The 57,671-nt window shown below is 52.6% G+C and carries 54 protein-coding genes, 1 tRNA gene and 1 rRNA gene (1 of these 56 running past the window's edge); 32 read left to right on the top strand and 24 right to left on the bottom strand.

The window, feature by feature from the left end:
• Nucleotides 1-84: 84 nt before the first annotated feature.
• Nucleotides 85-160, top strand: a tRNA-Thr gene (locus ACLJQD_RS00005).
• Between the two features lie 39 nt (nucleotides 161-199).
• Nucleotides 200-315 (top strand): 5S ribosomal RNA (rrf, locus tag ACLJQD_RS00010).
• A gap of 783 nt (nucleotides 316-1,098) precedes the next feature.
• Here the strand turns inward: rrf and ACLJQD_RS00015 are convergent.
• The 3 genes from ACLJQD_RS00015 to ACLJQD_RS00025 form a co-directional block, all read right to left on the bottom strand.
• A complete protein-coding gene (locus ACLJQD_RS00015; RefSeq protein WP_000825645.1) occupies nucleotides 1,099-1,320 on the bottom strand; it encodes a membrane protein in 222 nt (73 codons plus the stop codon).
• 236 nt (nucleotides 1,321-1,556) lie between these two features.
• Complete coding sequence (locus ACLJQD_RS00020) at nucleotides 1,557-4,670, bottom strand: efflux RND transporter permease subunit (protein WP_001273283.1); 3,114 nt, start codon at nucleotides 4,668-4,670, stop codon at nucleotides 1,557-1,559.
• 11 nt (nucleotides 4,671-4,681) lie between these two features.
• Nucleotides 4,682-5,839 (bottom strand): efflux RND transporter periplasmic adaptor subunit, encoded by a 1,158-nt coding sequence (locus ACLJQD_RS00025; RefSeq protein WP_000160383.1) that lies wholly within the window; start codon nucleotides 5,837-5,839, stop codon nucleotides 4,682-4,684.
• A 413-nt stretch (nucleotides 5,840-6,252) separates the two neighbouring features.
• Here ACLJQD_RS00025 and envR point away from each other — a divergent pair, with 413 nt between their 5' ends.
• Entirely contained in the window at nucleotides 6,253-6,915 is a 663-nt protein-coding gene (gene envR, locus ACLJQD_RS00030) for an acrEF/envCD operon transcriptional regulator (RefSeq protein ID WP_001085721.1), read from the top strand.
• A gap of 2 nt (nucleotides 6,916-6,917) precedes the next feature.
• On the opposite strand, the gene ACLJQD_RS00035 is transcribed toward envR, so the two are convergent.
• The 14 genes from ACLJQD_RS00035 to ACLJQD_RS00100 form a co-directional block, all read right to left on the bottom strand.
• Nucleotides 6,918-9,017: a putative bifunctional diguanylate cyclase/phosphodiesterase gene (locus tag ACLJQD_RS00035; RefSeq protein ID WP_017441459.1), complete on the bottom strand. Its 2,100-nt coding sequence runs from the start codon at nucleotides 9,015-9,017 to the stop codon at nucleotides 6,918-6,920.
• Nucleotides 9,018-9,167: 150 nt separating this feature from the next.
• The gene (locus ACLJQD_RS00040; protein ID WP_000620015.1) at nucleotides 9,168-9,332 is read right to left on the bottom strand and encodes a DUF2556 family protein; all 165 of its coding nucleotides are present in this window, start codon (nucleotides 9,330-9,332) and stop codon (nucleotides 9,168-9,170) included.
• An 82-nt stretch (nucleotides 9,333-9,414) separates the two neighbouring features.
• Entirely contained in the window at nucleotides 9,415-10,299 is an 885-nt protein-coding gene (gene yhdJ / locus ACLJQD_RS00045; protein ID WP_000642611.1) for an adenine-specific DNA-methyltransferase, read from the bottom strand.
• 85 nt (nucleotides 10,300-10,384) lie between these two features.
• Complete coding sequence (gene fis / locus ACLJQD_RS00050; RefSeq protein WP_000462905.1) at nucleotides 10,385-10,681, bottom strand: DNA-binding transcriptional regulator Fis; 297 nt, start codon at nucleotides 10,679-10,681, stop codon at nucleotides 10,385-10,387.
• A gap of 25 nt (nucleotides 10,682-10,706) precedes the next feature.
• Complete coding sequence (dusB, locus tag ACLJQD_RS00055) at nucleotides 10,707-11,672, bottom strand: tRNA dihydrouridine synthase DusB (protein ID WP_001219664.1); 966 nt, start codon at nucleotides 11,670-11,672, stop codon at nucleotides 10,707-10,709.
• A gap of 266 nt (nucleotides 11,673-11,938) precedes the next feature.
• Complete coding sequence (locus ACLJQD_RS00060) at nucleotides 11,939-12,214, bottom strand: carbonic anhydrase family protein (RefSeq protein WP_223229460.1); 276 nt, start codon at nucleotides 12,212-12,214, stop codon at nucleotides 11,939-11,941.
• Nucleotides 12,215-12,333: 119 nt separating this feature from the next.
• Nucleotides 12,334-13,215 (bottom strand): 50S ribosomal protein L11 methyltransferase, encoded by an 882-nt coding sequence (gene prmA / locus ACLJQD_RS00065; protein WP_001145849.1) that lies wholly within the window; start codon nucleotides 13,213-13,215, stop codon nucleotides 12,334-12,336.
• Nucleotides 13,216-13,226: 11 nt separating this feature from the next.
• Entirely contained in the window at nucleotides 13,227-14,678 is a 1,452-nt protein-coding gene (panF, locus tag ACLJQD_RS00070; RefSeq protein WP_001175684.1) for a sodium/pantothenate symporter, read from the bottom strand.
• A complete protein-coding gene (locus ACLJQD_RS00075) occupies nucleotides 14,668-14,910 on the bottom strand; it encodes a YhdT family protein (protein ID WP_000340018.1) in 243 nt (80 codons plus the stop codon). The genes panF and ACLJQD_RS00075 overlap by 11 nt, the downstream gene beginning before the upstream one ends.
• A 108-nt stretch (nucleotides 14,911-15,018) precedes the next feature.
• Nucleotides 15,019-16,368, bottom strand: coding sequence for an acetyl-CoA carboxylase biotin carboxylase subunit (accC, locus tag ACLJQD_RS00080; protein WP_000884627.1), 1,350 nt, complete (start codon nucleotides 16,366-16,368; stop codon nucleotides 15,019-15,021).
• Nucleotides 16,369-16,378: 10 nt separating this feature from the next.
• Nucleotides 16,379-16,849, bottom strand: a complete 471-nt coding sequence (gene accB / locus ACLJQD_RS00085) for an acetyl-CoA carboxylase biotin carboxyl carrier protein (protein ID WP_000354626.1) — start codon at nucleotides 16,847-16,849, stop codon at nucleotides 16,379-16,381.
• 392 nt (nucleotides 16,850-17,241) lie between these two features.
• On the bottom strand, nucleotides 17,242-17,841 hold the full coding sequence (gene msrQ / locus ACLJQD_RS00090; RefSeq protein WP_001240053.1) for a protein-methionine-sulfoxide reductase heme-binding subunit MsrQ: 600 nt from the start codon (nucleotides 17,839-17,841) through the stop codon (nucleotides 17,242-17,244).
• Nucleotides 17,842-18,846, bottom strand: coding sequence for a protein-methionine-sulfoxide reductase catalytic subunit MsrP (gene msrP / locus ACLJQD_RS00095; protein WP_000723876.1), 1,005 nt, complete (start codon nucleotides 18,844-18,846; stop codon nucleotides 17,842-17,844). It abuts the gene before it with no gap.
• A 112-nt stretch (nucleotides 18,847-18,958) separates the two neighbouring features.
• Entirely contained in the window at nucleotides 18,959-19,933 is a 975-nt protein-coding gene (locus ACLJQD_RS00100) for an MDR family oxidoreductase (RefSeq protein WP_001148246.1), read from the bottom strand.
• A gap of 203 nt (nucleotides 19,934-20,136) precedes the next feature.
• Here ACLJQD_RS00100 and csrD point away from each other — a divergent pair, with 203 nt between their 5' ends.
• The 8 genes from csrD (at nucleotide 20,137) to tldD (ending at nucleotide 32,594) form a co-directional block, all read left to right on the top strand.
• Nucleotides 20,137-22,077 carry an RNase E specificity factor CsrD gene (csrD, locus tag ACLJQD_RS00105; protein ID WP_001650833.1) on the top strand — a complete coding sequence of 647 codons (1,941 nt, stop codon included), beginning with the start codon at nucleotides 20,137-20,139 and terminating at the stop codon, nucleotides 22,075-22,077.
• A 307-nt stretch (nucleotides 22,078-22,384) separates the two neighbouring features.
• Entirely contained in the window at nucleotides 22,385-23,428 is a 1,044-nt protein-coding gene (gene mreB / locus ACLJQD_RS00110) for a rod shape-determining protein MreB (RefSeq protein WP_000913396.1), read from the top strand.
• A 64-nt stretch (nucleotides 23,429-23,492) separates the two neighbouring features.
• A complete protein-coding gene (gene mreC, locus ACLJQD_RS00115) occupies nucleotides 23,493-24,545 on the top strand; it encodes a rod shape-determining protein MreC (RefSeq protein WP_000802538.1) in 1,053 nt (350 codons plus the stop codon).
• Between the two features lie 2 nt (nucleotides 24,546-24,547).
• A complete protein-coding gene (gene mreD / locus ACLJQD_RS00120) occupies nucleotides 24,548-25,036 on the top strand; it encodes a rod shape-determining protein MreD (RefSeq protein WP_000179403.1) in 489 nt (162 codons plus the stop codon).
• A gap of 8 nt (nucleotides 25,037-25,044) precedes the next feature.
• On the top strand, nucleotides 25,045-25,638 hold the full coding sequence (locus ACLJQD_RS00125; RefSeq protein WP_000210306.1) for a Maf family protein: 594 nt from the start codon (nucleotides 25,045-25,047) through the stop codon (nucleotides 25,636-25,638).
• Nucleotides 25,628-27,097 (top strand): ribonuclease G, encoded by a 1,470-nt coding sequence (gene rng / locus ACLJQD_RS00130; protein WP_000123188.1) that lies wholly within the window; start codon nucleotides 25,628-25,630, stop codon nucleotides 27,095-27,097. The genes ACLJQD_RS00125 and rng overlap by 11 nt, the downstream gene beginning before the upstream one ends.
• Nucleotides 27,098-27,203: 106 nt before the next feature.
• The gene (gene yhdP, locus ACLJQD_RS00135; protein WP_017441460.1) at nucleotides 27,204-31,004 is read left to right on the top strand and encodes an AsmA2 domain-containing protein YhdP; all 3,801 of its coding nucleotides are present in this window, start codon (nucleotides 27,204-27,206) and stop codon (nucleotides 31,002-31,004) included.
• 144 nt (nucleotides 31,005-31,148) lie between these two features.
• Entirely contained in the window at nucleotides 31,149-32,594 is a 1,446-nt protein-coding gene (gene tldD / locus ACLJQD_RS00140) for a metalloprotease TldD (RefSeq protein ID WP_000055936.1), read from the top strand.
• 121 nt (nucleotides 32,595-32,715) lie between these two features.
• On the opposite strand, the gene aaeR is transcribed toward tldD, so the two are convergent.
• The gene (gene aaeR / locus ACLJQD_RS00145) at nucleotides 32,716-33,645 is read right to left on the bottom strand and encodes an HTH-type transcriptional activator AaeR (protein WP_000440300.1); all 930 of its coding nucleotides are present in this window, start codon (nucleotides 33,643-33,645) and stop codon (nucleotides 32,716-32,718) included.
• A 181-nt stretch (nucleotides 33,646-33,826) separates the two neighbouring features.
• Here aaeR and aaeX point away from each other — a divergent pair, with 181 nt between their 5' ends.
• The 4 genes from aaeX to ACLJQD_RS00165 all read left to right on the top strand — a co-directional run bounded on the left by aaeX (nucleotide 33,827) and on the right by ACLJQD_RS00165 (nucleotide 37,387).
• The gene (gene aaeX, locus ACLJQD_RS00150) at nucleotides 33,827-34,030 is read left to right on the top strand and encodes a p-hydroxybenzoic acid efflux pump operon protein AaeX (protein WP_000051840.1); all 204 of its coding nucleotides are present in this window, start codon (nucleotides 33,827-33,829) and stop codon (nucleotides 34,028-34,030) included.
• A gap of 7 nt (nucleotides 34,031-34,037) precedes the next feature.
• Nucleotides 34,038-34,970 (top strand): p-hydroxybenzoic acid efflux pump subunit AaeA, encoded by a 933-nt coding sequence (gene aaeA, locus ACLJQD_RS00155; protein WP_000855138.1) that lies wholly within the window; start codon nucleotides 34,038-34,040, stop codon nucleotides 34,968-34,970.
• Between the two features lie 5 nt (nucleotides 34,971-34,975).
• Entirely contained in the window at nucleotides 34,976-36,943 is a 1,968-nt protein-coding gene (aaeB, locus tag ACLJQD_RS00160; protein WP_000510913.1) for a p-hydroxybenzoic acid efflux pump subunit AaeB, read from the top strand.
• A gap of 171 nt (nucleotides 36,944-37,114) precedes the next feature.
• The gene (locus tag ACLJQD_RS00165) at nucleotides 37,115-37,387 is read left to right on the top strand and encodes a hypothetical protein (protein WP_001103887.1); all 273 of its coding nucleotides are present in this window, start codon (nucleotides 37,115-37,117) and stop codon (nucleotides 37,385-37,387) included.
• 59 nt (nucleotides 37,388-37,446) lie between these two features.
• On the opposite strand, the gene yhcN-B is transcribed toward ACLJQD_RS00165, so the two are convergent.
• The 3 genes from yhcN-B to argR form a co-directional block, all read right to left on the bottom strand.
• Nucleotides 37,447-37,713 (bottom strand): DUF1471 family stress response protein YhcN-B, encoded by a 267-nt coding sequence (yhcN-B, locus tag ACLJQD_RS00170; protein ID WP_000853277.1) that lies wholly within the window; start codon nucleotides 37,711-37,713, stop codon nucleotides 37,447-37,449.
• A gap of 103 nt (nucleotides 37,714-37,816) precedes the next feature.
• The gene (gene yhcN / locus ACLJQD_RS00175) at nucleotides 37,817-38,080 is read right to left on the bottom strand and encodes a peroxide/acid stress response protein YhcN (RefSeq protein ID WP_000695693.1); all 264 of its coding nucleotides are present in this window, start codon (nucleotides 38,078-38,080) and stop codon (nucleotides 37,817-37,819) included.
• A 364-nt stretch (nucleotides 38,081-38,444) separates the two neighbouring features.
• Entirely contained in the window at nucleotides 38,445-38,915 is a 471-nt protein-coding gene (gene argR / locus ACLJQD_RS00180) for a transcriptional regulator ArgR (protein WP_001257852.1), read from the bottom strand.
• 414 nt (nucleotides 38,916-39,329) lie between these two features.
• Between argR and mdh the strand changes: the two genes are divergently transcribed.
• The 10 genes from mdh to ACLJQD_RS00230 all read left to right on the top strand — a co-directional run bounded on the left by mdh (nucleotide 39,330) and on the right by ACLJQD_RS00230 (nucleotide 48,952).
• Complete coding sequence (gene mdh, locus ACLJQD_RS00185) at nucleotides 39,330-40,268, top strand: malate dehydrogenase (protein ID WP_000861586.1); 939 nt, start codon at nucleotides 39,330-39,332, stop codon at nucleotides 40,266-40,268.
• Between the two features lie 119 nt (nucleotides 40,269-40,387).
• On the top strand, nucleotides 40,388-41,017 hold the full coding sequence (locus ACLJQD_RS00190) for a GntR family transcriptional regulator (protein WP_000723776.1): 630 nt from the start codon (nucleotides 40,388-40,390) through the stop codon (nucleotides 41,015-41,017).
• A complete protein-coding gene (locus ACLJQD_RS00195) occupies nucleotides 41,004-41,669 on the top strand; it encodes a GntR family transcriptional regulator (protein ID WP_001171581.1) in 666 nt (221 codons plus the stop codon). The genes ACLJQD_RS00190 and ACLJQD_RS00195 overlap by 14 nt, the downstream gene beginning before the upstream one ends.
• A 210-nt stretch (nucleotides 41,670-41,879) precedes the next feature.
• Nucleotides 41,880-43,148, top strand: a complete 1,269-nt coding sequence (locus tag ACLJQD_RS00200) for an SLC13 family permease (protein ID WP_017441461.1) — start codon at nucleotides 41,880-41,882, stop codon at nucleotides 43,146-43,148.
• Nucleotides 43,149-43,180: 32 nt separating this feature from the next.
• A complete protein-coding gene (gene ttdA, locus ACLJQD_RS00205; RefSeq protein ID WP_000045349.1) occupies nucleotides 43,181-44,080 on the top strand; it encodes a L(+)-tartrate dehydratase subunit alpha in 900 nt (299 codons plus the stop codon).
• Nucleotides 44,080-44,697 (top strand): L(+)-tartrate dehydratase subunit beta, encoded by a 618-nt coding sequence (gene ttdB, locus ACLJQD_RS00210; RefSeq protein ID WP_017441462.1) that lies wholly within the window; start codon nucleotides 44,080-44,082, stop codon nucleotides 44,695-44,697. The genes ttdA and ttdB overlap by 1 nt, the downstream gene beginning before the upstream one ends.
• A 156-nt stretch (nucleotides 44,698-44,853) precedes the next feature.
• The gene (locus ACLJQD_RS00215; RefSeq protein ID WP_000180120.1) at nucleotides 44,854-45,096 is read left to right on the top strand and encodes an oxaloacetate decarboxylase subunit gamma; all 243 of its coding nucleotides are present in this window, start codon (nucleotides 44,854-44,856) and stop codon (nucleotides 45,094-45,096) included.
• Between the two features lie 15 nt (nucleotides 45,097-45,111).
• A complete protein-coding gene (oadA, locus tag ACLJQD_RS00220; protein WP_017441463.1) occupies nucleotides 45,112-46,887 on the top strand; it encodes a sodium-extruding oxaloacetate decarboxylase subunit alpha in 1,776 nt (591 codons plus the stop codon).
• A gap of 12 nt (nucleotides 46,888-46,899) precedes the next feature.
• Entirely contained in the window at nucleotides 46,900-48,201 is a 1,302-nt protein-coding gene (locus ACLJQD_RS00225; protein ID WP_017441464.1) for an oxalacetate decarboxylase subunit beta, read from the top strand.
• Nucleotides 48,202-48,220: 19 nt separating this feature from the next.
• Nucleotides 48,221-48,952, top strand: a complete 732-nt coding sequence (locus tag ACLJQD_RS00230) for a triphosphoribosyl-dephospho-CoA synthase (RefSeq protein WP_017441465.1) — start codon at nucleotides 48,221-48,223, stop codon at nucleotides 48,950-48,952.
• Between the two features lie 33 nt (nucleotides 48,953-48,985).
• Here the strand turns inward: ACLJQD_RS00230 and degS are convergent, their stop codons facing one another.
• The 3 genes from degS to zapG form a co-directional block, all read right to left on the bottom strand.
• On the bottom strand, nucleotides 48,986-50,056 hold the full coding sequence (degS, locus tag ACLJQD_RS00235; protein WP_000497705.1) for an outer membrane-stress sensor serine endopeptidase DegS: 1,071 nt from the start codon (nucleotides 50,054-50,056) through the stop codon (nucleotides 48,986-48,988).
• Between the two features lie 92 nt (nucleotides 50,057-50,148).
• Nucleotides 50,149-51,516 (bottom strand): serine endoprotease DegQ, encoded by a 1,368-nt coding sequence (gene degQ / locus ACLJQD_RS00240; protein WP_000716690.1) that lies wholly within the window; start codon nucleotides 51,514-51,516, stop codon nucleotides 50,149-50,151.
• Nucleotides 51,517-51,672: 156 nt separating this feature from the next.
• A complete protein-coding gene (gene zapG / locus ACLJQD_RS00245; protein WP_001519074.1) occupies nucleotides 51,673-52,071 on the bottom strand; it encodes a Z-ring associated protein ZapG in 399 nt (132 codons plus the stop codon).
• 192 nt (nucleotides 52,072-52,263) lie between these two features.
• Here zapG and zapE point away from each other — a divergent pair, with 192 nt between their 5' ends.
• From zapE to nanR, 7 genes are all read left to right on the top strand, one after another.
• Nucleotides 52,264-53,388 (top strand): cell division protein ZapE, encoded by a 1,125-nt coding sequence (gene zapE, locus ACLJQD_RS00250; RefSeq protein ID WP_001191220.1) that lies wholly within the window; start codon nucleotides 52,264-52,266, stop codon nucleotides 53,386-53,388.
• Nucleotides 53,389-53,690: 302 nt separating this feature from the next.
• Nucleotides 53,691-54,119, top strand: coding sequence for a 50S ribosomal protein L13 (gene rplM / locus ACLJQD_RS00255; RefSeq protein WP_000847559.1), 429 nt, complete (start codon nucleotides 53,691-53,693; stop codon nucleotides 54,117-54,119).
• Nucleotides 54,120-54,134: 15 nt separating this feature from the next.
• On the top strand, nucleotides 54,135-54,527 hold the full coding sequence (rpsI, locus tag ACLJQD_RS00260; RefSeq protein WP_000829815.1) for a 30S ribosomal protein S9: 393 nt from the start codon (nucleotides 54,135-54,137) through the stop codon (nucleotides 54,525-54,527).
• 199 nt (nucleotides 54,528-54,726) lie between these two features.
• Nucleotides 54,727-55,479: a DUF695 domain-containing protein gene (locus ACLJQD_RS00265; protein WP_000950539.1), complete on the top strand. Its 753-nt coding sequence runs from the start codon at nucleotides 54,727-54,729 to the stop codon at nucleotides 55,477-55,479.
• A gap of 262 nt (nucleotides 55,480-55,741) precedes the next feature.
• A complete protein-coding gene (gene sspA, locus ACLJQD_RS00270) occupies nucleotides 55,742-56,380 on the top strand; it encodes a stringent starvation protein SspA (protein WP_000257298.1) in 639 nt (212 codons plus the stop codon).
• Between the two features lie 5 nt (nucleotides 56,381-56,385).
• Entirely contained in the window at nucleotides 56,386-56,886 is a 501-nt protein-coding gene (gene sspB, locus ACLJQD_RS00275) for a ClpXP protease specificity-enhancing factor (protein ID WP_000366112.1), read from the top strand.
• A gap of 108 nt (nucleotides 56,887-56,994) precedes the next feature.
• Nucleotides 56,995-57,671, top strand: partial view of a transcriptional regulator NanR gene (gene nanR / locus ACLJQD_RS00280; RefSeq protein WP_000382923.1) — the 5' portion only. It continues 115 nt past the right edge of the window; 677 of the gene's 792 nt are visible here — the first part of the coding sequence; it begins with the start codon at nucleotides 56,995-56,997; the stop codon falls past the right edge of the window.

Here is a 57,671-nt window from a genome sequence, read left to right on the forward strand (position 1 = left end):
CAGAAGTGAAACGCCGTAGCGCCGATGGTAGTGTGGGGTCTCCCCATGCGAGAGTAGGGAACTGCCAGGCATCAAATTTAGTGTGCTGATATGGCTCAGTTGGTAGAGCGCACCCTTGGTAAGGGTGAGGTCCCCAGTTCGACTCTGGGTATCAGCACCACTTAATACGGTTAAAGTTCGGTATTTGAAAAAGAATTTGCCTGGCGGCAGTAGCGCGGTGGTCCCACCTGACCCCATGCCGAACTCAGAAGTGAAACGCCGTAGCGCCGATGGTAGTGTGGGGTCTCCCCATGCGAGAGTAGGGAACTGCCAGGCATCAAATAAAACAAAAGGCTCAGTCGAAAGACTGGGCCTTTTGTTTTATCTGTTGTTTGTCGGTGAGTAGTCTCCTGAGGAGGACAAATCCGCCGGGAGCGGATTTGAACGTTGCGCAGCAACGGCCCGTAGGGTGGCGGGCAGGACGCCCGCCATAAACTGCCAGACATCAAATAAAGCAAAGGGCCCAATCGAAAGATTGGGCCTTTTTGCATTTATCTCTCTATGGAAAAAGTTATCGGTTAATGGCACCGACGCGTTTTAAACATCTTCGTAGAGTGGATAAAAACCGTTTTAGTAAACGTGATTTCCCGCCATATATCCGCCTGAACCATCGAATGTGAACCGTGCTGAAGTAGATGTACAAACGGCTTTTACTTACGCCTCTAATAAGCAATAGAGATATTCGCTGAGGACTAAGAATCTGGCCCATTAGGCTATTTTATTTGCCAGTTTGGCCCTGGGACAGTGCTCAAAATCCTCATGTATTACGTGTATGCTCCGGTTTATATCCAGACTGTCTGTAATAATTACGCCTAATGACCACGCTCTAAGTCTTACTGTATAAAGCCTGTTTGTAATGCGGCTTACGATGCTATCAAGCTACAATTTTGTCTGCATCGGACAAGGAATAGAATAAATACCATCGGGATGGGCGAGTAAGAAAAGGGAGCGTTTTATCGTGTTAACTTTCGGGGGATAGGCTGAATAGATTACGTCGCTGAGTATCCTTACGACCTTTATATTATTACTGAAAGCGCGGCATTGCCGCGCCTGCATGTATCATTTAGAAAGCGCAATGATACCCATCGTCAACCCTGCTACCGCCGCAGCGCCGCCAGCAATAGCGCCTGCTGTCTCCCAGTTATCCTGCGTTGTACCTTTCATACATGTATTGGTATGAACCAGTCGCCCTTGATCGTCATAAACCGGTACGCAGGGAGAATCATGTGCACAACCTGCCAATAAGGTGGTAAGCAATGCAACTGGAATTAGTCTTTTCATGGTGTTACCTCATTAATCAGCGTTTCGCGAAGTACAGCAACGTAAATGCTGGCTCTAACCGCTGCGAAAACGAGAGTTATTTTACCACCACAGAAAAAATGGCCGACATGAGGAATCATCTCAATTCATGTGAATTGTAAAAACTATGGAGAATGCAGAGGTAAGCGGAGAGGGGGAATAGCGGAGATAAAGACATACCGTTTAAAAAGGCGTCCGAAGACGCCTCTGTTTACCGGTTAATCATGATGGCGATTAAATCGGCGTTTTACAACAACGAAGAATACTGGCACGAAGAAGATAGCTAATAAGGTTGCGGTTAACATTCCCCCCATAACCCCTGTGCCTACTGCGTTCTGTGCCCCACTACCTGCGCCACGACTGATAACTAACGGCATTACCCCGAGAATAAAGGCCAGCGAGGTCATTAGAATAGGACGTAAACGCATACGGGATGCTTCCAGCGTCGCTTCAATCAATCCACGTCCTTCTTTTTCCATGAGATCTTTGGCGAACTCGACAATCAAGATGGCGTTTTTAGCAGAAAGGCCAATAGTGGTTAACAAGCCAACCTGGAAGTAAACGTCATTGTTCAGACCGCGCAATGACGCTGCAAGCAGAGCGCCAACCACGCCGAGCGGTACGACCAGCATTACCGAGAACGGAATTGACCAGCTTTCATACAGAGCGGCAAGGCAGAGGAAAACGACAATGAGTGAGATTGCGTACAGCGCCGGCGCCTGGTTACCTGACAACCGTTCCTGATACGACATACCTGTCCAGTCATAGCCAATACCGTTTGGCAGCTGTGAAGCCAGGTTTTCCATTAACGACATGGCTTCACCGGTACTTCGTCCGGGCGCTGCTTCACCGAGCAGTTCCATTGACGGCATCCCGTTATAGCGTTCCAGGCGTGGCGAACCATAAATCCACCGTGCTGAGCTAAAGGTAGAGAAGGGCACCATCTCGCCATTAGCGCTGCGAACATAAAGATTGTTGATATCTCCCGGCAGCATACGGAACTGAGCGTCAGCCTGAACGTATACTTTTTTCACTCGTCCGCGATCGATAAAGTCGTTAACGTAATAGCCGCCCAACGCCGCGGAGATGGTTTCGTTGATATCAGACAGCGAAACACCGAGCGCCTGCGCTTTTTCTTGATCGACATCCAGCTTGAACTGTGGCGTGTCTTCCAGCCCGTTCGGGCGTACGCGCACTAATAGGTCAGGATGCTTCGCGACCATACCCAGGAGTTGATTACGCGCTTTTGTTAACGCATCGTGACCGAGTCCTCCCTGATCAATCAGTTCAAAGTCGAAACCTGTCGCGGTACCTAACTCGACAATTGCTGGCATGTTGAAAGGGAACACCAACCCGTCGCGAATCTGGCTGAAGGCGCGTGTCGCTCTGGCGATAACGGCTTCGACGCTATTTTCTTCACCGTTACGCTCTTCCCAGGGTTTAAGGCTGACAAATGCCATCCCTGAGTTTTGTCCCTGACCGCTAAAGCTAAAGCCGTTTACGGTAAACACGCTTTCGACGTTCGCTTTTTCATTATTCAGGTAGTAATGAGTGACTTGATCCAGCACTTTCTGCGTACGTTCTTGCGTAGCGCCAGAGGGGAGCTGAATCATGGTCAGGAATACCCCCTGATCTTCTTCCGGCAGGAAGGAGGTCGGGAGGCGTAAAAACAGAACCGCCATTCCGACTACAATAAGTAGATAGATAATGAGATAGCGACCCGTATTACGCACGATGCCGCTTACGCTGTTAGTATAGTGGTTAACGCTGTGGTCAAACCTGGTATTGAACCAGCCAAAGAAGCCGCTTTTTTTCTCGTGATGTTCAGCAGATACGGGTTTAAGCAGCGTAGCGCACAGTGCTGGCGTCAGAATCAACGCAACCAGAACGGATAGCGCCATTGCTGAAACAATAGTAATAGAGAACTGGCGATAAATTGCCCCGGTCGAGCCGCCAAAAAAGGCCATCGGGATAAATACCGCAGACAGTACCATCGCGATACCAACCAGCGCTCCCTGAATCTGCGACATGGATTTTTCCGTCGCCTCTCGGGGAGAAAGGTTATCCTCCATCATTACACGTTCAACGTTTTCTACGACCACTATCGCATCGTCAACCAACAGCCCTATCGCCAGTACCATACCAAACATCGTCAGAGTATTGATGGAATAGCCAAAGGCGGCGAGTACCGCAAAAGTGCCTAGCAACACGACAGGAACAGCGATGGTAGGAATCAGGGTTGCCCGGATATTCTGTAAGAACAGATACATTACCAGGAACACCAGAATAATCGCTTCAAACAGCGTTTTTACCACTTCGTGGATAGATATTTTTACGAAGGGCGTTGTGTCATAAGGATAAACCACCTTCATTCCCTGAGGGAAGAAAGGCTGCAGTTCCGCCAGTTTCGCTTTGATTGCGGTTGCGGTATCCAGCGCGTTAGCGCCGGTCGCCAGTTTAATACCGAGACCGGAGGCCGGTTTACCGTTAATGCGCGCTACAACGTTATAGTTTTCACCGCCAAGCTCAATACGCGCGACATCTTTGAGATGGACGACAGAGCCGTCGGTATTGACGCGCAACGTAACTTTGCCGAACTCTTCCGGATCTTTCAGACGCGTTTGGGCGATGATTGAGGCGTTAAGCTGCTGGCCCGGTAATGCTGGCGTGCCGCCCAGTTGGCCTGCCGCAATCTGGTCGTTCTGTACTTTTAACTGGTTGATGACGTCAACTGGCGTGAGCTGGTATTTATTTAGCAGATTCGCATCCAGCCAGATACGCATGGCGTACTGTGCGCCAAATAGCTGAACGTCGCCCACACCATTCAGACGGCTGATAGAATCCTTAATGTTAGAGGCGACATAGTCAGAGATGTCGTCCTGGGTAGTGTTCGGATTATCTGAAACGAACCCGGCGACCATCAAAAAGCTGCTGCTGGACTTTTCAACGCTAATCCCCTGCTGCTGGACTTCTTGCGGCAGTAAAGGCGTGGCGAGCTGCAATTTATTTTGCACCTGAACCTGCGCGATATCCGGATCGGTTCCGGACTGGAAGGTCAGGGTGATGGTCACGCTACCAGCAGAGTCGCTGGTAGAGGACATATACATCAGGTTATCGATACCGTTCATATTTTGTTCGATAACCTGAGTAACCGTATCCTGTACCGTCTGCGCATCCGCGCCAGGATAGGTTGCAGAAATAGAAACCGCTGGCGGCGCAATGGTTGGATACTGCGCAACGGGAAGTTGCATTATTGCCAGTGCGCCAGCCATCATCAGGATAATGGCCAGAACCCAGGCGAAAATAGGACGTCTAATAAAAAAGTTTGCCATGTACGGTTACCTTATTGCGCCGTTTTCGCTGCAGGAGCATCGGTAGTGGCTTTCACCTGGACGCCCGGTCGCGCTTTTTGTAAGCCGCTGACGATGACCTTATCGCCCGGTTTTAACCCTTCGCTGATGAGCCATTTATCGCCAATAGCCTGCGCCGCCACGACATTGCGGGCTTCGACCTGGCTTTTATCGTTAACCACCATCACCATTGCGTCGCCGCGCGGCGTGCGGGTCACGCCCTGCTGGGGGACAAGGATGGCATTGGGCTGGACGCCTTCATCAATGCGGGCGCGAACAAACATACCGGGAAGCAGACTATGTTGCGGGTTAGGGAACACCGCCCTGAGCGTGATAGAGCCGGTGCTTTCATCTACGGTAACGTCGGAAAATTGCAGCGTGCCTTTAATCGGGTAGACCTGACCATTTTCCATTACCAGTTGAACCGTGCTACTGGCGCTGTCTTTATGCAGGTTACCTTGTTCGACGGATTGCTTGAGTCGCATAAAGTCGTTGCTTGATTGCGTCACGTCGACATAAATCGGGTCGAGTTGCTGCACGGTAGCCAGTTCAGTTGACTGACCATTAGTCACCAGCGCGCCTTCAGTCACATTAGATTTTCCTATACGCCCGCTGATGGGTGAGGTGACTTTGGTATACGCAAGGTTAATACGCGCGCTTTCAACAGCGGCTTTTGCCGCCACAACGGCGGCATCGGCCTGGCGGGCGTCGGCAATCGCCTGATCATATTCCTGTTGGCTGATATATTTTGTGCCGACCAGTGGAACATAGCGTTTGACCGTCAGGTGCGCGATAGCCGCAGCCGCTTCGCTTTTAGCAAGTTCGCCTTTAGCGCTGTCATAATCAGCCTGATAAGTGGCAGGATCGATCTGATAAAGCGACTGCCCGGCCTCTACATCGCTACCTTCGGTGAAGTTTCTTTTAAGCACGATCCCGCTCACCTGGGGGCGAACCTCCGCAATGCGAAATGCGGACGTACGTCCGGGAAGTTCGGTCGTTACGGCTAGCGGCGCTGTTTCGACCACATGGACGGTGACTTGCGGCTCGCCGGCATGAGCCTGGGTATCTCCCTGGTCATTACAACCGGCCAGCAGCGCAGCAGAGAATATGATGAATGAGGGCAGGAGTGAAAACCTGGCATGTTTCGTCATTACTGTTCCTTAAAAAACCGAAAGCTCGTTATTCACCGGATAACGGTAAGGCGTTAACGCGCGAAAAATAGAATAGCAGTGGGGTATCCTACAAATTATTAGCTTGTGATGTAAGCAATACTTATTTTGGGATGGGGTTCACGGCACATAAAAGCAAAAAAAAAGAACTATTCCCTGTCGTTTCATAATGTCCCGATTAGTAAAATCATGATGTTGAATAACATAATTAGAAATATATATTTTATATGAATATGTTTTATTAATTTATTTGTTTTTATTATTGATTTGGCGATATTGTGCGAAATAAAAATGGCTGTCTCTCGTCTGACTAAAAAGGACATGGTAAAGTTGTTTTTTGTGCTGAGTATTTTATCAGCGTATTTATCGTTTTTATGGTCCAGGATATCTTAATTATGGCGAAGAAAACGAAGGCGGATGCGCTTAAAACGCGGCAACATTTGATTGAAACCGCTATTGCGCAGTTCGCTTTGCGCGGCGTTGCCAACACGACGTTGAATGATATCGCTGATGCCGCTGATGTCACGCGGGGCGCCATCTACTGGCACTTTGAGAATAAAACGCAGTTGTTTAATGAGGTTTGGTTACAGCAACCACCTTTACGCGAACTTATTCAGGATAGGCTTACGGGATGCTGGAATGATAATCCTTTACAGGATCTACGAGAGAAATTTATTGCAGCCTTACAATATATTGCGGCAGTGCCTCGTCAGCAGGCATTAATGCAGATTTTATATCATAAATGTGAATTCCATAATGGTATGATATCGGAACAGGCCATTCGGGAGAAGATTGGTTTCCATCATCAGTCGCTGCTTGAAGTATTACAGCGATGTATGGATAAAAAGCTGATCTCAGGCAGTCTTGATCTGGATGTCATATTAATTATTCTGCATGGTAGTTTTAGCGGAATAGTAAAGAACTGGTTAATGAATCCCACAAGTTATGATCTTTATAAGCAGGCGCCTGCATTAGTCGATAATGTATTAAAAATGCTAAGCCCGGATGGCAGTGTGAGGCAATTAATGCCAAATGAACAACAGGCGGAAGAAGCCTGAGATTATTTTGAGTTGATATTATATATTGGCCTTGTGAATATATTGGCAGGGTCCCGAATATCGCGAGCAATTTCCTCTGCCGTACGCGGCTTGCCAAGCAGGAACCCCTGAAGCGTATGGCATCCTAACTGGGTCAAAAATTGTTGCTGTGTTTCATTTTCTACCCCTTCTGCCACAATTTGCAGATTTAACGCTTTCGCCAGCGCGACAATAGCCGCAACAATGGTCGCGCCGTCGCCTGCCTCGCTGAGTTCATGTACGAAAGCGCGATCAATTTTTAGTTCGCACGCCGGAAGACGTTTCAGATAGAGAAGGCTGGAATAACCGGTGCCAAAGTCGTCAATAGAGGCCTTAACCCCCATTTCCGTTAATCTGGTGAGTATAGCGACGCTTTGCTCTGGCTTGTTCATCGCCGTGGTTTCGGTGATTTCCAGAATCAATAAATCGGGACGGATACTGTGTCGGGCCAGGCTCCGCGTAATGGTGTCCACAAGCCCGGGCTGCTCAAATTGTAAGGCGGACAGATTTACCGCCACTGACCATAAGTCGTATCCCTGTAAGTGCCACTCGCGGAGCTGTCGACACGCCTCGTCTATCACCCAGCTACCGATAGTGACGATAAGACCCGTTTTTTCCGCCAGCGGTAAAAACTGGTCAGGATTCAGTACGCCTTGTTTTGGATGATACCAGCGCAACAGGGCCTCAAATCCTACAATGGGGCCGGCAGGGGCCTGAAATTTAGGCTGATACACCAGCCTGAGCTCTTGTCTTTCCAGCGCCAGCCACAGGTCATTCATTAGCTGAAGTTGGGTTTGCGCCAGCATATTCATTGATGGCTGAAAGAAATGGTATCCGTTACGCCCTGTATGCTTCGTGTGGTACATCGCGGCATCGGCGTTGAACATCAGTTCCCGTTCGTTTTTTCCGTCCAGCGGATAGAGCGCTATTCCCACGCTAAGGGTGACGACCAGTTCATACGGATCTATCGTAAAGGGCGCATCTATCGAATGTACCAGCGAGCTGGCAAGGGAAGCCGCTTCGTCAGGCGCGCTGACTTCTGCAAGCAGCACAAATTCGTCGCCGCCAATCCGCGCCAGGGTAAACTGACCGCTCAGTGGTTGGTTCAGACGATGCGTGACCGCCACCAGTAGCTTATCGCCGATATCATGACCATAAGCGTCATTAACGGCTTTAAAGCCATCCAGATCCATAAACAGTAGCGCGAAAGACGTGCCTTCCCGATTCGCTTTGCTGATGGCCTGTTCCAGACGATCCTCAAGAAGTACCCGGTTTGGTAAACGGGTGAGCGTATCATGCAGCGCCAACTGCGCCAGTTCCTGGTTCGCCTGCGCCAGCGAAGAGGCAAGTAGTGCGGTGCGGGCCTGAAGCCGGGCGTCAAATAAAGAAACCAGCAGAGTAATACCCAGGATAGTCAGCGCGACCACGCTGACAAGAACAGCCAGCCAGTTGCTATCGACGCCACGATGCTCCATCGGCCAGTTTTGGGGAAAGTGTGCGGCCTTCATGCCGGCGTAATGCATGCCGGCGATAGCTATCCCCATTAATACCGCGGCGCCTGCTCGCCTCAGGGCGACATCTGTTCCCTCATGACGCAGGCGGAACGTGAGCCACAGCGCGCCGCAGGACGCCAGTAGCGCGATAATGATAGAGAGGGCAACCCATGCGCTATTCCAGACGATAATGGAAGCAAATTGCAGCGCCGCCATCCCGGTATAATGCATTGCGCTGATGCCCAGTCCCATCACCAGCGCGCCCGGCAGTAAACGGCGCAGGCGCAGTTTTTCAGCGCTAACCAGCCATAGCGCAAACAGGGAGGAGCCGATCGCGATCAGCATGGAGAGGCCGGTGAGGAACGGATCGAAGCGCATGTTCATCGCGTGATCCATCGCCAGCATCCCGACAAAATGCATCGCCCAAATACCGACGCCCAGCGCGAAGCCGCCGCCCATTAGCCATATTCTGGCGTTTGATCGGGCGCTTCCGGCTACGCGTCCGGCCATATTTAATGCGGTATAGGACGCAAAAATAGCGACAGCAAATGAAACCGCCACAAGGATGTGGTTGTACTCACTAACCGGCATGTATCATTAGCTCATTGGTTATGCAGGAAAAGAACAGGACGAGACAGTATCACCCCTTCTTTTATCCTCAACGTGTTTTAATTCCCTGTTTTTATAAGGGATAAAAGAAATCCGGGTGATAAATAATCATAGGTTAAATCGCCCGGTTCGCTACTCCAGATCGGTACAATTGATCAATTTAAGAGGGTTAACCGAATCCATGTTTCGGCACTTATCCTGTTCAGTCGCCATCAATTCGATCCATTGCATCAAAAGCGCATCAAAAAGAAAAACGGAGACGGCAAAAACAACCAGCCACCAATACTTACGTATCATCGTCAAATCCTGTGTATTCATGCCCATGCGTGCTGGGAATATACATGAAATTTTGACGCTGAAAAGCGGACTTACAATGCTTTTACTTCTCTGAAGATAGCGCGTTTATCCCGACATTTCGCTGCTTTTTGGACAGGTTTTGTGTTTTTCTCTTTTTGACTTTTGCAAGTTCATTTTCTGAATAATGCGAAGTGACGCTCAATCTTCTGAGCCCCATTTTTACGTACTCATTATTGAGTTCAATACCGATAAACTTACGACCTGACGCCGCTGCGACAGCGCCTGTGGTGAAACTGCCTGCGAAAGGGTCCAATACGGTATCGCTCGGGTTAGAAGAGGCCAGTATGATCCGTTTCAACAGCGCGCTGGGCTTTTGCGTAGGATGGTTTTCATATTCATCCATCAGATAACGTACGCGAGGAAATGACCAGACGTTGCCCGGCACTTTTTTCTGATTGTATGGTTGGGGCGGGTTTTTTCGATAATCGATTAGCGCGCGCTTAGCGCCCGTAGTGGTTTCGACCAGAATCGCATCACGGTTAAAGGTATAGCTTTTCGGGTTTTTTACCATCATCAGGATCGGTTCATACATAGAACCAAAGTATTTTTTCGCCTGCACCCCGGAACTATCATAGGACCAGACGATACGGCTTTTGATGGTAAAAAGCGTTCGGCATTTGAGATCGATATACGGCATATTTTCTGTGCTATTCATGATGTACATGGTGCCGTGTTTCTTCAGTACGCGGTGGCACTCATCAATGCATTCATACAGCCAGGCCAGAAAAGACGCTTCGTCCCAGGATTCCACCATACCGTCGAAATCTTTTCCGATATTGTAAGGCGGATCGGCAAAAATTAAGTCAATGCTTTCAGAAGGCAGTTTTTTAAGTTCTGTTAGCGCGTCACCGTGAATAATCTTCTTCGATTCATCGCCAAAGTACTGAGGTTCACATTCCGCTTTCATGACCAAATTCCATGTGATGCGTATAAAAAAGGCGCTTCCCCATGCCGAGTAGCGCCTTTTTAAACAAGCAGTTAGCTAATCGAAATTAGTTCATGCCGTATTTTTTTAATTTTTTACGCAGCGTACCACGGTTGATGCCCATCATCAGAGCAGCACGGGTCTGGTTACCACGGGTGTATTGCATCACCATGTCCAACAGGGGCTGTTCTACTTCAGCCAGTACCAGCTCATACAGGTCATTAACGTCCTGACCATTCAGTTGAGCAAAATAGTTCTTCAGTGCCTGTTTAACCGAGTCACGCAGGGGTTTTTGGGTTACCTGATCCTGAGAGTTAACGGTAGAAACGGTCAGTACGTCAGAATTTACGCGTTGTTCGAACATAGTTCTGTCAGCTCTTTATTTCTGTTTACGCAAAATTTTCGAAGTATGCCTCCAACGCCTCCAGCTGTTCGCTGGCGTCCTCAATAGCGTTGAATGTGCGCCGAAACTGGTCGTCTGGAGCGTGCTCCTGGAGATACCAGGAGACGTGTTTACGCGCGATTCGGTACCCTTTTGCCTGACCGTAAAAGTCATGCAGTTCCCGAACATGCGTGCAAAGCAAGCGCTTTACCTCTGCCAGCGGCAGCGGCGGAAGCAGCTCCCCAGTGTCCAGATAATGCTGGATTTCCCGAAAGATCCAGGGTCTTCCCTGAGCTGCGCGGCCTATCATCAGGGCATCCGCCCCTGTATAGTCGAGAACAGCTCTGGCTTTATGCGGGTTAGTAATGTCGCCATTCGCGATAATCGGAATGGAAACTTTCTGCTTAACTGCCCGAATACTGTCGTATTCAGCTTCTCCGTTGAACAAACAGGCGCGGGTGCGGCCATGGATGGTCAGAGCCTGAATACCACAATCTTCAGCCAGTTGGGCAATCTCTACGCAGTTACGGTGTTCCGGCGCCCAGCCGGTGCGAATCTTGAGAGTCACAGGAACGTCCACTGCGTTTACGACCCCGATGAGTATAGACTTCACTAAATCCGGGTACTGCAAGAGGGCTGAACCTGCCAGCTTACGATTCACTTTCTTCGCCGGGCACCCCATATTGATATCAATAATCTGGGCGCCGCTTTCCACGTTAATACGTGCGGCATCGGCCATCTCAACAGGGTCGCTACCGGCAATTTGCACCGTGCGAATTCCTGGCTCATCAACGTGCACCATCCGTAAACGAGATTTATCGCTTTCCCACACTTGCGGGTTAGAAGACATCATCTCGGATACTGTCAATCCTGCTCCCATCTCATAGCACAGCGTCCGGAAAGGTCTGTCAGTAATGCCAGCCATGGGCGCTGCGATCAGGCGATTTCTGAGCTGATATTGTCCGATGCGCATGAGTTAAGAAATGACCATACTGTGACTGCAAGGCGGCGTATATTACGCATTTTTTGCACGAGATGAAAGGCCAAACTTTGAACAATCCACTGTTGTAGATCAATGAATCGTGCTTAAAAACAGCAAAATAAATTTATAATTCAGTAAAATCATAGGGTTATTTATTGTCGGCGGTTTTGTACGCGCTTACAAATTCCCGTAACTTCTCTCTATTTCTTCGTCCAGAAACAAGATAAGCGGAATAATCTGCTTTTTTTATAAGCTAATTACCCCAAATGAATGGGATCGCCGTCTCGTTTCAGGACAAGATCACTTCCCACTGCGCGTGATTTTTCTCCATTGCCAGTCGGAAGGGGGCGCACAGATGCGCTTTTGTGTTCATGAACGGCACGGATAAATTTTTCCAGCTGCGCTGAAGAGAGGGTTAGCGGATGCTGCAGAACAACCCAGACAGCATTTACTAAGCACGAGGACGATGGCTGCCACCCGTTAAAACGCCAGTATCTTTTGTCCGCTGGTAGCAGCAGTTTATCCAGACGGATAGTGACAAAGAAGTTATTTCAGGCATTCATTTGATGAATTTAATGATGTCTCGGTGCCTGAAAGGCGTTAAGGCAGTTGTGTGGAGAAAAGCGTGGCCGGGCGACCACGCTGACAAGAATTATTTCTTACGGCCAGTAATGCGGCACCATTCTTCTTTTTCGACGACCGGGTCGAGAGTGAAAAGCTCGGCGTAAGCATCACAGACGCTTTCCGCCTGGCTGGCGAGAATACCTGAAAGCCCCAGCAGACCGCCCTCAACGGGCAGTACGCTGATTAACGGGGCCAGTTCGCGTAATGGGCCTGCCAGGATGTTAGCGACGACCACGTCGGCTTTCATGGCTTCTGGCTGGTCTTTCGGCAGGTACAGCTCCAGCCGGTCAGACACGCCGTTGCGTTCGGCATTATCGCGACTGGCCTGAATAGCTTGTGGATCGATATCAATACCAATCGCCTTTGCTGCTCCCAGCTTCAGCGCGGCAATCGCCAGAATGCCTGAACCGCAGCCAAAGTCGATCACGGTTTTGCCGTTGAGATCGAGCCCGTCCAGCCATTGCAGACATAAAGAGGTGGTGGGGTGCGTACCCGTACCGAACGCCAGTCCCGGGTCGAGCATCACGTTGACGGCATTCTCGTCCGGAATGTCACGCCAGCTGGGACAAATCCACAGACGCTCGCCAAAACGCATCGGATGGAAATTATCCATCCATTCGCGTTCCCAGTCTTTATCTTCCAGTTGTTCGATTTTATGGGCAAATCCGGCACCCAGCAGCGGATGTTGCTCCAGAATCGCGACAACGTCTTTCATGTCGGTTTCGGCGTCGAACAGACCGATCACATCGGTATCGCCCCACAGACGGGTTTCGCCCGGCAACGGCTCAAAAACCGGCGTATCGTGCGTATCCTGAAAGGTAATGGAAACGGCGCCCGCTTCCATCAGCGCATCACTCAGCTCTTCAGCATTCGCGCCGGTGGTATTCAGTTTCAATTGGATCCATGGCATGGCAAAACTCTTTATTTATCAGTAGACAATACGGTGGCTTGCGAAGCGGAAGAGCCGAATCGGTTTCCGATCAGAAAAGCCAATAAACTTAACAGTAACGCGGGCACAATCGGATGAAAGCCCAGGTACTGAATATTAAATGTGGCAAGCAGGGCATATAGCACGCCGCCCACGATCATGGCGCTTAATGCGCCTGCCGCGTTTGCCCGCTCCCAGTAAAGGCCCAGTACCAGCGGCCATAAGAACACCGCTTCCAGGCCGCCAAACGCCAGCAGGTTGAGCCAAATGATCATCTCTGGCGGTTTCCATGCTGCCAGCAGCAACAGCGCGCCTAGCAGTAATGTAATCGCTGCCGACATACGCTTCAGCCGGATCTCATTTTGCATCTGATCGGGGCGCAGGTTGAGATAGAGATCTTTAATGATCGTCGCGGAACTTTGCAGCAGTTGGGCATTAATTGTTGACATGATCGCCGCCATTGGCGCAGCGAGGAAGATCCCGGCGGCAAACGGCGGCAAAACTTTCACCATTAGCGTTGGGATCACCAGATCCGGCACCGTCAGATCCGGAAGCACCGCGCGACCCAGCGCGCCGGCAAGGTGCATCCCGAACATTAAAATCGCCACGACAATCGTACCGATAATAATGCCCCGGTGTACCGCTTTACTGTCTTTATAGGAGATGCAGCGCACCGCCGTATGCGGCAGGCCAATCACACCAAAACAGACCAGTACCCAAAAAGAGGTCATAAAGGCGGGAGAAAGTATGTCATCGGCGCCCTGCGGCGTTACCAGTTTGGGGTCGAGAGCGTGCAGCGTGTCAACGGCCTGACTTAGACCGCCCGCCGCATGCACCACGCCCACCAGCAGCACTATCGTGCCGACCAGCATCACCAGGCCCTGTAGCGTATCGTTAAGTACGCTGGCGCGAAAGCCGCCAAACGCCGTATAGAGTGCGATACTGACGCCAAATATTAGCAGGCCGGTTTCGTAGGGAATTCCCGCCGCGGTTTCCAGCAGTCGCGCGCCGCCGATAAATTGTACGGTCATTGCACCAATAAACGCGACCAATAAACTCAGGCTTGCCAACCACACCAGCAGGCGGCTTTGGTAACGCGCGAATAGCATATCGTTAAGCGTGACGGCATTATAGCGACGCGCCAGGATAGCGAATTTTTTACCCAGAATACCCAGTGAAAGCCAGACGGCGGGAAGCTGGATCATCGCCAGCAAGACCCAGCCCAGACCGTATTTATAAGCCGCGCCGGGACCGCCGATAAATGAACTGGCGCTAATATAGGTGGCGGTAAGCGTCATCGCGAGCACGATCCCGCCCATCGAACGGCTGCCAAGAAAATATTCGTTTAAAAAAGTGCCGGCGGTACGCTTGCGCATAGCGTAAATCGAGACCCCGAAGACCACGATCAGATAGGCTACCAGCGGTAGAATGACCTCAAGCTGCATCGTCATCCTCCAGCGAAATATCGCGATAAATGAATTTCACCATCGCCCAGCACAGCAAAATAAAGACCAGCGGCGTCAATAAGCAGGCCATTTCGAACCAGTGCGGCAGACCGGTAATTCCCGGCGAGTCTCCAGGTAAGTAAGCAGCCACTAACCATGCCGCCAGATAGCAAAGGGTCAGCCACAGCGCCCAGCGCGCCTCTTTATGGGCCTGAACAAAACGAGCGTCCATTTTTTGTCCCTTATGGGTGAAGAAAGCGGGAATTGTACATGATGGGGCATCGCTATCCCCAGAAATAAAAAAGGCCGGATTCACCGGCCTTTTGAGATTAACGTGCGATTACTTTTCCTGAAGACCGAGTTTTTTCTCCAGATAGTGGATGTTGGTTCCACCGTGCTGGAAGTGCTCGTCATTCATGATGCGGGTCTGCAGATCGATATTGGTTTTGATACCATCGATAATCAGTTCCTGCAGGGCATTTTTCATACGGGCAATCGCCACGTCGCGGTTTTCACCGTAGCAGATGAGCTTGCCGATCATGGAATCATAGTACGGCGGCACCGTGTAGCCCGCGTAGATATGAGATTCCCAGCGAACGCCAAAGCCGCCAGGCGCATGGAAGCGCGTGATTTTGCCAGGGCTTGGCAGGAAAGTGTTCGGATCTTCGGCATTGATACGGCATTCTACCGCATGGCCTCGAACGACAACTTCGTCCTGTGTGATCGACAGCGGCTGACCCGCCGCGATGCGCAACTGCTCTTTGATCAAATCGACGCCGGTAATCATTTCAGTCACCGGGTGTTCAACCTGAATACGGGTGTTCATTTCGATGAAATAGAACTCGCCGTTTTCGAACAGGAATTCGAACGTCCCTGCGCCGCGATAGCCGATGTCTACGCACGCTTTCGCGCAGCGTTCGCCGATATAGCGACGCAGTTCCGGCGTAATGCCTGGCGCCGGGGCCTCTTCAACCACTTTCTGGTGGCGACGCTGCATGGAACAGTCGCGTTCCGCCAGATAGATAGCGTTGCCCTGGCCGTCCGCCAGCACCTGAATTTCGATGTGGCGTGGATTTTCCAGGTATTTTTCCATGTATACCATGTCGTTGCTGAAAGCCGCTTTCGCTTCCGCTTTGGTCATGGAGATGGACTGCGCCAGTTCAGCATCGCTACGAACCACGCGCATACCGCGGCCGCCGCCGCCGCCGGACGCTTTGATGATCACCGGATAGCCAATACGTTTGGCATGAGCGCGGTTCGCATTCATATCGTCGCCCAGCGGGCCGTCAGATCCTGGTACGGTCGGCACGCCCGCTTTTTTCATCGCGGTAATCGCGGACACTTTATCGCCCATCAGGCGGATGGTATCCGCTTTCGGGCCGATAAAGATAAAGCCGGAGCGTTCAACCTGCTCGGCAAAATTGGCGTTCTCAGAAAGGAAGCCGTAACCCGGGTGGATTGCCACCGCGCCGGTGATTTCAGCGGCGCTAATGATAGCCGGGATGTTCAGATAACTTTTTACGGACGGTGCCGGGCCAATACAGACCGTCTCATCCGCCAGCAATACGTGTTTTAAATCGCGATCCGCGCTTGAGTGCACAGCGACGGTCTTGATGCCGAGTTCTTTACAGGCTCGAAGAATACGTAGTGCGATCTCGCCGCGGTTGGCGATGACAATTTTATCCAACATGTTCGCCTCGTTACTCGATGACGACCAGTGGCTCGTCAAATTCTACCGGTTGACCACTTTCGACCAGAATCGCTTTCACAGTACCTGCTTTGTCAGCTTCGATCTGGTTCATCATTTTCATGGCTTCAACGATGCACAGGGTATCGCCCACGTTCACTTTCTGGCCCACTTCGATGAACGCTTTCGCGTCCGGGCTTGGGGTGCGGTAGAAAGTACCAACCATTGGGGAGCGTACGATGTGACCACTGATTTCCGCTGCGGCAGGCGCTTCCATTGCTGGAGTAGCCGCTGGCGCGACAGCGTTAGACAGAGCGGGTTGCTGCATCATCGGCGCCGCATAAGCCTGCTGCATCACCGGAAAACCGGCGTTTGCCGTTGTGCGGCTGATGCGAACAGATTCTTCGCCTTCAGAAATTTCCAGTTCGGAGATACCTGATTCTTCAACCAGCTCGATCAGTTTTTTAATCTTACGAATATCCATGAGTGGGTTCCGTACTCTTTGTTTAGTGTGATTGTGACAGGCGTTTTAGCGCCGTCTGTAAAGCATGTGAATGACTGCCGCGGGTAAAATACCGCGCATCTTTGATTTGCCTGTTATGCCGTAGCACCCGAAGGTGAAATTCATGATTTGCCAGTCATTGTGTGGCTATCTTCTGCCATTTTCGGGCAAAAAACAAAATATACCTTCATTGCTCGATTGTCACCCTTTCTGCGAACGAAAATCGCCGTTGGGGAATGTAAAGTCGCACATTATAACTATTTCGTCGCAATTGGCAGCTAAATACTGGTCTTATCAGGGAAGATAATCAACCCGAAACATAAAAAGGACATTACCTGTTTTGCGTTTTGCAATCGACCGCACAGTTCACCAAACTAGCGCCACCACTGGCGAAACTTCCGGTAACGCAACGCTAAAAGGGCTAACGCTAATGCTGCGTAGATGACCGGTTGCGGTGATAAAATCTTTACCGACCACAGGTAATGTATGGGAGCCAGGATCGCGACAAGATAGACGACGTTATGCAGTGTTTGCCAGCGTTTGCCCAATTTACGCTGCGCAAATTGCGTTGAGGTCAACGTCAGCGCCAATAACACCAGCCAGCTAATGATCCCAAGCGTCAAATAAGGGCGTGAAATCAACTCGCTTCCTAACAACGCCAGGTTATGTATCCCCAGTTCCAGTAAGGCATAGCTGGTTAAATGCAGCGTAGCCCAAACGAAACACCATAATCCTAACAGGCGGCGTGTGCGTATCAATAATGGCTGTTTAGCGTAGCGCGCCAGCGGTGAAACCAGCAAGGTGGCGAGCAAAAATTTGAGCGCGGTTCTGCCGGTAAAGTGTTGGATATCCTTTACCGGGTCTGCGCTGAGTCCACCGTGATTTATCGCCCAAAAGAGCCACAGAAGCGGCAAAAAACCGGCAAGATGCAGACAAACTTTTAGCCAGGTTATCTGTTTTGCTGTCAGACGCACTTAAAAATTCTCCCGCAAATTGAGACCGCGATACAGCGAAGCGACTTCATTGGCGTAGCCGTTAAACAGCAGCGTCGGCTGTCTTTGCACATCGAGGATACCGCCTGAACCAATAAAGCGTTCGGTAGCCTGAGACCAGCGTGGATGATCCACATGCGGGTTCACATTGGCGTAAAAACCATATTCGTTGGGAGCCGACAAATTCCAGGTGGTTGGCGGACGTTCGCGGGTGAGTTTAATGCTGACAATAGATTTAATACCTTTAAAACCATACTTCCATGGAACGATGAGTCGAATGGGCGCGCCGTTTTGCGGGGGTAACGCCTTACCATAGACGCCAACGGTCATCAGAGTCAGCGGATGCATGGCTTCGTCCAGACGTAGCCCTTCGACATAAGGGTATTTCAGTCCGCCGCCAATAAAGCGATCTTTCTGTCCTGGCATATCATCCGGCGCGTATAGCGTTTCGAATGCCACATATTTAGCGTGGCTGGTGGGCTGTGCCTGCGCGAGTAGCTTATATAAAGGGAAACCAATCCACGGCACGACCATGGACCACGCTTCGACGCAGCGCATTCGATAGATACGCTCTTCTAATGGGAAACGATGTGTTAAATCGTCATAATCCAGCGTAAATGGCTTCGCGACTTCCCCGCTGATTTTCAACGTCCACGGTTCGGTTTTCAGACTTCCGGCATTGGCCGCCGGGTCGGCTTTATCAAGGCCAAACTCATAGAAATTGTTGTAGCCCGTCACCTTATCTTCCGGCGTTAACGCTAAATCGCTTCGCCAGGCGGCAGGCTGACTAAACTCAAGCGGTTTACCGGCAGGCGCTTTCGGACGATCGTTGCCTTTAAACCAACTGAAGAGATCGGCCTGCGCCGTTGAGGGTAAGGATAAGGCGGCCGCGCTGATGCCTAATGCTTTTAGCACCTGTCGGCGCTGCATAAAAAAAGCCGATTCCGCAGTCACATCGGCTTCTGTTAATGGACGTATCTTTTTCATCACAGACTCCCGGTCTACCCACCACAACATGGCGTGTAGTGAATATGACAGGGAGTGTGTCAATGTGTAAAAATAAATAGTTAATTAAGTGTAAATTTTTTTATACGTGACGTTATTTTATCTTCACCAGCGTACGGCCCTGAACCTGATTATTGATGATGGCATCGGCGAACTTCGGCGCATCCGCCAGCGTAATCTCTGTGGCGGCCTGAGCATAGAACGATTCCGGCAGATCCTTAACCAAACGCGCCCAGGCCTCTGCGCGACGTGCCGGTGGGGTCATCACCGAGTCCACCCCTTGCAAACGCACATTACGCAGAATGAATGGCATAACGGTGGTCGGCAGCGCGAAGCCGCCCGCCAGGCCGCAGGCGGCCACGCAACCGCCATAGTTCATCTGTGCCAGCACTTTCGCCAGCACTTTATCGCCAACGGTATCAATTGCACCGGCCCACAGCTGTTTTTCCAACGGGCGAGATTCAGCAAACTCATCGCGGCTGAGAATACGGTTAGCTCCCAGGCTCTTAAGATAGCCGTGGGTGCTTTCACGTCCTGATACTGCTGCAACCTGATAGCCCAGCTTATGCAGTAATGCAACGGCAGTGCTGCCCACGCCGCCGCTGGCACCGGTGACGACAACCTCACCGTCTTGCGGGCGAATACCTGCATCTTCAAGCGCCATGACGCACAGCATGGCGGTAAAACCGGCGGTGCCGATGATCATGGCGTTACGGCTGCTCAGTCCCGCAGGCAGCGCGACCAGCCAGTCGCCTTTAACGCGTGCGCGTTCGGCCAGGCCGCCCCAGTGGTTTTCGCCCACGCCCCAGCCAGTCAGTAGTACTTCCTGGCCTGCATGAAAGCGAGGATCTTCGCTTGCGTGAACGGTGCCAGCGAAATCAATACCAGGAATCATCGGAAAATGACGGATAATTTTCCCTTTTCCGGTGATAGCCAGAGCATCTTTATAATTCAGGCTGGACCAGTGGACATCCACCGTCACATCACCTGCCGGCAGTTGACTCTCTTCGAGATGTTGCACGGATGCGAGGGTTTTACCGTCCTGCTGTTCTAAGATCAACGCCTGCATAACCTGTCCTCACTTTACATGGTAGATTGGAAAAATAGCTACGAAGACTATACTCGCTAATTAAAACGTGATGCCGATGCAACGCAATAAATTGCCAGATAGATCCATTTTGGTAGTATGCCTGCTTCATTGCGCGCCGTGGCGAATTCCGCCTTCAGATTCGCTTTTTCATACTGTTTATAACCGTCGGAGTTAACTCAAGGATGCGATTAACGACGAAATTCTCAGCTTTTATCACGCTGCTCACGGGGTTAACGATCTTCGTGACTCTGATAGGTTGCTCGCTAAGCTTTTATAACGCCGTACAGTATAAGTATGTCAGCCGTGTGCAGGCGACGGCGACAGCCATTGATACGCACCTGGTGACCCATGATATTGTCTCGCTGACGCCGCAAATCGACGAGCTCATGATCGCTTCCGATATTGTGCGTGTCGATCTGTTGCAGGGGGAGCGCAGCGCCTACAGCCATTCTCGCGCCAGAGGTTATCGGCCAGCCGGCACCAGCGACATGTATCGCGAGCTGGTCGTACCGCTGATAAAACATCCAGGAATGTCGCTACGTCTGGTTTACCAGGACCCGATGGGTAACTATTTTCACTCACTGATCACCACGGCGCCGCTGACGCTGGCGATCGGTTTTATCGTTCTGATTTTGTTTTTATCGGTGCGCTGGCTGCAGCGGCAGCTTTCCGGGCAAGAGCTTCTGGAAATTCGCTCAACGCGCATTCTGAACGGCGAACGCGGGGCGAATGTCCGGGGTTCTGTTTACGAATGGCCAGCGCGCACCAGTAGCGCGCTTGATGTATTGCTTTCCGAAATTCAGTTTGCTCACGAACAGCGTAGCCGCCTGGACACCCTCATTCGCTCCTACGCCGCGCAGGACACCAAAACCGGGCTCGGTAACCGTCTGTTTTTTGATAACCAACTGGCGACGCTGCTGGAAGATCAGGAAAAAGTGGGAGTGCATGGCGTGGTGATGATGATCCGCTTGCCAGATTTCAATCTTCTGCGCGACAGCCTGGGAGGCAATCAGGCGGAAGAGCAGATGTTTATGCTTATCAATCTGCTATCGACATTTATTATGCGATACCCAGGCTCGCTGCTGGCGCGTTATCACCGCAGCGACTTTGCCGTGCTGCTACCGCATCGAACGCTGAAAGAAGCGGAAAGTATTGCCGGACAACTTTTAAAAGCTGTCGATGCGCTACCGGCTAACAAAATGCTCGATCGTGACGATATGGTACATATCGGCATTTGCGCCTGGCGCAGCGGACAGTCCACCGAGCAGGTGATGGAACATGCTGAAGCCGCGGCGCGGAATGCCGCCCTGCAGGGGGGAAATAGCTGGGCTATCTACGACGACACTCTGCCGGAAAAAGGGCGCGGCAATGTACGCTGGCGCACATTGATTGAGCAGATGCTGAACCGGGGCGGACCGCGACTTTATCAAAAACCAGCGGTCACGCGAGAAGGTCGTGTGCATCATCGGGAATTGATGTGTCGCATCTATGACGGTAAAGAAGAGGTGAGCTCGGCGGAGTATATGCCGATGGTGTTGCAATTTGGTTTATCGGAAGAGTATGACAGATTACAAATTAGCCGCCTGATTACGTTGCTGGGCTACTGGCCGGATGAAAATCTGGCAATGCAGTTGACGGTTGAGTCGCTGATTCGTCCGCGTTTTCAGCGCTGGTTGCGCGATACGTTAATGCAGTGTGAAAAATCACAGCGAAATCGCATAATTATTGAACTTGCGGAGGCAGATGTTTGTCAACACATCAGCCGGTTACAACCCATCCTTCGCTTAGTCAATGCGCTTGGCGTTCGGGTGGCGGTGACACAGGCGGGTTTGACGCTGGTTAGCACGAGCTGGATTAAAGCGCTCAATGTGGAATTACTCAAGCTGCATCCGAGTCTGGTCAGAAACATTGAGAAGCGAACGGAAAACCAGCTTCTGGTTCAAAGTCTGGTAGAGGCCTGCGCGGGTACGCCTACGCAGGTTTACGCGACGGGCGTCCGTTCGCGCGGCGAGTGGCAGACGCTGACAAAACGCGGCGTGGCTGGCGGGCAGGGTGATTTTTTTGCCTCCTCCCAACTACTTGACACAAACGTGAAAAAATATTCGCAAAGATACTCGGTTTAACCTGCCGTTTAATTTGTTTTCACGTAGAATAACGCGCGCTGCGCCTCATGGGGGTGTGCTTGTCTGCTCGCCAGATTGTTGCAGCAAATATGCAGGTGAATGACCTTTGACAGGTTGCAAACGAAGGCGAGGATTGCTGCTGATTTTTTCAGCCCTGAGGGACTCAGGCCGAGATTTGTAACAAAGGAAACGAACTGCACTAATTTTCACCGTAGCAGATGATTTTTGCGCCTTGTCGCTGCTGCGTGTGGTTGGTAAAGTAAGCGGATTTTGTTTTCCGCCCCAGCTTTCAGGATTATCCCTTAGTATGTTGAAAAAATTTCGTGGCATGTTTTCCAATGACCTGTCCATTGACCTGGGTACCGCGAATACCCTCATTTATGTAAAAGGACAAGGCATCGTATTGAATGAGCCTTCCGTTGTGGCCATTCGTCAGGATCGTGCCGGTTCGCCGAAAAGCGTGGCTGCAGTCGGTCATGATGCGAAGCAGATGCTGGGCCGTACGCCGGGCAATATCGCTGCGATCCGTCCGATGAAAGACGGCGTTATCGCTGACTTCTTTGTGACCGAAAAAATGCTCCAGCACTTTATTAAACAAGTGCACAGCAACAGCTTTATGCGCCCAAGCCCGCGCGTACTGGTATGCGTGCCGGTCGGCGCGACGCAGGTAGAACGCCGCGCGATTCGTGAATCCGCTCAGGGCGCAGGTGCCCGTGAAGTCTTTTTGATCGAAGAGCCGATGGCGGCCGCGATCGGCGCAGGTCTGCCAGTTTCTGAAGCAACCGGTTCAATGGTTGTGGATATCGGTGGTGGTACCACTGAAGTTGCCGTTATCTCCCTGAACGGCGTGGTTTACTCTTCTTCTGTCCGTATTGGTGGTGACCGCTTCGACGAAGCCATCATTAATTACGTTCGCCGTAACTACGGTTCTCTGATTGGTGAAGCCACCGCAGAACGTATTAAACACGAAATCGGTTCCGCTTATCCGGGCGACGAAGTCCGCGAGATCGAAGTGCGTGGCCGTAACCTGGCGGAAGGCGTTCCACGCGGCTTTACCCTGAACTCAAACGAGATTCTGGAAGCGTTGCAGGAACCGTTGACCGGTATCGTCAGCGCGGTAATGGTGGCGCTGGAACAGTGTCCGCCGGAGCTGGCGTCAGACATCTCCGAGCGTGGTATGGTGCTCACCGGCGGCGGCGCGCTGCTGCGTAACCTTGACCGTCTGTTAATGGAAGAGACGGGCATTCCTGTCGTGGTTGCTGAAGATCCGCTGACCTGTGTGGCGCGCGGCGGCGGCAAGGCGCTGGAAATGATCGATATGCACGGCGGCGACCTGTTCAGCGAAGAGTAGTTGGATACGGGCAGGATTATCCCTGGATTGTCCTGCCTCTCCGACGCGAGAATACGCATAGCCTATGAAGCCAATTTTTAGCCGTGGCCCGTCGCTACAGATTCGCCTTATTCTGGCGGTGCTGGTGGCGCTCGGCGTTATCATTGCCGACAGCCGCCTGGGGACGTTCAGTCAAATCCGAACGTACATGGACACTGCCGTCAGTCCTTTCTATTTTATTTCAAACGGCCCTCGTGAACTGCTCGACAGCGTGTCGCAAACGCTGGCTTCTCGCGACCAGCTTGAGCTGGAAAACCGGGCGCTGCGCCAGGAATTACTGTTAAAAAACAGCGACCTGCTGATGCTGGGGCAGTACAAACAGGAGAACGCGCGGTTGCGCGAGCTGCTGGGGTCTCCGCTGCGTCAGGACGAGCAGAAAATGGTGACGCAGGTTATTTCAACGGTTAATGATCCTTACAGCGATCAGGTCGTTATCGATAAAGGCAGCGTTAATGGCGTATATGAAGGTCAACCGGTCATTAGCGACAAAGGCGTCGTAGGGCAGGTTGTCGCCGTGGCGAAACTGACCAGCCGCGTATTGCTGATTTGCGATGCGACTCATGCGCTGCCGATTCAGGTACTGCGCAATGACATCCGCGTGATTGCCGCCGGTAACGGCTGTACTGACGATCTTCAGCTTGAACATCTGCCCGCCAATACCGATATTCGCGTTGGCGATGTGCTGGTAACGTCCGGACTTGGTGGGCGTTTCCCGGAAGGGTATCCGGTGGCGGTGGTCTCCTCCGTCAAGCTGGACACTCAGCGCGCCTATACCGTCATTCAGGCACGTCCAACCGCGGGTTTGCAGCGTTTACGCTATCTGCTGCTGTTGTGGGGAGCCGATCGTAACGGCGCCAATCCGATGACGCCGGAAGAGGTTCACCGCGTCGCCAATGAGCGCCTGATGCAGATGATGCCGCAGGTGTTGCCTTCTCCGGATGCGATGGGGCCGCCGGCGCCAGTGCCGGACCCGGCGACGGGGATTACTCAGCCATCTGCGGGCCAGACTGCGCCGGTATCAACGCAACCATCGCCTTCGGGCGCGACCACGCCGCCTGCGCGTGCGCCGGGAGGGTAATGGTGGCGAGCTATCGTAGCCAGGGGCGCTGGGTTATCTGGCTCTCGTTTCTTATTGCGCTGTTGCTGCAAATCATGCCCTGGCCGGACGACATCATTGTTTTCCGGCCAAACTGGGTTTTGCTCATCTTACTGTACTGGATTCTGGCCCTGCCGCACCGCGTAAATGTGGGGACGGGATTTGTGATGGGTGCCATACTTGATCTCATCAGCGGTTCCACACTTGGCGTGCGCGCTCTGTCGATGAGTATTGTCGCCTATCTGGTGGCTCTGAAATTCCAGCTCTTCCGTAACCTGGCGCTCTGGCAGCAGGCGCTGGTGGTAATGTTGCTTTCACTGGCCGTGGACATTATTGTTTTCTGGGCCGAGTTTTTAGTGATCAACGTCTCTTTCAGACCGGAAGTGTTCTGGAGTAGTGTAGTCAATGGGGTGCTGTGGCCCTGGCTCTTTTTGCTGATGCGTAAAGTACGCCAGCAGTTTGCGGTGCAATAAAGGTCGATATGACAACTCTGTATCTTGCTTCCGGTTCCCCGCGTCGCCAGGAATTATTGACTCAACTTGGATTTTCATTCGAGCAGGTCGTGCCTGGTATTGAAGAGCAACGGCGTGCTCAGGAAAGCGCGCAGCAGTATGTTGTTCGGCTGGCGCGCGAAAAGGCGCAGGCTGGCGTGGCGCTGGTTCCCCGTGATCTGCCGGTGTTGGGCGCGGATACGATAGTCGTGTTAAACGGCGAGGTGCTGGAAAAGCCGCGCGACGCCGCTCATGCCGCAGAAATGCTGCGTTTGCTTTCCGGAAATACGCATCAGGTGATGACTGCTGTTGCGCTTGCGGACTCGCAGCAGACGCTGGATTGTCTGGTGGTAACGGAGGTGACTTTCCGCACGCTTTCTGCGCAGGATATTACTGGCTATGTCGCCAGCGGCGAGCCTTTAGATAAAGCAGGTGCATACGGTATTCAGGGGCGGGGTGGCTGTTTTGTCAGGAAGATAAATGGCAGCTATCACGCCGTGGTCGGCTTACCGCTGGTTGAAACGTATGAGTTGTTGAGTCATTTTAACGCACTGCGTGATAAAAGGGATAAACATGACGGCTGAATTGTTGGTAAACGTAACGCCATCGGAAACGCGCGTGGCGTACATTGATGGCGGTATTCTTCAGGAAATCCATATTGAGCGCGAAGCGCGACGCGGAATCGTAGGCAATATCTACAAAGGTCGTGTAAGTCGTGTACTTCCAGGTATGCAGGCGGCTTTTGTAGATATTGGGCTGGATAAAGCCGCATTTCTTCATGCTTCCGACATTATGCCGCATACCGAATGCGTGGCGGGCGACGAGCAAAAACAGTTTACCGTGCGCGATATCTCCGAACTGGTGCGTCAGGGACAGGATCTGATGGTGCAGGTAGTGAAAGATCCGCTCGGCACGAAAGGCGCGCGTTTGACCACGGACATCACGTTGCCCTCCCGTTACCTTGTTTTTATGCCCGGCGCGTCACACGTTGGCGTTTCCCAGCGCATCGAAAGCGAAAGTGAACGCGAGCGCCTGAAAAAGGTGGTGGCGGAATACTGCGACGAACAGGGCGGGTTTATTATTCGTACCGCGGCGGAAGGCGTTTGTGAAGAGGATCTCGCGTCTGACGCCGCCTATCTCAAGCGCGTCTGGACGAAAGTCATGGAGCGCAAAAAGCGTCCGCAAACGCGCTACCAGATGTATGGCGAACTGGCGCTGGCGCAGCGCGTGCTGCGCGATTTCGCCGATGCGCAGTTGGACCGAATTCGCGTTGACTCACGTCTGACCTATGAGTCGCTGCTGGAGTTTACCGCAGAATACATCCCGGAAATGACCAGTAAGCTGGAGCATTACAGTGGCCATCAGCCGATCTTCGATCTTTATGACGTGGAAAATGAGATCCAGCGCGCGCTGGAGCGTAAGGTTGAACTCAAGTCCGGCGGTTATCTGATTATCGACCAAACCGAAGCGATGACGACGGTAGATATCAATACCGGCGCGTTTGTCGGACACCGTAATCTCGACGACACCATTTTTAATACCAATATTGAAGCGACTCAGGCCATTGCCCGCCAGCTACGCCTGCGTAATCTGGGCGGCATTATCATTATCGATTTTATCGACATGAATAATGAAGATCATCGCCGCCGGGTGCTGCATTCGCTGGAACAGGCGTTAAGTAAGGATCGCGTGAAAACCAGTATTAACGGTTTTTCGCCGCTGGGACTGGTGGAAATGACCCGTAAACGGACTCGTGAAAGCGTGGAACATGTGCTTTGTAACGAATGTCCAACTTGTCATGGCCGCGGGACGGTAAAAACGGTGGAAACCGTCTGCTATGAGATCATGCGTGAAATTGTACGTGTTCATCACGCTTATGACTCCGATCGCTTCCTGGTTTATGCTTCTCCTGCGGTGGCGGAAGCGCTGAAAGGCGAAGAATCACACGCGCTGGCGGAAGTCGAAATCTTTGTCGGCAAACAGGTTAAAGTTCAGGTCGAACCGCTTTATAACCAGGAGCAGTTTGACGTCGTAATGATGTAAAAGACCGCGACCCGTACGAGCATTTGCAGGCCGGATAAGGCGTTCACGCCGCCGTCCGGCAAAGCAAGGTTGTGAGTCGTATTTTTTGGCAGACAAGGAGAGACGCGTGAGGCGATTGCCGGGGATTTTATTGCTCACTGGAGCCGCGCTCATCGTCATTGCAGCGCTGCTGGTTAGCGGGCTGCGCCTGGCGTTGCCTCATCTTGACGCCTGGCGTCCAGCTATCCTGAATAAGATTGAGTCTGTGACCGGCGTGCCGGTGGCCGCCAGCCAACTCTCCGCAAGCTGGCAAAATTTTGGCCCTACGCTGGAAGCGCATAATATTCATGCCGCCCTGAAAGATGGCGGCGAACTGTCGATAAAACGCGTTACGCTGGCGCTGGACGTCTGGCAAAGCCTGTTGCATATGCGCTGGCAGTTTCGCGACCTGACCTTCTGGCAACTCAATTTCCGCACCAACACGCCTCTTCAAAGCAGCGACGGCGAAGGCATCGAAACCAGCCGTTTAAGCGATCTTTTCCTGCGGCAGTTCGATCATTTCGATCTGCGCGATAGCCAAATCAGTTTTCTGACGCTTTCCGGACAACGCGCGGAGCTGGCGATCCCACAGCTTACCTGGCTAAACGGCAAAGAGCGACACCGCGCCGAAGGCGAGGTCAGCCTCTCCAGCCTGACCGGGCAGCACGGCGTGATGCAGGTGCGGATGGATTTACGCGATGACGACGGTTTGCTGAATAACGGCAGAGTCTGGTTACAGGCCGACGATATTGACGTCAAGCCGTGGCTGGGCAAATGGATGCAGGATAATGTGGCGCTCCAGACGGCGCGTTTCAGTCTGGAAGGCTGGATGACGCTCAGTAAAGGCGAAATCGCCGGAGGAGACGTCTGGCTGAAACAGGGCGGCGCAAGCTGGCTGGGCGATAACACGACGCACACGCTGTCTGTCGATAACCTGACGGCGCAGATTAGCCGTGAGCAGCCGGGCTGGCAGTTTTATATTCCGGACACACGGATTACGCTTGATGGTAAATCCTGGCCGAGCGGAGCCTTAACAGTGGCCTGGCTCCCGCAGCAGGACGTCGGCGGCGAGAATCACACACGTAGCGATGAGCTACGCATTCGCGCCAGTAACCTTGAACTGGCGGGGCTGGAAGCATTACGTCCGCTGGCGGCTAAACTGTCGCCTGTGCTGGGCGAAATATGGCAGGCTACGCAGCCGAGCGGAAAGATCGCCACACTGGCGCTGGATATTCCGCTACAGGCGACCGAAAAAACGCGTTTTCAGGCATCGTGGGAAAATCTTGCCTGGAAACAGTGGAAGCTGTTGCCCGGCGCGGAACATTTTTCCGGTACGCTGGCGGGAAGCGTAGAAGACGGGCAGATGAAGGTTGCGATGCAGCAGGCTAAAATGCCCTATGAAACCGTTTTTCGCGCGCCGCTGGAAATTGAAAACGGCGTCGCGACGCTTAGCTGGTTGAAGAATGAGAACGGCTTTCAGCTTGATGGCCGCGACATTGACGTCAAAGCAAAGGCGGTACATGCGCGCGGCGGGTTCCGCTATCTGCAACCGACGGGCGACGAACCGTGGCTGGGCATTCTGGCCGGAATCAGTACCGACGATGGATCTCAGGCGTGGCGCTATTTTCCGGAAAACCTGATGGGCAAAGCGCTGGTCGATTACCTTAGCGGCGCGATTCAGGGCGGCGAGGCGGATAACGCCACGTTGGTTTACGGTGGTAACCCGCACCTCTTTCCCTATAAGCATAACGAAGGTCAGTTTGAAGTGCTGGTGCCGCTGCGCAATGCGACGTTTGCTTTTCAACCCGACTGGCCGGCGCTAAAAAATCTCAACATTGAACTGGATTTCCTGAACGACGGCCTGTGGATGCGTTCGGATAGCGTCGATTTGGGCGGGGTGAAGGCCAGCAAACTCGTGGCGGCAATTCCGGATTATTCCAAAGAGAAACTGCTCATTGATGCCGATATTAACGGGCCGGGAAAAGCCGTTGGGCCTTATTTTGACGAGACGCCGCTAAAAGACTCGCTTGGCTCGACGCTGGCGGAGCTCCAATTAGATGGCGATGTGAATGCTCGCTTACATCTTGATATTCCGCTGGATGGCGAACAGGTTACCGCCGAGGGCGATGTCTCGTTGCGTAATAACAGTCTGTTTATTAAGCCGCTAAACAGCACGCTCAAAAATCTGAACGGTAAATTCAGCTTTGTGAATGGCGCGCTAAAAAGCGGGCCGCTGACGGCAAACTGGTTTAATCAGCCGCTTAACCTGGATTTCAGTACGACGGAAGGGGCAAAAGCCTATCAGGTCGCCGTCAACCTGAACGGTAACTGGCAACCAACGCGTATGGGCGTCTTACCGCCGCAACTGAATGACGCCCTGAGCGGCAGCGTGACGTGGAATGGTAAAGTCGGCATCGATCTTCCGTATCACGCTGACACCACTTATCACATCGAGCTGAACGGCGATCTGAGAAATGTGAGCAGTCACTTACCTTCTCCGCTAAATAAACCCGCAGGCGAAGCCATTCCGGTGAACATTCAGGCTGACGGCAACCTGAAAAGTTTTGCGCTAACGGGGAGCGCAGGGAGTAAAAATCACTTTAACAGCCGCTGGTTATTAAATCAGAAGCTGACGTTGGATCGGGCTATCTGGACGACGGACAGCCGGACGATTCCGCCATTACCTGCTCAACAAGGCGTTGAGCTCAATCTGCCGGCGCTGGATGGCGCGCAGTGGCTGGCGTTATTCCAGAAAGGCGCGGCGGATAACGTGAGTAGTTCGGCCGAGTTTCCTCAACGCGTCACGTTGCGTACTCCCGCGCTATCGCTGGGCGGCCAGCAGTGGAACAATTTGAGCGTTGTTTCAGCCCCCTCGCTGAACGGAACAAAAATTGAAGCGCAGGGCCGTGAGGTGAACGCCACGCTGCTCATGCGCAACCATGCGCCGTGGCTGGCGAACATTAAGTACCTGTACTACAACCCTGGCGTCGCAAAAACGCACGCCTCGTCACCAACACCGACATCGCCGTTGGCTTCGGCGAACACGATTAGCTTCCGTGGCTGGCCGGACTTACAGCTTCGCTGCGAAGAGTGCTGGCTATGGGGGCAAAAATATGGGCGTATTGATGGCGATTTCGCCATCAAAGGCAATACGCTGACTCTGGCGAATGGCCTGATCGATACCGGATTCGCCCGTTTGAAAGCGAACGGCGAGTGGGTGAATGCGCCGGGTAATGAACGAACCTCGCTGAAAGGTAGTCTGCATGGTAGTAACCTCGACACGGCAGCCGGGTTCTTCGGTATCTCGACGCCAATCCAGAACGCGTCTTTTAACGTAGATTACGATCTGCACTGGCGAAACCCGCCCTGGCAACCTGAGGAAGCCACGCTCAACGGGATTTTACGTACGCGTCTGGGTAAAGGCGAGTTTACTGATCTCAGTAGCGGTCATGCCGGACAGCTACTGCGGCTGCTCAGTTTTGATGCGTTGCTGCGTAAGCTGCGGTTTGACTTCAGAGATACCTTTAGCGAAGGTTTCTATTTCGACTCTATTCATAGTACCGCGTGGATTAAAGATGGCGTCCTGCATACTGACGATACGCTGGTGGATGGGCTGGAAGCGGATATTGCAATGAAAGGTTCTGTTGATCTGGTGCGTCGTCGTCTTGATATGGAGGCCGTTGTCGCGCCGGAAATTTCCGCCACCGTAGGCGTCGCCGCCGCGTTTGCCGTTAACCCGATTGTCGGCGCGGCGGTATTTGCCGCCAGTAAAGTGTTGGGGCCGCTATGGAGCAAGGTCTCCATTCTGCGTTATCGCATTACCGGTCCGGTCGATGCGCCGCAGATCAACGAAGTTCTGCGCCAACCGATAAAAGAAAGCCAGCAATGATTTGACGGGGGCGAGGAATTGCCCCACTCTCAGTAAATAGTCATGCCGGACGGCGCTGCGTTTATCCGGTTTGTACAATCTAACAACGTAGTCCGGATAAGGCGTGAACCGCCATCCGGCAGAAATCAACGAGTAGCAAAAACGATGAGTCTGAACCTGGTAAGTGAACAATTGCTAGCGGCGAATGGCCTGAACCATCAGGATCTGTTCGCTATTTTGGGCCAACTGGCCGAACGCCGTCTTGATTATGGCGACCTCTATTTTCAGTCGAGCTATCACGAATCCTGGGTTTTAGAAGACCGCATCATTAAAGATGGTTCATATAATATCGACCAGGGCGTTGGCGTTCGCGCCATTAGCGGCGAAAAAACCGGTTTTGCTTATGCTGACCAGATAAGCCTCCTGGCGCTGGAGCAGAGTGCGCAGGCAGCGCGAACCATTGTACGCGAGAACGGCGAAGGCAAGGTAAAAACGCTCGCCGCCGTAGCGCATCAGCCGCTCTACACCACCCTTGATCCGCTGCAAAGTATGAGCCGCGAAGAGAAGCTGGATATCCTCAGACGCGTTGATAAAGCGGCGCGAGAAGCCGATAAACGCGTGCAGGAAGTTAACGCCAGCCTGACCGGCGTATATGAATTAATCCTCGTGGCGGCGACCGACGGGACGCTGGCGGCGGATGTCCGTCCACTGGTGCGGTTGTCCGTTAGCGTGCAGGTGGAAGAAGACGGTAAACGCGAGCGCGGCGCCAGCGGCGGCGGCGGTCGCTTTGGTTATGAGTATTTTCTTGCCGATCTCGACGGCGAGGTTCGCGCCGACGCGTGGGCGAAAGAAGCGGTACGCATGGCGCTGGTTAATCTCTCTGCGGTCGCTGCGCCAGCGGGGACGTTACCGGTGGTTCTGGGCGCCGGGTGGCCGGGCGTATTGCTGCACGAAGCGGTCGGTCACGGGCTGGAAGGTGATTTTAACCGTCGTGGGACGTCTGTGTTTAGCGGTCAGATCGGCGAGCAGGTTGCCTCCGCGCTTTGCACCGTAGTGGACGACGGCACAATGATGAACCGTCGCGGCTCCGTTGCTATCGATGATGAAGGTACGCCAGGCCAGTACAACGTATTGATTGAAAATGGCGTGCTGAAAGGATACATGCAGGACAAGCTGAACGCGCGCCTGATGGGCGCTGCGCCGACCGGTAACGGGCGTCGCGAATCTTACGCGCATCTGCCAATGCCGCGTATGACGAATACCTATATGTTGGCGGGGCAGTCAACGCCGCAGGAAATTATCGAATCCGTTGAATACGGCATCTATGCGCCTAACTTTGGCGGCGGTCAGGTGGATATCACCTCCGGCAAGTTTGTGTTCTCTACCTCGGAAGCGTATCTGATTGAAAACGGCAAAGTCACGACGCCGGTGAAGGGCGCGACGTTGATTGGATCAGGCATTGAAACGATGCAACAGATCTCCATGGTCGGCAACGACCTTAAGCTGGATAACGGGGTGGGGGTCTGCGGTAAAGAGGGTCAAAGTCTGCCGGTAGGCGTAGGCCAGCCGACGCTGAAAGTCGATAACCTGACGGTTGGCGGCACCGCATAACTGTCCGCCTTATCAGGCCTGTGGTGTGTGCCGCCCAGGCCTGATAAGCGCAGCGCCATCAGGCAATGTCAGCCTCGGGTGGCATCTGGCTACAATCGTCTTCAGCAATTACCCGGTGTTTTTATTTTTCTTTCCCTCGCCCGTGCATCCCCTGAAACAGGTGTGCGACATCGACAAAATAGTCAGTTAACGCGTTAATCACTACCTGCACTTTAAGCGGCAGCTTATCTTTTTCGGTGTACAGCGCGTACACCGGACGGGGATCGGACTGATAGCGAGGCAGCAGGATCTCCAGATCGCCACGATTGATCTCATCGATCACCCACATCAGCGGCACATAGGCGATTCCGGTTCCGGCGGTCAGCCAGCGTACCAGCGTCATCGGATCGTTAGTGACGAACCGCCCCTGTGGAATCAGTCGGGTAGAAATTCCTTCCGGCGCGATAAGTTCAAACTCATTATCCGGGCGCACGCTATATTCCAGCCAGGAATGGCTACTGAGATCGGCGGGTTTTTCCGGGACGCCGTACTGAGCGAGGTAGGGCTTGGCGGCGCACACAACCATCGGCATCGCGCCGAGTCGACGGGAAAACAGGCTGGAGTCTTGCAGCGCGCCCACGCGGATCACCACGTCCAGCCCGTCGGCAATTAAATCCGGGGCCGGAATTCCTGTCACCAGATTGACCGCCAGACCGGGATACTCTTTTAATAATTTTGCGGTAAGCCCGGCCAGCACATTTTGCGCCATGGTTGAAGAACAGCCGATACGCAATGTACCGATAGGCGTGTTATTAAAAGCGTAAAGCTGCTCGTGAACATCCTGCACTTCATGCAGCATACGACGACAGCCCTGATAATAGATTTTTCCAGCTTCGGTGAGCCCAATGCTGCGTGTGCTGCGGTTGAGCAATTTAACCTGAAGCTCATCTTCCAGTTTCGCCACAGTCTGGCTGATGGACGATACGCTCATTTGCAGCTGTCTGGCTGCGGCGGTAAAAGAGCCAAACTCGACAACTTTGGCGAATACCGACATTCGTTTTAATCGTTCCATTATTCACTCTGGCTTAAAAGTGATTTAGATCACATAATATAGATAACAGCATAACAATTACGTTAATATACTATTATTCGAATAAGAGCTATGTCGCTCTCGCCTGGCGTCTCTTGCCCTTCTCTGCGGCGATGTAGCTTAACAATCTATCGCCTGCTCTCTCTCAGAAATCAAGGTCAACATGAGTCTGTTTCCCGTTATCGTGGTGTTTGGTCTTTCCTTCCCACCGATATTTTTCGAATTGCTTTTGTCACTGGCTATTTTTTGGCTGGTGCGTCGGATGCTTGTGCCGACGGGTATCTATGATTTTGTCTGGCATCCGGCTCTGTTCAATACCGCGCTGTATTGTTGTCTGTTTTATTTAATATCGCGCCTGTTCGTTTGAGGTTGAAGTGAAAACACTAACAAGAAAACTCTCCCGTACGGCCATTACCCTCGTACTGGTTATTCTGGCCTTTATCGCCATTTTCCGCGCCTGGGTGTATTACACCGAATCTCCCTGGACGCGCGACGCGCGTTTTAGCGCCGATGTCGTCGCTATTGCCCCGGATGTCGCGGGCCTGATTACCCATGTAAACGTGCATGATAACCAACTGGTGAAAAAGGATCAGGTCCTGTTTACCATCGATCAGCCACGCTATCAAAAAGCGCTGGCGGAAGCGGAAGCTGATGTAGCCTATTATCAGGTCCTGGCGCAGGAAAAACGCCAGGAAGCCAGTCGCCGTAATCGCCTCGGCGTACAGGCGATGTCCCGGGAAGAGATCGATCAGGCGAACAATGTCTTGCAGACTGTACTGCATCAACTGGCTAAAGCCCAGGCGACGCGCGATCTGGCTAAACTCGATCTGGAGCGCACCGTCATTCGCGCGCCTGCTGACGGCTGGGTGACTAACCTTAATGTTTATGCCGGTGAATTTATTACCCGCGGTTCCACGGCCGTTGCCCTGGTGAAAAAGAACTCTTTTTACGTGCAGGCCTATATGGAAGAGACCAAGCTGGAAGGCGTGCGTCCGGGATATCGTGCCGAAATCACGCCGCTTGGCAGCAACCGGGTATTAAAAGGTACTGTCGATAGCGTGGCGGCAGGGGTAACGAATGCCAGCAGTACCAGCGATGCGAAAGGGATGGCGACGATAGACTCTAACCTCGAATGGGTGCGTCTGGCCCAGCGTGTCCCGGTGCGTATCCGGCTCGACGAGCAGCAGGGGAATTTGTGGCCTGCCGGTACGACGGCAACCGTCGTGATCACCGGTAAGCAGGATCGTGACGCAAGCCAGGACTCCTTCTTCCGTAAACTGGCGCACCGGCTGCGCGAATTCGGTTAATCGTCATGGGCATTTTCTCCATTGCCAACCAGCACATTCGTTTTGCGGTAAAGCTGGCGTGCGCCATTGTGCTAGCATTATTTATCGGCTTCCATTTTCAACTGGAGACGCCGCGTTGGGCGGTGCTGACCGCCGCGATCGTGGCGGCAGGCCCGGCATTTGCCGCCGGCGGGGAACCCTATTCCGGCGCTATCCGTTATCGCGGAATGTTGCGTATTATCGGGACGTTTATTGGCTGTATCGCCGCGCTTATCATTATTATCTCTATGATCCGCGCGCCGCTATTGATGATTCTGGTGTGCTGTGTCTGGGCCGGTTTTTGTACCTGGATCTCCTCTTTAGTACGGATCGAAAACTCTTATGCGTGGGGACTGTCAGGTTATACTGCGCTGATCATTGTGATTACCATTCAGACGGAGCCGCTGCTCACGCCGCAATTTGCGCTTGAGCGCTGTAGCGAAATCGTTATCGGCATTGGCTGTGCTATTTTAGCGGATCTGCTTTTCTCGCCGCGATCGATAAAGCAGGAGGTTGATCGCGAACTGGACAGTTTACTGGTAGCGCAATATCAGCTAATGCAACTTTGTATTAAGCATGGCGACAGCGAAGAAGTCGACAACGCCTGGGGCGATCTGGTGCGACGCACGGCGGCGCTGGAGGGGATGCGAAGTAATCTGAATATGGAATCTTCGCGCTGGGTACGCGCTAACCGCCGCCTGAAAGCGTTGAATACGCTTTCGCTCACGCTGATTACGCAATCCTGTGAAACTTATCTTATTCAAAACACGCGGCCGGAACTGATTACCGATACATTCCGGGAACTGTTCGAGACGCCGGTTGAAACGGTACAGGACGTCCACAGGCAGTTAAAACGGATGCGGCGTGTTATTGTCTGGACCGGCGAGCGCGAAACGCCCGTCACGCTTTATAGTTGGGTAGGCGCTGCGACGCGCTATCTGCTGCTTAAACGCGGCGTGATCAGCAACACCAAAATCAGCGCGACGGAAGAAGAGATCCTGCAAGGCGAGCCCGTAGTTAAAGTGGAATCCGCTGAACGCCACCATGCGATGGTGAACTTCTGGCGCACCACGCTTTCCTGCATTCTGGGGACATTATTCTGGCTATGGACCGGCTGGACATCGGGTAATGGCGCGATGGTGATGATTGCCGTGGTGACCTCGCTGGCGATGCGTTTACCCAATCCGCGCATGGTCTGCATTGATTTTATTTATGGCACTCTGGCGGCGTTGCCGCTGGGATTGCTCTATTTCCTGGTGATTATTCCCAATACGCAGCAAAGTATGCTGTTGTTATGTTTGAGCCTGGCGGTATTGGGGTTCTTTATCGGCATTGAGGTCCAGAAACGACGTCTGGGGTCGATGGGGGCGCTGGCCAGTACGATTAACATTATTGTGTTGGATAATCCGATGACGTTCCATTTCAGCCAGTTCCTCGACAGCGCGTTGGGGCAAATTGTCGGCTGTATGCTGGCGTTTATCGTCATCCTGCTGGTGCGTGATAAATCCAAAGATCGAACCGGTCGCGTGCTGCTTAATCAGTTTGTTTCCGCTGCGGTCTCGGCAATGACGACTAACGTGGTACGTCGTAAAGAAAACCGTCTGCCTGCGTTATATCAGCAACTCTTTTTGCTGATGAATAAATTCCCTGGCGATTTGCCGAAGTTTCGCCTGGCGCTAACGATGATCATTGCTCATCAACGTCTGCGCGACGCGCCGATACCGGTTAATGAAGACCTGTCAGTGTTCCACCGCCAGCTTCGTCGTACCGCAGACCATGTTATTTCCGCCGGAAGCGATGATAAACGGCGACGCTACTTTGGTCAGTTGCTGGATGAGCTGGATATCTATCAGGAGAAATTACGTATCTGGGAGGCGCCGCCGCAGGTGACGGAACCGGTTAAACGCCTGACGGGCATGTTACATAAATACCAGAACGCGCTTACCGATAGCTAACCCACAAGAACCGATGCCAAAAGCGTCGGTTTTTTTATGACTATACTTATTTAAGATACAAAAACAGCGCAAGAGTGCTCCGGGGCTAAAAGCGTTTCTGGAAGTGAAACCTCTGCATAATGATGCTTAGTAGTAAAACAGACAATTGTCTGTCGGGGATGGTGGCTGGCTATGAATGTCTATACTTTTGATTTTAATGATATTAAAAACCAAAGCGATTTTTATCGCGAGTTTACGCAGACGTTTGGTCTTGCCAGTGAGAAAGTAAGCGATCTTGATACATTATGGGATGCGGTAATGAGCGATATCTTACCTCTACCGCTAGAGATTGAGTTCGTTCACCTGCCTGATAAACTGCGCAGGCGCTACGGGGCGCTGATTTTACTCTTTGATGAAGCGGAAGAAGAGCTGGAGGGGCGGCTACGGTTTAATGTCCGGCATTGAAAAAGCATAAAAAAGCCCCCGGCAGGCGGGGGCAAGTCGTCGGGTTAGACGACGAGGGTTTACTTATACAACTCGGCGGTGGCGTGCCAGTTATCACCTTCTTTTAATTCGATGATGCGATAGCTATTAGCGCCTGCTTTTTCGGCTTTAGCGACGATCTCCTGGCGCATATCCATTGGCGTACTACCAATCTGCGAGACGGAAATGGTGCCCATCGGTTGCAGATTCTGCGCCTGTTCCGCGTTGACCTGATGTACTGCGGCATTTGCGCCGAAAGAGAGCAGAGTGGCCAGGCCGAGTGATGCGATAATGTATTTCGTTTTCATGGTCTTTTATTCCTTTATAGGGTCAACCTCGCGGATTAATGGGCTTTTCTTATGCGATATCTCCGCGAAGCAATGACACGTTATATGCGATGGCAGGTGAATTTTATTTGTACAGTTCGGCAGTGGCGTGCCAGTTGCTGCCGCTACGCGCTTCGGTAATGTGGTAGGCCGTAGCGCCTTGTTCATCCGCTTTTTTGCTCAGCATGGCGTTCATATCCATAGGCGATGAGCCGATAGCGCTGACTGAAACCGATCCGATTGCTTCACGGTTTTGCGCTTGCTCTGCGCTGATAGGTTCTGCGGCGAAAGCGCCAAAAGAGAGAACGGACAGAATACTTAATGTTGCAACAGTGGTTTTGATTTTCATGATTTTTACCTCGTCGAATTCCTTTACTGGGGTCTTTGTTTCGTGACCCTCATCACAAAATTAAGTATACACTAATCACGCGATTAATTAATACCACGCTAATTGTTTCTGCTTTTTAAAGACATTAAAAATTTTATTTTTTATAACGTTATGGAATTAAAATTGCTGTTTTTCGCCGCTGCTGTTTAAAAAATAAAAGAAAATCAATAGGTTAAAAAATTTGACATTTTGTGCGTTTTTTTGATTTGTCATTCATGTGGTGAATGTTTAAGGGCATGATTTGCCAAATGATAGCTGTACAGGAAAGCGGCGAGGGGAGAGGACAAAAAGGTGCCTCCGCCGTACGACGACGGAGGAAGTGGGACTAAAGCTCTTGTTCAAAAAGTTCCAGAATGGCTTCGTACAGATCTCTTACGGAAAATCCGCTGGCAGGCGTAGTGAAGATAGTATCGTCGCCGGCAATCGTGCCGAGAATACCTTCTGCTTTCCCCAGTGAATCCAGCAGGCGCGCAATGAGTTGTGCCGCGCCGGGGCTGGTATGAATCACCACGACAGCGTCGTTATAGTCGATATCCAGCACCAGATTTTTCAACGGACTGGATGTTGTTGGGACGCCCAGTTCAGCCGGAAGACAGTACACCATTTCCATTTTTGCGTTACGTGTACGCACTGCGCCGAACTTAGTCAACATGCGCGAGACCTTGGACTGATTGATATTTTCAAAGCCCTGATCCTGCAACGCGAGGACGATTTCGCCCTGTGAGCTGAATTTTTCTTCTTTAAGGAGCGCTTTAAACGCTCTTACTAGTTCTTCTTGTTTAGCCGAGCTTCGCATAAGTCACCCGTAATATGGCGGTAGAAACAACATTATTGTGCATACAGATGAATTTTTATGCAAACAGTCTGCCTTGTTTAAGGCTGAAATAATGTTATGAAAGAGCGGAATTTTATCAAATTTCGTTATCAAGAAACATGCCTGTGTCACGCCTCGCAAATAAGATTAAAAGTAAATTAATTGTTATCAAAATGATGTTGTTTTGAGAGGATAGTAGGGTATATTGTCACCACCTGTAGGAACGTTGCTCTCTGGTTGCAGCCGATCCGGATTACGCAAATTAAATGCATAAAAGCCAAAATTGCGCGACTCCGCATTCTTGATGAGTGAGGATTGTAATCATTGAATTTGTGAATTAAGGTCGCCGCCGCGGAGCAATAGACACTTAGCTAATCATATAATAAGGAGTTTAGGATGAAAGTCGCAGTCCTCGGCGCTGCTGGTGGTATCGGTCAGGCGCTGGCATTACTTTTAAAAAACCAACTGCCTTCAGGTTCAGAACTCTCCCTGTACGACATCGCTCCAGTGACTCCCGGTGTGGCCGTTGATTTGAGCCACATCCCCACCGCTGTAAAAATCAAAGGTTTCTCCGGTGAAGACGCAACCCCGGCGCTTGAAGGCGCTGACGTAGTACTGATTTCTGCGGGTGTGGCGCGTAAGCCGGGTATGGACCGTTCCGACCTGTTTAACGTTAACGCTGGCATCGTGAAAAACCTGGTGCAGCAGATCGCTAAAACCTGCCCGAAAGCGTGCGTGGGCATTATCACCAACCCGGTGAACACCACCGTTGCGATTGCGGCGGAAGTGCTGAAAAAAGCAGGCGTATACGACAAAAACAAACTGTTTGGCGTTACCACGCTGGATATCATCCGCTCTAATACCTTTGTCGCAGAGCTGAAAGGTAAGCTGCCAACGGAAGTTGAAGTTCCGGTGATTGGCGGGCACTCCGGCGTGACGATTCTGCCGCTGCTGTCGCAGATTCCAGGCGTAAGTTTTACCGAACAAGAAGCGGCCGAGCTGACTAAACGTATTCAGAACGCCGGTACTGAAGTCGTCGAGGCGAAAGCCGGCGGCGGATCGGCAACCCTCTCTATGGGCCAGGCTGCCGCGCGTTTCGGTCTTTCTCTGGTTCGCGCTCTGCAGGGCGAAAAAGGCGTGGTGGAATGCGCCTATGTGGAAGGCGACGGTCAGTATGCCCGTTTCTTCTCTCAGCCGCTGCTGCTGGGTAAAAACGGTGTAGAAGAGCGTAAATCCATCGGTACACTGAGCGCTTTCGAGCAACATTCGCTGGACGCTATGCTGGATACGCTGAAAAAAGATATTCAGTTGGGTGAAGATTTTATTAATAAATAAGCTGTTCCTGCCCGATGCCGGGGCTTTTGCTCCGGCTTCTTTGACTGTAAACAAGCCACGAAATCAAGTACTAAATCTGCTAAACTCCTCACGTCTTATCGGTTATTAACGAGAACGTCGTGAAAAAGATCCAAAGAACGCAAACCCGCGATCACATTACGCAAATGCTTCGCTATGAAATTCTTTCCGGCAATATAAAAGCGGGAGAAGAACTCGCGCAGGAAAGTATTGCGGAGCAGCTTGGTCTTTCACGAATGCCGGTTCGAGAAGCGCTACAGTCACTCGAACAGGAAGGTTTTTTAATCCGACTGCCCAACAGGCACATGCAGGTCGCGCATCTTGAGGCCGATCGCGTGAGTCATATTTTTCGCGTGATTGCCGCGATGGCCGCCGAAATGTTTTCGCTGATACCCAGCGAAGTAGGCGATGCCCTCCTGATACGTGCGCAAGCGCTGGCTGTCGCAGAAGACAAATCCTGCGAACTGGAGTGTCATGCGATGCTGATTTCTTATGTGAATAACCGCTATCTGGAAAAGGTGTATCAGCAGTTCCTGGACGGTTATGTCTCTTATGTTATTTTGCATCTGAAAAAAGATAATCAGGAGTCGGCGCAGCTTTTCGCTGAACTGGCTGACGTCATACGCCAGGGGCGGCGTGATGAGATTGGGCAAGTTATGCAGCGTTATTTCCTCTCTTTAGCAGAAATAATGCGTCAACATATGAAGGACTGGGAAAGTGCAGAAGCCTAAGTTAGGGAAGATTAAGCTTCTTTCAGCGAAAGAACAGGTCGCGGCAGTGCTGCGTAAAGCGATTCTTTCGAGGGAGTTAGTGGAAGGGCAGGAGATTACGTTAGAAGGCATTGCCGGAATGGTCGGCGTGTCCAGTATGCCAGTGCGCGAGGCGTTTCAGATTCTGGCGGCGGATGGGCTGATAAAAGTGCGCCCTAATAAAGGGGCGGTGGTGTTGGGCATCAATGAACAAACGATCCGTGAACACTATGAAATTCGCGCGCTGTTAGAAAGTGAGGCGGTGGCTAAAGCTTCTCGTCCTGGCACCGATATCTCGCGGATAGCCCAGGTGCATTATGCCGCTGAAAAGGCTCTCGCGGAAAATAACTCGGCGGAATACTCCGACCTGAATCAGGCATTTCATATGGAAATATGGAATGTTGCTGGCAACGAAAAAATGAAAATGTTGCTCTGTAATATGTGGAACGGCCTGTCGATGGGGCATAAGGTCACCGAAGAAGAGTATGCCGTGATTTCCATTCAGGAACATAAAAGTATTCTGCAAGCTCTTGAACTTCATGATGAAACATTGGCACGCCAGCGCATGCGCGAACACATTATTCGCTCGATGGAGAATATGCTGACCCGCTATGTTGGTGACCCTTCTGCCTGATCTTTTCGCCTGCGTGAGCATCGCAGGCGCTTCAACCAATTCTTCAATTCTATTAATCACGTCCAGTAACGATCTAACCACGATCTTGATGTAGATCCCACTCCTGCATCTTTCCTGAGAAACGATTTGACTTAGTTTTTGTATGGGAATAATTTCTCCCTGTCAACATTGGATACAATATCATATATCATTGATTGGATAATTATAAATATGGAACCCATTACCCTTACCTTATGTTTATTGGTGTTCGCTATCGTCATGTTTGTATGGGAAAAAGTGCCACTGGCCGTCACTTCCATGATTGTCTGCGTGGCCTTAGTGATCACCGGAGTTCTGAATATCAAACAGGCCTTTGCTGGCTTTATCGACACTAACGTCATCCTCTTTGTCGCGATGTTTATCGTGGGCGGCGCGTTGTTCGAGACCGGTATGGCAAACAAAGTGGGCGGCGTCATCACGCGCTTCGCGAAAACAGAAAAACAGCTGATCTTCACCATTATGGTGGTGGTGGGTTTGATGTCTGGCGTCCTCTCTAACACCGGTACCGCTGCGGTTTTGATTCCGGTGGTGATCGGCGTGGCGGCAAAATCGGGCTTCTCGCGTTCTCGTCTACTGATGCCGCTGGTTTTCGCCGCTGCGTTGGGCGGTAACCTGTCGTTAATTGGCGCGCCGGGAAATCTTATCGCGCAGTCTGCGCTACAGAATATTGGCGGCGGCTTTGGCTTTTTTGAATACGCAAAAATCGGTCTCCCGATGCTCATCTGCGGCATTCTCTACTTCCTGACTATTGGCTATCGCTTTCTGCCGAATAATGCGACCGGCGGTGAGGTGGGGAGCGTCGGGGAGCAACGTGACTACAGCCATGTTCCACAGTGGAAACAACGGCTCTCACTGGTGGTGTTGATCGCAACGATCCTCGGCATGATCTTTGAGAAGAAGATCGGTGTCAGCCTGGCCGTGACCGGTTGTATTGGCGCTCTTGTGCTGGTAGTAAGCGGCGTACTCACGGAAAAACAGGCCTATAAAGCCATTGATTCACAGACTATTTTTATCTTTGGCGGCACCCTGGCGCTGGCAAAAGCGCTGGAAATGACCGGGGCAGGCAAGCTGGTTGCGGACTATGTAATCGGCATGCTGGGGCAAAACTCCTCACCGCTCATGTTGCTGATCGCCGTTTTCGCCTTATCCGTTGTGATGACCAACTTTATGTCCAATACCGCAACGACAGCGCTATTGGTGCCGGTGAGTTTGTCCATTGCCGCAGGCATGGGGGCCGACCCGCGTGCGGTTCTGATGGCGACGGTCATTGGCGGTTCCTGCGCCTACGCAACCCCTATAGGTATGCCTGCCAACATGATGGTGCTCTCCGCGGGTGGCTATAAATTTGTCGACTACGCTAAGGCCGGTATCCCCCTGATTATCGTTTCAACCATTGTCAGCTTGATCCTGCTGCCAATCCTTTTCCCTTTTCATCCGTAATTAACGGAAGCTGTTCTGACTAAGGAGCATTTATGAGCAAAAGTGAACAGATATCCCATATGACCGACGTTATGGCCAAGTTTGTGGGATATACCGGCAAAGTTTTGCCTGATGATGTCACTGCAAAACTGGAAGATTTGCATAAGAAAGAGACCAGTAAACTGGCCGACGTCATCTTTACTACCATGATTGAGAACCAGCGTCTGGCGAAAGAGCTGGATCGACCTTCCTGCCAGGACACCGGTGTCATTCAGTTTCTGGTGGAGTGCGGGACGAACTTTCCGCTGATTGGCGAGCTGGAAGCGTTGTTGCGTGAGGCGGTGATCAAAGCAACTGTAGATTCTCCGCTGCGCCACAACAGCGTAGAAACTTTTGATGAATACAACACCGGTAAAAACGTGGGTAAAGGTACGCCGACGGTCTTCTGGGAAATCGTTCCCAATTCCGATCAGTGCAGCATTTATACCTATATGGCAGGCGGTGGTTGTTCTCTGCCGGGGAAAGCGATGGTGCTGATGCCGGGTGCAGGCTATGAAGGTGTGACCCGCTTTGTACTGGATGTGATGACCAGCTACGGCCTCAACGCGTGTCCGCCGCTGCTGGTTGGCGTGGGCGTAGCGACCTCTGTTGAAACGGCGGCACTGCTATCGAAAAAAGCGCTGATGCGTCCGATCGGTTCGCATAACGAGAATGAGCGTGCAGCCTCGCTGGAAAAAATGCTGGAAGACGGCATTAACAAAATTGGCCTGGGGCCGCAGGGGATGTCCGGTAATACCTCCGTTATGGGCGTGAACATTGAAAACACCGCGCGTCATCCTTCTACCATCGGCGTAGCGGTAAACGTCGGCTGCTGGTCGCACCGTAAAGGGCACATCGTTTTCGATAAAGATTTGAATTACACCATTACGTCTCACAGCGGAGTGAATTTCTGATGACTAAAAAAATCCTGACTACGCCAATTAAAGATGAAGATTTAGCGGATATTAAGGCTGGCGATATTATTTATCTCAACGGTCATATTGTTACCTGCCGTGACGTAGCCCATCGCCGTTTAATTGAAGGTGGTCGCGAACTTCCGGTAGATGTTCGCGGCGGCGCTATTTTCCACGCTGGCCCCATTGTCCGCCCAATTAAAGGCGAAGACGATAAGTTTGAAATGGTCTCCGTTGGCCCAACCACCAGCATGCGTATGGAGAAATTCGAAAAAGAGTTTATTGCGCAGACTGGCGTGAAATTAATTGTGGGTAAAGGCGGTATGGGTAAAGGTACCGAAGAGGGCTGTGCTGAACACAAAGCGCTGCACTGCGTATTCCCTGCCGGTTGTGCGGTTGTAGCCGCCGTGTGCGTGGAAGAAATTGAAGATGCCCAATGGCGCGATCTGGGGATGCCGGAAACGCTGTGGGTCTGTCGGGTTAAAGAGTTTGGCCCGCTGATTGTTTCTATTGATACCCATGGAAATAATCTGTTTGAACAGAACAAAATTATTTTTAATCAGCGTAAAGAGATCGTCGCTGATGACATATGCCAGAACGTAAGTTTCATCAAATAAACCTGATTACGTAAATTGCACGATAATGGTGGTAATACGTTATGACGATAATAATAACCAAGGGCTCTGGCCGGGGGCGGCTCAGGGAAATCCACCCTTATTATTTCATCGTCATAAATAGCCCCATTATCGTGCCTCCTGCCTGAAGGCTATTTTATGACTAATGCAGCTCTGCTATTAGGTGAAGGCTTCACCCTGATGTTCCTCGGCATGGGGTTCGTGCTGGCGTTTCTGTTCCTGCTGATTTTCGCCATCCGCGGCATGTCCGCCGTGATTACTCGCTTCTTCCCGGAACCCGTCGCCGCGCCCGCACCGCGCGCCGTTCCCGCCGTGGACGACTTCACCCGCTTAAAGCCGGTGATTGCCGCCGCCATTCACCATCACCGCCTTAACGCTTAATTCCCGGAGGGATCCATGACTATTGCCATTACCGACGTCGTCCTGCGTGACGCCCACCAGTCCCTGTTCGCCACCCGCCTGCGTCTTGACGATATGCTGCCGATTGCCGCCCAGCTCGACGACGTGGGCTACGGCTCCCTCGAATGCTGGGGCGGCGCCACCTTTGACGCCTGTATCCGCTTCCTCGGCGAAGACCCGTGGCTGCGCCTGCGCGAGCTCAAAAAAGCCATGCCCAAAACCCCGCTGCAGATGTTGCTGCGCGGCCAGAACCTGCTCGGCTACCGCCACTACGCCGACGACGTGGTGGAGCGCTTCGTCGAACGCGCGGTGAAAAACGGCATGGACGTGTTCCGCGTCTTCGATGCCATGAACGACCCGCGCAATATGAAAGCCGCCCTGCAGGCGGTGCGCAGCCACGGCGCACATGCCCAGGGTACGCTGAGCTATACCACCAGTCCGGCGCACACGTTGCAGACCTGGCTGGATTTAACGGAGCAACTGCTGGAAACCGGCGTCGATTCCATTGCGATTAAGGATATGTCCGGCATTCTCACCCCGATGGCCGCTTTTGAGCTGGTCAGCGAAATCAAAAAACGTTTTGAGGTGCGCCTGCACCTGCACTGTCACGCCACCACCGGGATGGCGGAGATGGCCCTGCTGAAGGCTATCGAGGCGGGTGTTGACGGCGTGGACACGGCAATTTCCTCCATGAGCGCCACCTACGGCCACCCGGCCACCGAAGCGCTGGTGGCGACGTTGGCAGGTACTGAGCACGACACCGGGCTGGATATCCTGAAGCTGGAAAATATCGCCGCGTACTTCCGCGAGGTGCGCAAAAAGTATCACGCCTTTGAAGGCCAGTTGAAAGGCTACGACAGCCGTATCCTCGTGGCGCAGGTGCCGGGCGGAATGCTCACCAACCTCGAAAGCCAGCTGAAGCAGCAGAACGCGGCGGACAAACTCGACCAGGTGCTGGCGGAAATCCCCCGCGTGCGCGAGGACCTCGGCTTCATCCCGCTGGTCACCCCGACCTCGCAGATTGTCGGCACCCAGGCGGTGCTCAACGTCCTGACCGGCGAGCGCTACAAAACCATCGCCAAAGAAACCGCCGGGATACTGAAAGGCGAATACGGCCACACGCCGGTGCCGGTCAACGCCGCGCTACAGGTCCGCGTGCTGGAAGGGAGCGCTCCGGTGACCTGCCGTCCGGCGGATTTACTCAAACCGGAACTGGCTGAACTGGAAGCGGACGTCAGGCGCCAGGCGCAGGAGAAGGGCATTCAGCTTGCGGGAAACGCCATTGACGACGTGCTCACCGTGGCGCTGTTCCCGCAAATCGGCCTCAAATTCCTTGAGAACCGCCACAACCCGGCGGCGTTTGAGCCACTGCCGCAGGCGGAAGCCGCGCAGCCGGTGGCAAAAGCAGAGAAGTCTGCCGCCTCCGGCGTCTATACCGTGGAAGTGGAAGGTAAGGCCTTTGTGGTGAAGGTCAGCGACGGCGGCGATATCAGCCAGCTTACTACGGCTGTTCCGGCGGCCTCTTCCGCACCGGTTCAGGCTGCCGCCCCGGCAGGCGCCGGCACCCCGGTCACCGCGCCGCTGGCGGGCAATATCTGGAAGGTGATTGCCACCGAAGGCCAGAGCGTGGCCGAAGGCGACGTGCTGCTGATTCTGGAAGCCATGAAGATGGAAACCGAAATCCGCGCCGCGCAGGCCGGGACGGTACGCGGTATCGCGGTGAAGTCCGGGGACGCGGTCTCCGTCGGCGACACCCTGATGACGCTGGCGTAACGGAGAACTGAAATGGAAAGTCTGAACGCCCTGCTTCAGGGCATGGGGCTGATGCACCTTGGCGCAGGCCAGGCCATCATGCTGCTGGTCAGCCTGCTGCTGCTGTGGCTGGCGATTGCGAAAAAGTTCGAACCGTTACTGTTGCTGCCGATTGGCTTCGGCGGCCTGCTCTCCAACATCCCGGAAGCGGGTATGGCGCTGACCGCGCTGGAGAGCCTGCTGGCCCATCACGACGCCGGGCAGCTGGCGGTGATTGCCGCGAAGCTCAACTGCGCGCCGGACGTGCATGCCATTAAAGAGGCGTTAGCGCTGGCGCTGCCCTCCGTCCAGAACCAGATGGAAAATCTGGCGGTGGACATGGGCTACACGCCTGGCGTACTGGCGCTGTTCTACAAAGTGGCGATTGGTTCCGGCGTCGCGCCGCTGGTCATCTTCATGGGCGTCGGCGCGATGACCGACTTCGGCCCGCTGCTGGCCAACCCGCGCACCCTGCTGCTCGGCGCGGCGGCGCAGTTCGGTATCTTCGCCACGGTGCTGGGGGCGCTGACGCTGAACTACTTCGGCCTTATCAGCTTCACCCTGCCGCAGGCGGCGGCCATCGGCATTATCGGCGGCGCGGACGGCCCGACGGCGATTTACCTGTCGGGCAAACTGGCGCCGGAGCTGCTGGGGGCCATTGCGGTGGCGGCGTACTCGTATATGGCGCTGGTGCCGTTAATCCAGCCGCCGATTATGAAGGCGCTGACCACCGAGAAGGAGCGGAAAATCCGCATGGTGCAGCTGCGCACGGTGAGTAAGCGGGAAAAAATCCTGTTCCCGGTGGTGCTGTTACTACTGGTGGCGCTGCTGCTGCCGGACGCCGCGCCGCTGCTGGGGATGTTCTGCTTTGGCAATCTGATGCGTGAAAGCGGCGTGGTGGAGCGTCTGAGCGACACGGTGCAGAACGGTCTGATTAATATCGTGACCATTTTCCTCGGGCTTTCCGTTGGCGCGAAGCTGGTGGCGGACAAGTTCCTGCAGCCGCAGACGCTGGGCATTCTGCTGCTGGGGGTGATTGCCTTTGGTATCGGGACGGCGGCCGGGGTGCTGATGGCGAAGCTGCTGAACCTGTGCAGTAAGAACAAAATTAACCCGCTGATTGGCTCCGCCGGCGTGTCGGCAGTGCCGATGGCGGCACGCGTATCGAACAAGGTGGGCCTGGAGTCGGACGCACAGAACTTCCTGCTGATGCACGCGATGGGCCCGAACGTGGCGGGGGTTATCGGTTCGGCGATAGCCGCGGGCGTGATGCTCAAGTACGTGCTGGCAATGTAATCCAATCTAATCGGGAGCAGTGATTCTGCTCCCGCAAAATGAGGACACAGTAATGAGTGAAATGGTTGCGTTTCGGCAAGGTACATCCATGCCATCCAGAGAAACCATCTTGCGTTATGTTGTTGAGACGGTGAATCAGATAACTGAGCTTGAGCCAGCACTGCATTTGCTGCCGTGGTCTGGCGTCAACTCAGCAATATATGAGCAACGTTTTGCACAGTGTTACGACGAGGGGCTTTGTGCCGCACAGACGTCGGCACCGAATGTTCCGCAGGGGATTCTGCCATCGACCGATTGGGCTCAGGGTATCGGGTTACTCTGTTTTGCCGCAGGGTATATGAGCGCAGGCGAGCGGCCATTAACACACAATCAGTTATGCGATTTCGTCAAACAGGCGGCTGTTGGTTTATCGCCGATTGAGGGGGAGGCGGCGAGCGGTTTCTCGACGGTACGTAGTATTGCATTACCCGTATTCAGGCGATTACAACGCGATGGTCACGCGTCTCGGATCCTGCTGTTACAAACGTTGCTGCATCTGGTTGCCTGGAAAAGCGCATCGCAGTATGCGCGTCAACAGGCGCAACGACTGCTCTGGATGGGCGGCATTCTGGGGGAAGGGGGGGAGCATAGCCTGCTTGCACTAGATAAGGCGCTGCGTGAAGAGGCCGTTGGGGAAAAGAGTTTCCCCGCTCTGCTGATCTTCACGAGTTTCCTGGCGCATTTTCCGGCAGGGCCAGTCTTCATTGACTAGCCGTCGAACGACGCGGGCAAAAGCCGCGTCGTTTTAGTTCGACGCCGGGTATTCCTGCACCGTCACCTGGAACGTGAGCTGCTTATCATCCCGCATTACCACGACCGGAATGACGGAGCCCGGGCGGATTTCCGCCACCTGATCCATCGTCTCCAGCGCGGACACAGCGGGTTTATTATTGACCGAAATAATCAAATCATTAACCTGAATACCGGCAAGCGCGGCGGGGCCGTTTGGCGTCACTTCATTAACGACAATGCCCTGAATCGGGTCCATGCCGCTACCCTGCTGCGCGTGCAGCGGCGCGATTTCTCGTCCGCCAATACCGATATAGCCGCGAATCACGCGACCGTCGCGGATAAGCTTATCCATAATTTTCGTGGCTAGCTGGAAGGGAATCGCAAAACCAAGGCCTTCCGGCGTTTCGCCATCGTTACTCTTATCAAAAGAGAGGGTGTTGATCCCCATCAGTTCACCTAACGAGTTGACCAGCGCGCCGCCGGAATTACCGTGGTTAATCGAGGCGTCGGTCTGGAGAAAATTCTGTCGCCCCGTCGGGTTCAGGCCGATACGACCCGTTGCGCTGATGATCCCCTGGGTGATGGTCTGTCCCAGATTATATGGGTTGCCGATAGCCAGTACGACGTCGCCAATATGCGGTGTACGCTTTGTATTAATCGGGATGGTAGGCAGCCCGCCAGTGGCGTTGATCTTCAGCACCGCCAGGTCGGTAAGCGAATCGGAGCCAACCAGTAGCGCTTCAAAGACGCGGCCATCCTGTAGCGCGACGATAATCTGATCGGCATCGTTAATCACGTGCTTGTTGGTAATAATATAACCGCGTTGATCCATGATTACGCCGGAACCCAGCGTGCGGATCTCCAGTTGATTATGCGCGGTACTGTTCATACTGCGGTTATAGACATTGACGACGGCAGGCGCGGCGCGGCGAACCGCAAAATTATAACTGGCTGGCGTCTCATCGGTACTGTCGAATTGCGGGACGGCGATAGGATTAATTTTGCGCAAAGAAGGCATGACGGCCAACAGAATAGCGCCGACAATTAAACCTATTGCGACCGAACGTAAGAGCTTCACAAACATGATGGAGGCGTCGTTAAAAAAGGGAACGGCAGCAGCATACCATGAGTTAACCGGACATCACATCGCAGGCTGATGCCCGGTTTAAGACAGGATTAGCGCAGCAATAGATAAATGTTCTCGTTGCCGCGTACTACCTGAAGAGCAATGATGGACGGTTTTGCCGCCATCACTTTGCGCATTTCGGCGATAGAACTGATACGATCGCGGTTAACGCCGATGATAACATCATCTTTTTGCAAACCGGCCTGCGCGGCAGGACTGCTTTTTTCGACGCTATCAACCTTAACGCCTTTCGTCCCGTCTTTCAGCTGGCCGTCGCTCAACGTCGCGCCTTGCAACGCCGGGGCGATCATTTCGGCGCTGGCGGAAGAAGAGGTATTGGAATCCAGCGTGACTTCCACCTCCAGCGGCTTACCATCGCGCAGCAGGCCCAGCTTCACTTTCGTGCCCGGTTCGGTGGTGGCGATACGTGAACGCAGTTCGGCAAAGCTATTCAGCGGCTTACCGTTAAGACTGATAATCACGTCTCCGGATTTCACCCCGGCCTTCGCCGAACCTGAATTGGGTAAAACCTCGCTGACAAAAGCGCCACGCTGAACGTTCAGTTTGAATGCCTTAGCGATATCAGCGGTCATTTCAGTGCCTTTAATTCCCAGCAATCCGCGTTTGATTTCGCCGAACTGAATCAACTGCTGCGCCAGCGTCTGCGCCATATTGGAAGGAATAGCAAAGCCAATGCCGATGCTCCCGCCCCCTGGCGCGAGGATCGCGGTATTAATCCCGATCAGCTCGCCGTTCAGGTTAAGCAGCGCGCCGCCGGAGTTGCCGCGGTTAATAGAGGCATCGGTTTGAATAAAGTTCTCAAGCCCTTCCAGATTAAGCCCGCTGCGTCCCAGCGCTGAAATAATCCCGGAGGTGGCGGTTTGCCCAAGGCCAAACGGATTACCGACCGCCACGGCGAAATCGCCGACGCGGAGTTTGTCGGAATCGGCGATGGCAATTTGCGTTAACTTGCTGGGATTCTGAATTTGTAACAGAGCGATATCGCTCTGGTCGTCGCCGCCGATCAGCTTCGCGTCGAATTCGCGTCCGTCATTCAGTTGAATGCTGATCTTCTGTGCCTGATTAATCACATGATTATTGGTTAATACATAGCCTTTCGCGGCATCGATAATCACCCCCGAACCGAGTCCTTCAAACGGCTGGGACGGCTGGTCTGGCAGATCCTCGCCAAAGAATTTTTTAAACTCCTCCGGCACTTTTTGGCTCTGGGCGGCGGTTCCCTCGACTTTTACGCTGACGACAGCAGGCAGCACTTTCTCCAGCATAGGGGCAAGGCTTGGCAGCGTCGCCTGGCCTGGCACCTGGCCTGGTATCGATGCAAGGGCTGGAAACGGCGCCGAAAGAGTTAACCCGACACTTAACGCTAATGCACTTAACAGCTGGGTGTGTTTTTTCATGGATGCTGCTCTCGTACCTTGAATGAACGGATAGACAATTCAAAACAGATTGATGTTATTGAATTTTCAGCCTGGTAACAATGATAATAGCTGGGACAGGAAAGATAGAGAGAGGGCGCAAGCGATGCGCCCGATAAATTTCTTAACGGCGTGCGATTAATCGCGTTTCGCGCCGCTACGTAACAGGCCAGACGCGCCTTCAGAATAATCACGTGGCATTTGTACTGGCGCCTGATCGTTGCTCGCCTCAGACTCCGCCAGACGGTTACGGAACGGATTCGACTCCGCAGACATTTCCGGCAGCAGGCTGCTGGAGCTTTTCGCCATATGCTGATACAGCTGGCGGTAATCATGCGCCATGGTATCCAGCAGTTCCGCGCTGCGGGCAAAGTGGCTAACCAGCTCTTCACGGTACTCTTCCAGCTCAGCTTTGTTTTTTTCCAGTTCGTACTGCAATGCCTGCTGTTGACGTAACTTACGATTACCAAAACGCATGGCCACGGCACCAATGATGATACCGACGACTAATCCAATTAGCGCATATTCCCAGGTCATGAACATCTCCCGTTGTCTTATGTTTCCGTAGGGTGTTGGCTCCAGGCTCCATGCCCGCGCCTGATTATGCCACTATAACCGCTAATTCCGTAGAAGTGGAATCCCGGCAGCATATCGCGTAGTGTAGAACGGCCTTTTTTTCGTCAGCCGTGAACGACGGCACATCGATTTTCAAGGAATAACAATAACATTATGCAAAGCCTTTCCCCTACATCGCGTTATCTCCAGGCACTCAACGAAGGCACCCATCAGCCTGACGACGTACAGAAAGAGGCGGTCGACCGTCTGGAAACCCTTTATCAGGCGCTCACAGCGAAAAAATCGTCGGCTACGCCACCCGGCGGTCTGATAGCGCGACTGGGGAAATTATTAGGCAAAAACGAACCGGACGCGCAAATACCGGTTCGCGGGCTGTATATGTGGGGGGGCGTGGGGCGCGGCAAAACATGGCTCATGGATCTCTTCTACCACAGCCTGCCGGGCGAGCGAAAACTACGCCTGCATTTTCATCGGTTTATGCTGCGCGTGCATGAAGAGCTTACCGCGTTACAGGGACAGATCGATCCGTTAGACATTATTGCCGATCGGTTTAAAACCGAGACGGACGTACTGTGTTTCGATGAGTTTTTCGTCACCGATATTACCGACGCCATGCTGCTGGGCGGTTTAATGAAAGCGCTTTTTGCACGCGGCATTACGCTGGTCGCGACCTCCAATATTCCGCCGGATGAACTCTACCGCAACGGTTTGCAACGCGCCCGCTTCCTGCCAGCTATCGATGCCATTAAACAGCACTGCGACATTATGAATGTGGACGCCGGCGTCGATTACCGGCTGCGGACGCTGACGCAGGCCCATTTATGGCTAACGCCGCTTAATGATGAAACCCGGCGGCAAATGGATAAACTGTGGCTGGCGTTAGCGGGGGCCGCGCGCGAGCACGCTCCGACGCTGGAAATCAATCATCGCCCTTTATCCACCCTGGGCGTTGAAAACCAAACGCTAGCGGTCTCTTTCGCTACGCTGTGCGTCGAGGCCCGCAGCCAGCATGATTACATTGCGCTCTCAAGGTTATTTCACACGGTTCTGCTGTTTGACGTGCCGGTCATGACGCCGCTGATGGAGAACGAAGCGCGCCGCTTTATTGCGCTGGTGGATGAGTTTTACGAGCGCCACGTTAAGCTGGTGGTCAGCGCCGCCGCGCCGTTATATGAGATTTATCAGGGGGAGCGCCTCAAGTTTGAATTTCAGCGCTGTCTGTCGCGCCTGCAAGAGATGCAGAGTGCGGAGTACCTCAAGCGGGAGCATATGCCGTAAGCCGGACAAGCGCAGCGCCCCGGCATTGTGCGGTATCATATCTGTGCAACCTCCCCTACCGGAGGGTGAACCAGGCCTGAACAAAACCCACGGCAAATCGCAAAAAGGGGTCGATCTTTGACCTGGACTTCTCTATAATCCTGCGACCCCACGTTACAAGAGAGTTTTTTCCCAAACTTTCTCTGTGCCGGCCAAACATATCCGAGGGGGTAGGTTTACCGGACTTTGTCGTGTGAACCTCAACTATTTAAAACGTTTGGGTGTTCACCAACGTGTAACTTATTTATTTGGGTAAGCTTTTAATGAAAACTTTTACAGCTAAACCAGAAACCGTAAAACGCGACTGGTATGTTGTTGACGCGACCGGTAAAACTCTGGGCCGTCTGGCTACTGAACTGGCTCGTCGCCTGCGCGGTAAGCACAAAGCGGAATACACTCCGCACGTAGATACCGGTGATTACATCATCGTTCTGAACGCTGACAAAGTTGCTGTAACCGGCAACAAGCGTACTGACAAAGTGTACTATCACCACACCGGCCACATCGGTGGTATCAAACAAGCGACCTTTGAAGAGATGATTGCCCGCCGTCCTGAGCGTGTGATTGAAATCGCGGTTAAAGGCATGCTGCCAAAAGGCCCGCTGGGTCGTGCTATGTTCCGTAAACTGAAAGTTTACGCGGGCAACGAGCACAACCACGCGGCACAGCAACCGCAAGTTCTTGACATCTAATCGGGATTATAGGCAATGGCTGAAAATCAATACTACGGCACTGGTCGCCGCAAAAGTTCCGCAGCTCGCGTTTTCATCAAACCGGGCAACGGTAAAATCGTTATCAACCAACGTTCTCTGGAACAGTACTTCGGTCGTGAAACTGCCCGCATGGTAGTTCGTCAGCCGCTGGAACTGGTCGACATGGTTGAGAAACTGGATCTGTACATCACTGTTAAAGGTGGTGGTATCTCTGGTCAGGCTGGTGCGATCCGTCACGGTATCACCCGCGCTCTGATGGAGTACGACGAGTCCCTGCGTGGCGAACTGCGTAAAGCTGGCTTCGTTACTCGTGACGCTCGTCAGGTTGAACGTAAGAAAGTCGGCCTGCGTAAAGCACGTCGTCGTCCGCAGTTCTCCAAACGTTAATTGTTTTCTGCTTCGGCAGACAACTGTTAGCGAAAAAACCCGCTTCGGCGGGTTTTTTTATGGCTAAAGTCCGAATCCAGTCTCTTTTCCTCCCTATCTTTAGCATTATTCTCATCTTATTCATTTTTCATGCACGCTCAGAGAAAAGGAAGTCGCAGTGGGATTTTTTAACGCATTGTTTACTAAGAAAGAGTCGTTAATGCTGTCGAATAAATGGGAATTCTTTATAACAACGGTGGATGACCATGTTACGGGTATACGTGTGGATATTGGCGCCATTCAGGATGAAAAATTTGATCGCCTTATCCATACCGGGTTCTTACGTGTTCATTACACCAACTGTTATGAAAATGGTTTGCCGCAGCCCGATGAAACACAGCGTTTAAATCGTATAGAGGACTGGCTTGATGAAAAGGGGAAGACGTTTCCGATCTGGCTGGTGGGTGTGGTTACCCAACAAGGCTGGCGCGATTTTGTGTTCATGTCGGAAGAGGATCTTAACTGGGAAAAGACGCTGGATAAATTGCTCGCTGGTGGCCCGGAAATCTCTTTTAGTTATAGAGAGAGTCACAATGATAAAGGAAACTTTTACCGCCAGTTCTTGTATCCAACCCGATACGACTGGAACTGGATACACGATTCCCGTGTGTGCCGGGGATTACAGGAACAAGGTGATGATCTGACGCTTCCGCGCGCTATTGATTATTATGCGACATTGCCTACAGAAGTCGCAGCGCGTGACCTGGCGCAAGATATTGCTGCATTACCGTATGGCATAACGCTGGTCAGTATTCGAATGAATGACCCGCAACAGGGGTTTATGGCGTCTTTTATCAGCACCGATGCTCCGCAACAATGGCATATGACAGAAATCACTTGCCAGCTTACCGATCTGGCTGAAAAACATGGCGGCAGTTTTGATGGCTGGGGCGCACCGGTAGTACAGGCATAACAGGCGAAAGACAATATCTCAGGTGGGGCGAGCATTTCAGACCAGGAATATCTCTTTTTCCTCATTTCCAGAATCGACTCACCACAAAGGTCACAAAATCTGGTAAACTATCATCCAATTTTCTGCCCAAATAGCGGGGAATGTTCATTTTTTGTCTCGTTTCTGAGCAATGATGGCTTTTTTCGCCCTGGGTGACATAACATCTGGCTGGTCACATTGTGGCTGGTAGCAGTAAAAATTCTGAATATACCTGGAGGTTTTCATGGCTGTCGCTGCCAACAAACGTTCGGTAATGACGCTGTTTTCTGGTCCTACTGACATCTATAGCCATCAGGTCCGCATTGTGTTGGCTGAAAAGGGTGTTAGTTTTGAGATCGAACATGTGGAAAAGGACAATCCACCTCAGGATCTGATTGACCTCAACCCGAATCAAAGCGTTCCGACACTGGTGGATCGTGAGCTGACCCTGTGGGAATCTCGCATCATTATGGAATATCTGGATGAGCGTTTCCCTCATCCGCCGCTGATGCCGGTTTATCCGGTCGCGCGCGGTGAAAGCCGTCTGTACATGCACCGTATTGAAAAAGACTGGTATACGCTGATGAACGTCATCGTAAACGGGTCTGCTTCCGAGGCCGACTCTGCGCGTAAACAACTGCGTGAAGAGCTGCTGGCGATTGCGCCGGTATTTGGTCAGAAACCGTATTTCCTGAGCGACGAATTCAGCCTGGTTGATTGCTACCTGGCGCCTCTCCTGTGGCGTTTACCGCAGTTGGGTATCGAATTCAGCGGCGCAGGGGCGAAAGAGCTGAAAGGCTATATGACCCGCGTCTTTGAACGTGATTCTTTCCTAGCTTCTTTAACCGAAGCTGAACGTGAAATGCGCCTCGGTCGGGGTTAACCTGTATGGATTTGTCACAGTTGACGCCGCGTCGTCCTTATCTGTTGCGTGCTTTCTACGAGTGGTTGCTGGATAACCAGTTGACTCCGCATCTGGTGGTGGATGTGATGCTGCCTGGCGTGCATGTCCCTATGGAATATGCGCGTGATGGGCAAATCGTCCTCAATATTGCGCCGCGGGCGGTAGGTAATCTGGAGCTGTCTAATGATGAAGTGCGTTTTAATGCGCGCTTCGGCGGCGTTCCCCGTCAGGTTTCTGTGCCTTTGGCTGCGGTGCTGGCGATTTACGCCCGTGAAAACGGCGCAGGCACCATGTTTGAGCCTGAAGCCGCCTATGATGAAGACGTTGTCAGCTTAAATGATGATGACAATACCGCAGGCGCGGAAAGCGAGACCGTGATGTCCGTCATTGATGGCGATAAGCCCGACCACGATGACGACAGTAGTCCTGATGACGAGCCGCCTCCGCCGCGTGGCGGACGTCCGGCGCTGCGCGTAGTAAAATAATCAACAGGCCCTGAAGGGCCTGTTTTGTTTGGTCTCCTCGCGGGTTCACCCTGCTTTTGAAGCTGTGTTACGATAAGCTTGCTATTATTTGCCACCGACCACTCATGAATGGACGTTATGAACGCATTTGATTCGCAAGCAGAAGATTCACCGACATCCCTCGGGCGTAGTTTGCGCCGCCGCCCGCTGGCGCGTAAAAAACTGTCTGAAATGGTTGAGGAAGAGCTGGAGCAGATGATCCGCCGTCATGAGTTTGGCGAGGGAGAACAGCTACCGTCTGAACGTGAATTAATGGCCTTCTTCAATGTGGGGCGTCCCTCTGTGCGTGAAGCGTTAGCTGCGCTGAAGCGTAAAGGTCTGGTGCAAATCAATAACGGCGAACGCGCCCGCGTCTCGCGCCCCTCTGCTGATACCATCATCAGCGAACTGTCGGGTATGGCGAAAGATTTTCTTACTCATCCTGGCGGCATCGCTCACTTTGAACAGCTACGGCTTTTCTTTGAATCCAGCCTGGTACGCTATGCGGCGGAACATGCCACCGACGAGCAGATCGCGTTGTTAACGAAAGCACTGGAAATTAATAGCCAGTCGCTGGATGACAACGCGCTGTTTATTCGTTCGGATGTCGAGTTTCACCGGGTGCTGGCTGAAATTCCCGGCAATCCGATCTTTATGGCTATTCATGTTGCTCTGCTGGACTGGCTAATCGCCGCTCGCCCAAGCGTTCCCGATCGTGAGCTGCATGAACATAATAACTTGAGTTATCAACAGCATATTGTGATTGT

The sequence above is a fragment of the Salmonella sp. SAL04214 genome, from assembly GCF_046550615.1.
Taxonomy (GTDB): Bacteria; Pseudomonadota; Gammaproteobacteria; order Enterobacterales; family Enterobacteriaceae; genus Salmonella; species Salmonella enterica.

Coding starts and splice junctions, on each gene's coding strand:
- ttdA (WP_000045349.1), top strand. CDS start 43,181: ATGAGCAAAAGTGAACAGATATCCCATATGACCGACGTTATGGCCAAG.
- ACLJQD_RS00225 (WP_017441464.1), top strand. CDS start 46,900: ATGGAAAGTCTGAACGCCCTGCTTCAGGGCATGGGGCTGATGCACCTT.
- accB (WP_000354626.1), bottom strand. CDS start 16,849: ATGGATATTCGTAAGATTAAAAAACTGATCGAGCTGGTTGAAGAATCA.
- accC (WP_000884627.1), bottom strand. CDS start 16,368: ATGTTGGATAAAATTGTCATCGCCAACCGCGGCGAGATCGCACTACGT.
- ACLJQD_RS00265 (WP_000950539.1), top strand. CDS start 54,727: ATGCTGTCGAATAAATGGGAATTCTTTATAACAACGGTGGATGACCAT.
- rplM (WP_000847559.1), top strand. CDS start 53,691: ATGAAAACTTTTACAGCTAAACCAGAAACCGTAAAACGCGACTGGTAT.
- aaeR (WP_000440300.1), bottom strand. CDS start 33,645: ATGGAACGATTAAAACGAATGTCGGTATTCGCCAAAGTTGTCGAGTTT.
- degS (WP_000497705.1), bottom strand. CDS start 50,056: ATGTTTGTGAAGCTCTTACGTTCGGTCGCAATAGGTTTAATTGTCGGC.
- ACLJQD_RS00200 (WP_017441461.1), top strand. CDS start 41,880: ATGGAACCCATTACCCTTACCTTATGTTTATTGGTGTTCGCTATCGTC.
- ACLJQD_RS00075 (WP_000340018.1), bottom strand. CDS start 14,910: ATGGACGCTCGTTTTGTTCAGGCCCATAAAGAGGCGCGCTGGGCGCTG.
- ttdB (WP_017441462.1), top strand. CDS start 44,080: ATGACTAAAAAAATCCTGACTACGCCAATTAAAGATGAAGATTTAGCG.
- mreC (WP_000802538.1), top strand. CDS start 23,493: ATGAAGCCAATTTTTAGCCGTGGCCCGTCGCTACAGATTCGCCTTATT.
- envR (WP_001085721.1), top strand. CDS start 6,253: ATGGCGAAGAAAACGAAGGCGGATGCGCTTAAAACGCGGCAACATTTG.
- ACLJQD_RS00125 (WP_000210306.1), top strand. CDS start 25,045: ATGACAACTCTGTATCTTGCTTCCGGTTCCCCGCGTCGCCAGGAATTA.
- ACLJQD_RS00215 (WP_000180120.1), top strand. CDS start 44,854: ATGACTAATGCAGCTCTGCTATTAGGTGAAGGCTTCACCCTGATGTTC.
- prmA (WP_001145849.1), bottom strand. CDS start 13,215: ATGCCATGGATCCAATTGAAACTGAATACCACCGGCGCGAATGCTGAA.
- zapG (WP_001519074.1), bottom strand. CDS start 52,071: ATGACCTGGGAATATGCGCTAATTGGATTAGTCGTCGGTATCATCATT.
- fis (WP_000462905.1), bottom strand. CDS start 10,681: ATGTTCGAACAACGCGTAAATTCTGACGTACTGACCGTTTCTACCGTT.
- ACLJQD_RS00015 (WP_000825645.1), bottom strand. CDS start 1,320: ATGAAAAGACTAATTCCAGTTGCATTGCTTACCACCTTATTGGCAGGT.
- dusB (WP_001219664.1), bottom strand. CDS start 11,672: ATGCGCATCGGACAATATCAGCTCAGAAATCGCCTGATCGCAGCGCCC.
- tldD (WP_000055936.1), top strand. CDS start 31,149: ATGAGTCTGAACCTGGTAAGTGAACAATTGCTAGCGGCGAATGGCCTG.
- ACLJQD_RS00040 (WP_000620015.1), bottom strand. CDS start 9,332: ATGATACGTAAGTATTGGTGGCTGGTTGTTTTTGCCGTCTCCGTTTTT.
- aaeX (WP_000051840.1), top strand. CDS start 33,827: ATGAGTCTGTTTCCCGTTATCGTGGTGTTTGGTCTTTCCTTCCCACCG.
- ACLJQD_RS00035 (WP_017441459.1), bottom strand. CDS start 9,017: ATGCCGGTTAGTGAGTACAACCACATCCTTGTGGCGGTTTCATTTGCT.
- mdh (WP_000861586.1), top strand. CDS start 39,330: ATGAAAGTCGCAGTCCTCGGCGCTGCTGGTGGTATCGGTCAGGCGCTG.
- mreB (WP_000913396.1), top strand. CDS start 22,385: ATGTTGAAAAAATTTCGTGGCATGTTTTCCAATGACCTGTCCATTGAC.
- ACLJQD_RS00100 (WP_001148246.1), bottom strand. CDS start 19,933: ATGCAGGCGTTGATCTTAGAACAGCAGGACGGTAAAACCCTCGCATCC.
- zapE (WP_001191220.1), top strand. CDS start 52,264: ATGCAAAGCCTTTCCCCTACATCGCGTTATCTCCAGGCACTCAACGAA.
- oadA (WP_017441463.1), top strand. CDS start 45,112: ATGACTATTGCCATTACCGACGTCGTCCTGCGTGACGCCCACCAGTCC.
- yhdJ (WP_000642611.1), bottom strand. CDS start 10,299: ATGAAAGCGGAATGTGAACCTCAGTACTTTGGCGATGAATCGAAGAAG.
- aaeB (WP_000510913.1), top strand. CDS start 34,976: ATGGGCATTTTCTCCATTGCCAACCAGCACATTCGTTTTGCGGTAAAG.
- ACLJQD_RS00165 (WP_001103887.1), top strand. CDS start 37,115: ATGAATGTCTATACTTTTGATTTTAATGATATTAAAAACCAAAGCGAT.
- rng (WP_000123188.1), top strand. CDS start 25,628: ATGACGGCTGAATTGTTGGTAAACGTAACGCCATCGGAAACGCGCGTG.
- sspA (WP_000257298.1), top strand. CDS start 55,742: ATGGCTGTCGCTGCCAACAAACGTTCGGTAATGACGCTGTTTTCTGGT.
- ACLJQD_RS00020 (WP_001273283.1), bottom strand. CDS start 4,670: ATGGCAAACTTTTTTATTAGACGTCCTATTTTCGCCTGGGTTCTGGCC.
- degQ (WP_000716690.1), bottom strand. CDS start 51,516: ATGAAAAAACACACCCAGCTGTTAAGTGCATTAGCGTTAAGTGTCGGG.
- sspB (WP_000366112.1), top strand. CDS start 56,386: ATGGATTTGTCACAGTTGACGCCGCGTCGTCCTTATCTGTTGCGTGCT.
- csrD (WP_001650833.1), top strand. CDS start 20,137: ATGCGATTAACGACGAAATTCTCAGCTTTTATCACGCTGCTCACGGGG.
- panF (WP_001175684.1), bottom strand. CDS start 14,678: ATGCAGCTTGAGGTCATTCTACCGCTGGTAGCCTATCTGATCGTGGTC.
- ACLJQD_RS00025 (WP_000160383.1), bottom strand. CDS start 5,839: ATGACGAAACATGCCAGGTTTTCACTCCTGCCCTCATTCATCATATTC.
- argR (WP_001257852.1), bottom strand. CDS start 38,915: ATGCGAAGCTCGGCTAAACAAGAAGAACTAGTAAGAGCGTTTAAAGCG.
- yhcN-B (WP_000853277.1), bottom strand. CDS start 37,713: ATGAAAACGAAATACATTATCGCATCACTCGGCCTGGCCACTCTGCTC.
- rpsI (WP_000829815.1), top strand. CDS start 54,135: ATGGCTGAAAATCAATACTACGGCACTGGTCGCCGCAAAAGTTCCGCA.
- msrP (WP_000723876.1), bottom strand. CDS start 18,846: ATGAAAAAGATACGTCCATTAACAGAAGCCGATGTGACTGCGGAATCG.
- yhcN (WP_000695693.1), bottom strand. CDS start 38,080: ATGAAAATCAAAACCACTGTTGCAACATTAAGTATTCTGTCCGTTCTC.